At 64.2% G+C, this 50,495-nt stretch carries 45 protein-coding genes and 2 pseudogenes (1 of these 47 running past the window's edge); 27 read left to right on the top strand and 20 right to left on the bottom strand.

The window, feature by feature from the left end; all coding sequences use genetic code 11:
• The 3 genes from QTH97_RS26970 to QTH97_RS26960 all read right to left on the bottom strand — a co-directional run.
• The coding region (locus QTH97_RS26970; RefSeq protein WP_286571593.1) for an IS110 family transposase at positions 1–399 on the bottom strand (399 nt) is incomplete at its 3' end.
• Positions 400–736: 337 nt separating this feature from the next.
• The gene (locus QTH97_RS26965) at positions 737–982 is read right to left on the bottom strand and encodes a hypothetical protein (RefSeq protein WP_286571592.1); all 246 of its coding nucleotides are present in this window, start codon (positions 980–982) and stop codon (positions 737–739) included.
• 205 nt (positions 983–1,187) lie between these two features.
• Complete coding sequence (locus QTH97_RS26960; RefSeq protein WP_286571591.1) at positions 1,188–2,150, bottom strand: hypothetical protein; 963 nt, start codon at positions 2,148–2,150, stop codon at positions 1,188–1,190.
• Positions 2,151–2,620: 470 nt separating this feature from the next.
• Here QTH97_RS26960 and QTH97_RS37160 point away from each other — a divergent pair.
• Positions 2,621–2,727: pseudogene (locus QTH97_RS37160) on the top strand (patatin-like phospholipase family protein); the annotation flags it as partial.
• A 174-nt stretch (positions 2,728–2,901) separates the two neighbouring features.
• On the opposite strand, the gene QTH97_RS26955 reads toward QTH97_RS37160, so the two are convergent.
• Positions 2,902–3,816 carry a LysR family transcriptional regulator gene (locus QTH97_RS26955; protein WP_353655655.1) on the bottom strand — a complete coding sequence of 305 codons (915 nt, stop codon included), beginning with the start codon at positions 3,814–3,816 and terminating at the stop codon, positions 2,902–2,904.
• Positions 3,817–3,877: 61 nt separating this feature from the next.
• Positions 3,878–4,672, bottom strand: a complete 795-nt coding sequence (locus QTH97_RS26950; RefSeq protein ID WP_286571590.1) for a crotonase/enoyl-CoA hydratase family protein — start codon at positions 4,670–4,672, stop codon at positions 3,878–3,880.
• Between the two features lie 245 nt (positions 4,673–4,917).
• On the opposite strand from QTH97_RS26950, the gene QTH97_RS26945 reads away from it, so the two are divergent.
• Genes QTH97_RS26945 through QTH97_RS26900 form a run of 10 tightly spaced genes read left to right on the top strand, consistent with a single transcriptional unit; the run spans position 4,918 to position 13,930 of the window.
• Positions 4,918–6,141: a CaiB/BaiF CoA transferase family protein gene (locus tag QTH97_RS26945; RefSeq protein ID WP_286571589.1), complete on the top strand. Its 1,224-nt coding sequence runs from the start codon at positions 4,918–4,920 to the stop codon at positions 6,139–6,141.
• A 42-nt stretch (positions 6,142–6,183) separates the two neighbouring features.
• Positions 6,184–7,149 carry a Bug family tripartite tricarboxylate transporter substrate binding protein gene (locus QTH97_RS26940; protein ID WP_286571588.1) on the top strand — a complete coding sequence of 322 codons (966 nt, stop codon included), beginning with the start codon at positions 6,184–6,186 and terminating at the stop codon, positions 7,147–7,149.
• Entirely contained in the window at positions 7,149–7,613 is a 465-nt protein-coding gene (locus QTH97_RS26935; RefSeq protein WP_286571587.1) for a MaoC family dehydratase, read from the top strand. Before QTH97_RS26940 ends, QTH97_RS26935 begins: the two co-directional genes overlap by 1 nt.
• Positions 7,614–7,627: 14 nt before the next feature.
• Positions 7,628–8,431: an enoyl-CoA hydratase/isomerase family protein gene (locus QTH97_RS26930; RefSeq protein ID WP_286571586.1), complete on the top strand. Its 804-nt coding sequence runs from the start codon at positions 7,628–7,630 to the stop codon at positions 8,429–8,431.
• A gap of 9 nt (positions 8,432–8,440) precedes the next feature.
• Positions 8,441–8,818 carry a Zn-ribbon domain-containing OB-fold protein gene (locus QTH97_RS26925; RefSeq protein ID WP_286571585.1) on the top strand — a complete coding sequence of 126 codons (378 nt, stop codon included), beginning with the start codon at positions 8,441–8,443 and terminating at the stop codon, positions 8,816–8,818.
• Positions 8,815–9,972, top strand: coding sequence for a thiolase family protein (locus QTH97_RS26920; RefSeq protein ID WP_286571584.1), 1,158 nt, complete (start codon positions 8,815–8,817; stop codon positions 9,970–9,972). The genes QTH97_RS26925 and QTH97_RS26920 overlap by 4 nt, the downstream gene beginning before the upstream one ends.
• 18 nt (positions 9,973–9,990) lie before the next feature.
• Positions 9,991–10,767, top strand: coding sequence for an SDR family NAD(P)-dependent oxidoreductase (locus QTH97_RS26915; protein ID WP_286571583.1), 777 nt, complete (start codon positions 9,991–9,993; stop codon positions 10,765–10,767).
• Positions 10,768–10,777: 10 nt separating this feature from the next.
• Positions 10,778–11,935 (top strand): acyl-CoA dehydrogenase family protein, encoded by a 1,158-nt coding sequence (locus QTH97_RS26910; RefSeq protein ID WP_286571582.1) that lies wholly within the window; start codon positions 10,778–10,780, stop codon positions 11,933–11,935.
• Between the two features lie 9 nt (positions 11,936–11,944).
• The gene (locus QTH97_RS26905; protein ID WP_286571581.1) at positions 11,945–12,922 is read left to right on the top strand and encodes an acyl-CoA dehydrogenase family protein; all 978 of its coding nucleotides are present in this window, start codon (positions 11,945–11,947) and stop codon (positions 12,920–12,922) included.
• Between the two features lie 36 nt (positions 12,923–12,958).
• Positions 12,959–13,930, top strand: a complete 972-nt coding sequence (locus QTH97_RS26900; RefSeq protein WP_444813475.1) for a Bug family tripartite tricarboxylate transporter substrate binding protein — start codon at positions 12,959–12,961, stop codon at positions 13,928–13,930.
• Positions 13,931–14,042: 112 nt separating this feature from the next.
• Here the strand turns inward: QTH97_RS26900 and QTH97_RS26895 are convergent, their stop codons facing one another.
• The 3 genes from QTH97_RS26895 to QTH97_RS26885 all read right to left on the bottom strand — a co-directional run bounded on the left by QTH97_RS26895 (position 14,043) and on the right by QTH97_RS26885 (position 17,051).
• Positions 14,043–15,095 carry an alpha/beta fold hydrolase gene (locus QTH97_RS26895; protein ID WP_286571580.1) on the bottom strand — a complete coding sequence of 351 codons (1,053 nt, stop codon included), beginning with the start codon at positions 15,093–15,095 and terminating at the stop codon, positions 14,043–14,045.
• A 43-nt stretch (positions 15,096–15,138) separates the two neighbouring features.
• Positions 15,139–15,894, bottom strand: a complete 756-nt coding sequence (locus QTH97_RS26890; protein WP_286571579.1) for an NAD(P)/FAD-dependent oxidoreductase — start codon at positions 15,892–15,894, stop codon at positions 15,139–15,141.
• 413 nt (positions 15,895–16,307) lie between these two features.
• Positions 16,308–17,051: an IclR family transcriptional regulator gene (locus QTH97_RS26885; protein ID WP_286571578.1), complete on the bottom strand. Its 744-nt coding sequence runs from the start codon at positions 17,049–17,051 to the stop codon at positions 16,308–16,310.
• 100 nt (positions 17,052–17,151) lie between these two features.
• Between QTH97_RS26885 and QTH97_RS26880 the strand changes: the two genes are divergently transcribed.
• Genes QTH97_RS26880 through QTH97_RS26860 form a run of 5 tightly spaced genes read left to right on the top strand, consistent with a single transcriptional unit; the run spans position 17,152 to position 21,745 of the window.
• Positions 17,152–18,129 carry a Bug family tripartite tricarboxylate transporter substrate binding protein gene (locus QTH97_RS26880; protein WP_286571577.1) on the top strand — a complete coding sequence of 326 codons (978 nt, stop codon included), beginning with the start codon at positions 17,152–17,154 and terminating at the stop codon, positions 18,127–18,129.
• Positions 18,130–18,163: 34 nt separating this feature from the next.
• Complete coding sequence (locus tag QTH97_RS26875; RefSeq protein ID WP_286571576.1) at positions 18,164–18,841, top strand: RraA family protein; 678 nt, start codon at positions 18,164–18,166, stop codon at positions 18,839–18,841.
• A gap of 39 nt (positions 18,842–18,880) precedes the next feature.
• Entirely contained in the window at positions 18,881–19,912 is a 1,032-nt protein-coding gene (locus QTH97_RS26870) for an amidohydrolase family protein (RefSeq protein ID WP_286571575.1), read from the top strand.
• Positions 19,913–19,922: 10 nt separating this feature from the next.
• A complete protein-coding gene (locus QTH97_RS26865; protein ID WP_286571574.1) occupies positions 19,923–20,564 on the top strand; it encodes a cupin domain-containing protein in 642 nt (213 codons plus the stop codon).
• Positions 20,565–20,599: 35 nt separating this feature from the next.
• Positions 20,600–21,745: an NHL repeat-containing protein gene (locus QTH97_RS26860; RefSeq protein WP_286571573.1), complete on the top strand. Its 1,146-nt coding sequence runs from the start codon at positions 20,600–20,602 to the stop codon at positions 21,743–21,745.
• A gap of 177 nt (positions 21,746–21,922) precedes the next feature.
• Here QTH97_RS26860 and QTH97_RS26855 read toward each other — a convergent pair whose 3' ends face one another.
• Positions 21,923–22,417, bottom strand: a complete 495-nt coding sequence (locus QTH97_RS26855) for a 2,4'-dihydroxyacetophenone dioxygenase family protein (protein WP_286571572.1) — start codon at positions 22,415–22,417, stop codon at positions 21,923–21,925.
• A gap of 142 nt (positions 22,418–22,559) precedes the next feature.
• Here QTH97_RS26855 and QTH97_RS26850 point away from each other — a divergent pair, with 142 nt between their 5' ends.
• Entirely contained in the window at positions 22,560–22,844 is a 285-nt protein-coding gene (locus QTH97_RS26850; RefSeq protein WP_286571571.1) for an AraC family transcriptional regulator ligand-binding domain-containing protein, read from the top strand.
• On the opposite strand, the pseudogene QTH97_RS26845 reads toward QTH97_RS26850, so the two are convergent.
• The 8 genes and pseudogenes from QTH97_RS26845 to QTH97_RS26810 form a co-directional block, all read right to left on the bottom strand.
• Positions 22,840–23,412 (bottom strand): annotated as a pseudogene (locus QTH97_RS26845) (DUF3604 domain-containing protein); the annotation flags it as partial. The gene QTH97_RS26850 and the pseudogene QTH97_RS26845 sit on opposite strands and share 5 nt — an antisense overlap.
• 105 nt (positions 23,413–23,517) lie before the next feature.
• The gene (locus tag QTH97_RS26840) at positions 23,518–25,827 is read right to left on the bottom strand and encodes a DUF3604 domain-containing protein (RefSeq protein WP_286571570.1); all 2,310 of its coding nucleotides are present in this window, start codon (positions 25,825–25,827) and stop codon (positions 23,518–23,520) included.
• Between the two features lie 1,012 nt (positions 25,828–26,839).
• Positions 26,840–28,351, bottom strand: a complete 1,512-nt coding sequence (locus QTH97_RS26835; RefSeq protein ID WP_286571569.1) for an arylsulfatase — start codon at positions 28,349–28,351, stop codon at positions 26,840–26,842.
• 391 nt (positions 28,352–28,742) lie between these two features.
• Complete coding sequence (locus QTH97_RS26830; RefSeq protein ID WP_286571568.1) at positions 28,743–29,498, bottom strand: class II aldolase/adducin family protein; 756 nt, start codon at positions 29,496–29,498, stop codon at positions 28,743–28,745.
• A gap of 124 nt (positions 29,499–29,622) precedes the next feature.
• A complete protein-coding gene (locus tag QTH97_RS26825) occupies positions 29,623–31,059 on the bottom strand; it encodes a coniferyl aldehyde dehydrogenase (RefSeq protein WP_286571567.1) in 1,437 nt (478 codons plus the stop codon).
• 98 nt (positions 31,060–31,157) lie between these two features.
• The gene (locus QTH97_RS26820) at positions 31,158–33,017 is read right to left on the bottom strand and encodes an alkyl sulfatase dimerization domain-containing protein (RefSeq protein ID WP_286571566.1); all 1,860 of its coding nucleotides are present in this window, start codon (positions 33,015–33,017) and stop codon (positions 31,158–31,160) included.
• 190 nt (positions 33,018–33,207) lie between these two features.
• Positions 33,208–34,281, bottom strand: a complete 1,074-nt coding sequence (locus QTH97_RS26815) for an AraC family transcriptional regulator (RefSeq protein ID WP_286571565.1) — start codon at positions 34,279–34,281, stop codon at positions 33,208–33,210.
• Positions 34,282–34,421: 140 nt separating this feature from the next.
• The gene (locus QTH97_RS26810; RefSeq protein WP_286571564.1) at positions 34,422–35,846 is read right to left on the bottom strand and encodes an aminotransferase-like domain-containing protein; all 1,425 of its coding nucleotides are present in this window, start codon (positions 35,844–35,846) and stop codon (positions 34,422–34,424) included.
• 134 nt (positions 35,847–35,980) lie between these two features.
• Between QTH97_RS26810 and QTH97_RS26805 the strand changes: the two genes are divergently transcribed.
• The 4 genes from QTH97_RS26805 (at position 35,981) to QTH97_RS26790 (ending at position 40,270) form a co-directional block, all read left to right on the top strand.
• Positions 35,981–37,264 (top strand): hydroxymethylglutaryl-CoA reductase, degradative, encoded by a 1,284-nt coding sequence (locus QTH97_RS26805; RefSeq protein WP_286571563.1) that lies wholly within the window; start codon positions 35,981–35,983, stop codon positions 37,262–37,264.
• Positions 37,265–37,377: 113 nt separating this feature from the next.
• Positions 37,378–37,890, top strand: a complete 513-nt coding sequence (locus QTH97_RS26800) for a hypothetical protein (protein ID WP_286571562.1) — start codon at positions 37,378–37,380, stop codon at positions 37,888–37,890.
• Positions 37,887–39,275 (top strand): tripartite tricarboxylate transporter permease, encoded by a 1,389-nt coding sequence (locus tag QTH97_RS26795; protein WP_286571561.1) that lies wholly within the window; start codon positions 37,887–37,889, stop codon positions 39,273–39,275. Before QTH97_RS26800 ends, QTH97_RS26795 begins: the two co-directional genes overlap by 4 nt.
• An 83-nt stretch (positions 39,276–39,358) precedes the next feature.
• The gene (locus QTH97_RS26790) at positions 39,359–40,270 is read left to right on the top strand and encodes a hydroxymethylglutaryl-CoA lyase (protein ID WP_286571560.1); all 912 of its coding nucleotides are present in this window, start codon (positions 39,359–39,361) and stop codon (positions 40,268–40,270) included.
• Positions 40,271–40,465: 195 nt separating this feature from the next.
• Here the strand turns inward: QTH97_RS26790 and QTH97_RS26785 are convergent, their stop codons facing one another.
• Positions 40,466–41,278: a TetR/AcrR family transcriptional regulator gene (locus QTH97_RS26785; protein ID WP_286571559.1), complete on the bottom strand. Its 813-nt coding sequence runs from the start codon at positions 41,276–41,278 to the stop codon at positions 40,466–40,468.
• A gap of 159 nt (positions 41,279–41,437) precedes the next feature.
• On the opposite strand from QTH97_RS26785, the gene QTH97_RS26780 reads away from it, so the two are divergent.
• The 5 genes from QTH97_RS26780 (at position 41,438) to QTH97_RS26760 (ending at position 46,865) form a co-directional block, all read left to right on the top strand.
• On the top strand, positions 41,438–42,277 hold the full coding sequence (locus tag QTH97_RS26780) for a fumarylacetoacetate hydrolase family protein (RefSeq protein ID WP_286571597.1): 840 nt from the start codon (positions 41,438–41,440) through the stop codon (positions 42,275–42,277).
• A 92-nt stretch (positions 42,278–42,369) separates the two neighbouring features.
• Positions 42,370–43,317, top strand: coding sequence for a VOC family protein (locus QTH97_RS26775; RefSeq protein WP_286571557.1), 948 nt, complete (start codon positions 42,370–42,372; stop codon positions 43,315–43,317).
• Between the two features lie 40 nt (positions 43,318–43,357).
• Positions 43,358–45,007 carry a bifunctional 3-(3-hydroxy-phenyl)propionate/3-hydroxycinnamic acid hydroxylase MhpA gene (mhpA, locus tag QTH97_RS26770; protein WP_286571556.1) on the top strand — a complete coding sequence of 550 codons (1,650 nt, stop codon included), beginning with the start codon at positions 43,358–43,360 and terminating at the stop codon, positions 45,005–45,007.
• A gap of 35 nt (positions 45,008–45,042) precedes the next feature.
• A complete protein-coding gene (locus QTH97_RS26765; RefSeq protein ID WP_286571555.1) occupies positions 45,043–46,293 on the top strand; it encodes an MFS transporter in 1,251 nt (416 codons plus the stop codon).
• A 131-nt stretch (positions 46,294–46,424) separates the two neighbouring features.
• Positions 46,425–46,865 (top strand): cupin domain-containing protein, encoded by a 441-nt coding sequence (locus QTH97_RS26760; RefSeq protein ID WP_444813474.1) that lies wholly within the window; start codon positions 46,425–46,427, stop codon positions 46,863–46,865.
• Between the two features lie 359 nt (positions 46,866–47,224).
• On the opposite strand, the gene QTH97_RS26755 is transcribed toward QTH97_RS26760, so the two are convergent.
• On the bottom strand, positions 47,225–47,446 hold the full coding sequence (locus QTH97_RS26755; RefSeq protein WP_286571594.1) for an ATP-binding protein: 222 nt from the start codon (positions 47,444–47,446) through the stop codon (positions 47,225–47,227).
• Positions 47,447–47,715: 269 nt separating this feature from the next.
• Here QTH97_RS26755 and QTH97_RS26750 point away from each other — a divergent pair, with 269 nt between their 5' ends.
• The gene (locus QTH97_RS26750; protein WP_286571554.1) at positions 47,716–48,426 is read left to right on the top strand and encodes a YebC/PmpR family DNA-binding transcriptional regulator; all 711 of its coding nucleotides are present in this window, start codon (positions 47,716–47,718) and stop codon (positions 48,424–48,426) included.
• 16 nt (positions 48,427–48,442) lie between these two features.
• Here QTH97_RS26750 and QTH97_RS26745 read toward each other — a convergent pair whose 3' ends face one another.
• On the bottom strand, positions 48,443–50,495 hold the 3' portion of the coding sequence (locus QTH97_RS26745; protein WP_286571553.1) for a glycoside hydrolase family 3 N-terminal domain-containing protein. 92 nt of this gene lie beyond the right edge of the window; the window shows 2,053 of its 2,145 coding nt (coding positions 93–2,145); its start codon lies off the right edge, out of view; the stop codon is at positions 48,443–48,445.

The raw sequence follows: 50,495 nt of genomic DNA, 5'->3' as shown, positions 1-50,495 counted from the left end.
CGTGCGCACGCTCACCCAGTGCGAGCGCGCTCGGTGCAGCGACAGCACCGCCTGCTGCTCGACAGTCTTGATCGGGGCACGACGAATGTCCGACTGCTGCGCCGCCAGCCAGATCGCTCGTGCATCGGCAGCGTCATTCTTGTTGCTGCGCACAAACGCGCGAACCTGTCGCGCCGGCAGCAACTCGACCTGATGTCCGAGTCCGCCGAGTACGCGCGCCCAATGGTGCGCACTGCCGCACGCCTCCATCACCACGCGCGCTGGCTGCAGCTGCGCGAAGAATCCGCCCAGCGTGCCTCGAGGGAGCTTCTTGCGCCCGATCTCGCCTGTCTCGCCATCAACCCAGTGGAGTTGCATCACGTTCTTTGCAATGTCCAAGCCATACGTCGTACGATTCATTTCGGGGCCTCCGTCGGAGAGTGGTTGCTACATCGAACCTCCACTCTGGCACTTGATGCCGTCGACTGCGAGGCCCCCACCTTCATCAGCGGAATTCCCAACCTTCGCAGTCCTTTAGCGGGAGGGAGGCGTCCATACCATCTCCTTCGCACAAAGAGGTTGGGAAGTTCCGTTCTAGCTCAACGGGTCAGCCTCGGGGAGTCCCACATAGCATCTTTCAAGCACGGGCGCAAATTGGTGCTCGCGGCGCCGGTTGCCTCAGCCGGCAGTCATTTAGCGGGTTATTTGGCCAAGAGCCGCGCGCTGTCGGTGTCCTCGCTTCCCCGCAACGAGGCCCCTAGGTATCCTCTTCCTCGTCCCCCAACGCTTCCGCAATCGGTCCTAGATTTTTGTCTTCGACGTAGGCAAGTAAGGCGTCGTTGCCCGCTTCGAAGGCCTCGATCCAAGCAGGATAGGACTCACTGCCCGTTTCCAGATCAAGCCAGACGGCGGGATCGCCCGTGCTCTCCAGCACGATCCACACAAAATTGCCCTCGCCGGGGTTGTCGATGAAGACGGCTAAATGACGGTACTGTTCGGACATCTCGTTCTCCTTCAGGATTGGTGCGCAGATCGAACGGGCCGTCATTCGGGATCGCGCAGTCGCCGGACCTGCTTTGGACGGTCCGCGGTCGCTCTACCGCCACCCCTTCAAATGGGAACTAGGCGAGCGACCTGCGGGACCGGTCAAGAAAGGGCGCCGTTGGTTGAGTGCGCGCGGGCCAGCAACTGCCGGAGACATTCCCAATTCAAAGGTCTCGCTGCCGGCCGCCGAGCGTCGCGCAGTAGGAGGCGAAGAGCGCACCGAGTACCAACGAAATGAATATCCAAAGCGATCCGTATGCAGTTGCCTTTCGTGCGGAGTCCGCCATCGCCTTTGCCTTGGTCTTGGTCTCCTCCAGAGCCGCCTTGGCGCGCGAGTAGACGTCGTTGACGCGCTTTTCGGCATCCTGTTGGCTCAGGCCGGTTCGCTGAGCGACGACCTGGCTCGCGTAGCGGCTGTCCTCAGGCGAGAGCGTACCAGTGCGCAATGCGTTGGCAAAAATCCGGCTCACTTCTGCGGTCGTTGCTCGGTCGGCCGCGCCTTGACCTGCTTCAGGCTGGCTTGTGCCACCCGATGATGGCGCCGCGCTCGGATCTTTCCGGAACAGGGAGTCAGTCATGTACGCCATGGGGCCGCTACTTCCATCGTCGCCGGAGCGGCTCGCTGCAGTTCCTGCCGCCGCGGTCGCTGCGCCACCAGCCACGGCTGTGGCTACACCCATTCCGGCCTTGGCTCCGGCACTCACGGCCGACCCAAGGGCAGAGGCGATCAACGCGAAGGTCACAAGGGTAGCCACGGCCCATGAGAGAACCCCGTGAGCAGTGTCGCGAAAACGCGCCTCGTCCGTATGGATACCGCTCCACTTCGTTCGGAGGCGCCCAGCGAGGTATCCGCCCAACCCCGATGAAGCGAGCTGGGTGAACGTGATCCAGAAGATCCCTGCGATGCCGATCGTTTTCGCTTCTGCACCCTCGCCCTCCCAAGGGGATGCGAGGCCCAGGCCCATGCCGGCGCCCAGCACCATCATGATCAAAGTCAGCGCCGCAGCCACGGCCGCGCCTGCAAACACGGCGCCCCATGACACGCCTGATCGGGGAGCTTCGAACGCCGCCACGTCTTGGCGCGGGGCAATGCCAGGCATCGGTGATTCTTGAGCGTAGGTGGCCATGGCGTCGTCCTTTGAGGTTGTGTACGTCGCATGGAACGAGCCAAACGCAGAGACCGGTGTACGCGAGGTTCGATGCTGCAGGTAGGCCTTCGCCCGACGCGGTTTACTCGGTTCCGACGTCGCGGATTCGCGACTGCAAGCTCGAATCAAACCGTCGTATTGGAACGCCCCGCGGCCGCGGCTACAACGCCGCGGCGCACGCCAGGCATGGAGGCGAGCAACTCCAGCGTCACGCGAACGTGATGGGAACGTGCCGGTCCTGTCATCAGAAACCAGCGTGCCAGGCGCGGTCTGGGCCATTCGAAGGCTATCGCGTGCCTACAACGCAAGGGCCGCTCGGCAGAACTATCGTGCCATGCGGGCCGCCGAGAAGGGGAGAGCTTCTCAATGCATATCCCCACGCAATTCGCCGCGCGGCGGCCTGAAAGGTCTTCGCTCCTGCCTGAACCTCTTCCTTCGGCCGCACAACTCTGAATCTTGCGCTTCAGGGCGGTGGCGCCCACGGCGCGTTCACCTGGGGGTGCTCGATGCGCTGCTCGACCAGCCCGACATCGAGATCGGCCGCGTGAGCGGTACTCGAGACGCACGACGGGCACGTGGCAAATCTCCCTCGCAGGCGTGATCCCGGCACGGTGTATGCCTCTTCGCACCCCCAACTTCCCAATCTGCGTCGCAGGGGGCGCCCGATTGGCAACGGAAGGCCAGGACTATGTCGCGCGTCAACGACCGGTTTCGAAGGTCGCGAGGGTGGCTAGCCTTTGCAAGCACCAAGCGCGGCGGTGCGAAAGCGTGCCGCCGCAGGGCTCTCGGTCTCTGCCATGTACGCCAGTGCAAGCCCCACGGAAGCACCCTCCGGCAGTTCCAGCAGCGGACGGTATTCGATCTTGTCACTTGCGTAGCGCTGCATGACGGAGGGCACCAGGGCGATGCCGAGGCCACTCTCCACCAACGCCAGCAAGGTCTGAACCTGCACGCCCTGCTGCGCAACGCGTGGCATGAAGCCCGCGCTCTGGCACGCCAGCATGGCGGCGCTGTGAAGGCCTGCGGCCGCGCCTGCCCCATACATCACGAAGGATTCGCCGGCCAGGTCGCTCAGATGCAACGGCCCCCTTCCGGCAAGGGCGTGACCGCGCGGCAACGCCACGATGAACTCGTCGCGCTCCAGCGGGACGAGGGTCGCAGAGGTGGTGCGCAGCAAGGGCGTGCGCACCAGGCCCACGTCCAGTCCACGATCTTCCAGCTGCTGAAGGATCGATACCGACGTGGCCTCGTGCAGCACCAGCTCGACGCCGGGATATTCGGCGCGAAATCGCGGTACGACCTTCTGGAGCATTCCGTATGTGGTGGTGCCGACGAAACCCACGTGCAACGTGCCGCCCGTGCCTTCGAGGGCGCTGCGCGCGATGGCCCCCAGCTGGCTGCCATGGAACAGCAGCTTGCGTGCTTCGGCGAGCACCGTGCGGCCGGTCGGCGTGAGTGACACCCCGGTCGTGCCGCGATCAAACAGCCTGGTGCCGAGTTCCGCCTCCAGCTTCTGGATGGAAACCGTCAAAGGCGGCTGTGCCATGTGCAGCTTTTCAGCCGCGCGGCGAAAGTTCAGGGTCTCGGCAAGGACGACGAAATGGCGGATCCGGCGCAGGTCCATGGTGGGGCTATGGCGTTGCAACCAAGCATAGCCGAGCGGCACGTCCGCTCCCGCTGCCAATGTCGGCACTGCGCCCACGGTGTCATCCCTTGAAGACGGGCGGGCGCTTCTCGAGGAAGGCCGTGACCGCTTCGCGGTGGTCGTCCGTCTGGTGCGACAGCGCCTGGAACGAGGCCGCCATCTCCAGCAGCGTATCGAGCCGCGAGTGCATGGCTTCGCGCAGCAGTCGCTTGGTCAGGCGAACTGCGTGCGGCGGATTGGCTGCAATGCGCGCGGCCAGCTCGTTGGCCGACGCGAGCAGCTGGTCGGCGGGGACGACGCGCGACACCAGGCCCCAATCCAGCGCCTGCTGAGCGCCGATCACGTCGCCGGTGAACGACAGCTCGCTGGCGCGCGAGAGCCCGATCAGGCGCGGCAGCAGCCAGGCGCCGCCGTCGCCGGGGATGATGCCCAGCTTGACGAAGCTCTCTGCGAATTTCGCATGTTCGGACGCGATGCGAACGTCGCACATGCATGCCAGGTCCATGCCGGCGCCGATGGCTGCGCCATTGACCGCGGCAATCACCGGGACTTCGAGGTTGAACAGGGCGAGCGGCAGGCGCTGGATGCCCGTGCGGTATTCCTGGCGTATCTGCATGCCGCCCACGCTGCCCGAGGACTGGCGCTCCATGTCCTTGATGTCGCCGCCCGACGAGAACGCCGTGCCTGCGCCCGTGAGGATCACGGCGCGCACGCTGCGGTCGTCGTGGATGCGGTCGATGGCTTCGAGAAAGTCGCTCACCGCTGTGTTGCCGGTCAGCGGGTTGCGGCGCTGCGGCTCGTTCATGGTCAGCGTGACGACGGGGCCTTGCTGTTCGTAGAGAAGGAAGTTGGACATGGCTGCTCTGTCTCCGATTTCGATGAAACGCCGAGGTTAGGGATGGAGTCTGCAAATGTCCAATAGCGAAACGGTCTCTTTCAATACTCGGTTCGTATCACCAAAAATAAGTAAAAACCCCATATAGCGCTTGGCGCGTAGTCCATGGCAATACCGTTCGTGTATCAAACGTAGCCAATTAAATATTGGCAAAGAATGAAACTCGCTCCTATTCTTGCCGTCATGGCACGACACACGGAGACACCATGAAAACAGCGCTGGGGCACATCAAGGTGCTCGATCTCACGCGAATCCTGGCCGGCCCCTGGGCCACGCAGAACCTCGCCGACATGGGCGCAGAGGTGATCAAGATCGAACGTCCGCGCGTGGGCGACGACACGCGCACCTGGGGCCCGCCCTTCCTGAAGGACGCCGACGGCAACGAGACGCGCGACTCCTCGTATTTCCTGAGCGCCAACCGCGGCAAGCAGTCGGTGACGGTGGACCTCGCCACGCCCGAGGGGCAGGAGATCATCCGCATGCTGGCAGCGGATGCCGACGTGGTGGTCGAGAACTACAAGGTCGGCACGCTGGCGCGCTACGGCCTTGCCTACGAAGACCTGCGGAAAATCAACCCGCGCATCGTCTATTGCTCGGTCACCGGCTTCGGCCAGGACGGCCCGTACGCCGCGCTCCCCGGCTACGACTACGTGTTCCAGGGCATGGGCGGCCTCATGAGCATCACCGGGGTGCCTGACGGCGAGCCCGGCGCCGCCCCCATGAAAAGCGGCATCGCCATCAGCGACCTGCTCACCGGCATGTACGCGACGACGGCCATCCTGGCGGCCCTGGAGCACCGTCACATCAGCGGCGAAGGGCAGTACATCGACATGTCGCTGCTGGACTGCATCGTCACGATCAACTCGTACCAGGCGATCAACTACTTTCTCTCGGGCAAGATCCCGGAGCGCATGGGCAACGCCCACTCGAACATGGTCCCCTACCAGGTGTTCAAGTGCAGGGAGGGCGACATCATCATCGCCGTCGGCAACGATGGCCAGTACGCCGCCTTCTGCCGCGTGATCGGCCGTGAGCACCTCGCCACCGATCCGGCGTTTGCCACCGGACCTCAGCGCAACCGCAATCGCAAGGACCTGATTCCATTGGTCGCCGAGGCGATGCTCGCCAGGACGATGGAGGAGTGGGTCACCCTGCTGGAGGCCAACAACGTGCCCTGCGGACCGATTCACAACATGAAGCAGGTCTTCGAGGATCCCCAGGTGCGCCACCGCGAGATGCAGCTGGCCTTGCCGCACAGTGCCGGCGTGCAGGCGCCGAGCGTGGCCAACCCGATCCGCCTTTCCGGCACGCCGATCCAGTACGACAAGTCCGCTCCCTTGCTGGGCGAGCACAACGACGCCGTGCTGCAGCAGCGCCTGGGCCTGTCGGCGGCTCGGATCGCCGAACTCCAGGCCAAGGGCGTGGTGTAGGCCGCCTGCCAAATCCCGATTCAACTCATGGAGACAAACCGCATGAAGACTTCCCTCACTCGCCGCACGCTGGCCGCGCTGGCGCTGGCCGCCGCCGTCGCTCCGGCGCTGGCGCAGAAGGCGCCGATCAAGTTCGTGGTGCCCTACCCGGCGGGCGGCGCAGCCGACCAGATCACGCGCCTCGTGGCGCACGAGACCTCGCAGGTGCTGGGTACGCCGATCATCATCGACAACAAGGCAGGTGCCGCCGGCATGATCGCGGGCGAGATCGTTTCGCGCGCCGAACCCGACGGAAAGACTTTCTTCGTCGGCTCCAACGCGCCGCTGGTCATCAACCAGGCGCTGTATGCCACGATGCCGTATGACCCCGAGAAGTCCTTCGTGCCCGTTGCGGGCATGGGCAAGTCGCCGCTGCTGCTGGTGACGCGACAGAACCTGGGGGCGAAGGATGTCGCCGCCCTGGTCGCGATGGGCAAGAAGGAGCCGGGCAAGCTCACCATGGGAAGCGCCAGTAGCGGCAACATCACGCACCTGGCCGGCGAGTCGGCTTCCAGCATGATGGGCTTCAAGGTCACGCACGTCCCGTTCAGCGGGAGTTCGCCCGCCATCACCAGCATGATGGGCGGCAACGTCGACATCATGTTCGATGCGCTGCCGTCGTCGATGCAGCAGGCCAAGGCGGGCAAGATCGTGCCGCTCGCGATCCTCGACTTCGTTCGCTTTCCTCAACTGCCTGACGTGCCGACGCTCAAGGAGGCCGGTTTTGCCAACGCGGAGGCCAGCGCCTGGTTTGGCGTGGTCGCGCCCGCAAGAACGCCCGCTTCGGCGGTCAAGGAATTGAATGGGGCCATCAACGAAGCTCTGAAGAAGCCCGAACTGGTCGAAAAGCTGCGCAACATCGGCGCGGTTTCGATGCCCGGTTCGCCGGAAGTCTTCGGCAAGTTCATTGCGGACGAGCGAGCCAAGTGGATTCCGGTTGCCAAGTCCCTGGGCGTGAAGGCCGACTGATGAAAAAGAAATCATTCGATTCCATCGACGCACTGAAGGCCTTCGTCGGCGAGCCTGCCGTGAGCGGGGATGCCATCGTGATCGACCAGGCCATGATCGACCAGTTTGCTGCCGTCACGCACGACCAGCAATGGATCCACGTCGACCCGGAGCGTGCCGCGCTGGAGTCGCCGTTCAAGACGACCATCGCGCACGGGCTGCTGACGCTGTCGCTGGTGACCGGCTGGTACCACCGGTGCTTCGACTTCCCGAACCGGAAGATGGCGCTGAACTACGGCTTCGACAAGGTGCGCTTCACCAGCCCTGTCCCATGCGGCACGCACCTGGTGGGCAGCTTCGAGCTGGCCAAGGTGGAAGACGTGAAGCCCGGCGAGGTGCGCTGCTTCTGGAACGTCAAGGTGCAAGGCGAAGGTGCCGAACGCCCCGCGATGGTCGCCGAGTGGTTGATGCAAGTGCGGTACTGAGGAAGGAAGCAGCCATGTCCATTCTTCTTCTGGAACGCCACGGCGGCACCGCGGTGCTGACCATGAACCGCCCCGAACAGCGCAACGCGCTGAGTCTCGAACTGCGATCGGCGTTCGAGCAGGCCGTTGCCGAAGTGCGGGACGACCCGTCCGTGCGAGCGGTCGTGATCACCGGCGCCGGCGGCCACTTCTGCGCTGGCGGCGACATCAAGTCGATGGGGTCGAGCGACGGGAAGCGCGACATCTTCGAGGGCCGTGAACGCATTCGCAAGATCCACCGCTGGTTCGACGAACTGGTGGACCTGGAGAAGCCCGTGATCGCCGCCGTGGACGGCGTGGCTTTTGGCGCCGGGCTGTCGCTGGCCTTGGCTGCCGACTTCGTCCTGGCGTCGCCGCGCGCCAAGTTCTGCAGCGTCTTCGCCCGCCTGGGCTACGTGCCCGACATGGGCGCGATGTACCTGCTGCCGCGCGCCGTGGGCCTGGCGCGTGCCAAGGACCTGGTCTTCAGCGCCCGCGTGGTCGATGCCGAGGAGGCGCTGGCCATGGGCCTCGCGCAGCAGGTGGTGCCGGGAGACCTGCGCCGGGCGGCGCTGGACTTCGCCGAGCGCTTCCACACCGCGCCGACGGAGGCGCTGGGTCTGGTCAAGGGCGTGATGAACCACGCCTTCGAGTCGGACCGGCGCAGCGTCTATGCGCAGGAAGCCATGGCGCAGGCCATGTGCCGGGAAAGCGATTTTCATCAGGAGGCGGCACGCCGCTTCCTGGCGAAGGAGCCCCCGCTCTACCAGTGGGCGGACACGTCCAAGCCCCAGACCTGACTCAAAGAGATGAGCGACATGCATCCCGAACAAGAGTATTTTGCGCACCTCGCGCAGGGCCGCTTCATGCTGCAGCGTTCTCGCAGCAGCGGACGCTTCTACTTTCACCCGCGCGTCGCGGAGCCTGTGACCGGCGCCCGGGACCTCGAATGGGTCGCGGCCAGTGGCCGCGGCACGGTCTACGCCACGACGGTCGTGCGTCCCAAGCCGCCACAGAAGCCCTACAACGTGGTGCTGGTCGACCTGGAAGAAGGTCCGCGCGTGATGTGCCGCGTCGAGGGCATCGAACCCGAAGCCGTGCATATCGGCATGGAAGTGCGCTCGCGCATCGGCAGCCAGGACGATATGCCGATCCTGGTGTTCGACGTGGTGGGAGGTGCGGCATGACGCGGGACCGTTTTCCGCGCGGCAGAACCGCGATCGTCGGCGCCAGCACCTACGGCATGGGCGAGTCGCCGGGGCTGAGTTCCATGGACCTGGCGGTGAACGCCAGCGTGCGTGCGCTCGACCAGGTGGGCCTGACACCCGGTGACGTCGATGGCCTGTTCATCGGCTTGCCGGACGACTTTCTCTCCGGCCTCACTTTCGCGGAGTACCTGGGCATCCAGCCGCGCATCACCGAGAACAACCGCACCGGTGGCTCCGCCTTCCTGACCCATGCCATGTGGGCCGCGCTGGCCATCGAGGCCGGTCAATGCGACGTCGCCCTCATCTCCTACGGCAGCAACCAGCGCACGGCGGCGGGCGGGCTCGTGAGCGCCATGCGTCCCACTGCCTATGAAGCGCCCTACAAGCTGATGCGACCGGCCGGGGCCTACGCGCTTGCGACTTCGCGCTACATGCACGAGTACGGGCTGCGGCGCGAACAGCTTGGCGAGGTGGCCATCGCCGCGCGCCAATGGGCGCAGCTCAACCCCGATGCCTTCATGCGCGATCCGCTGACGATGGAGGACTACCTCAAGGCGCGCATGGTGTCGGACCCGCTCAGCGTGCGCGACTGCTGCCTGGTGACCGACGGTGCCGCCGCGGTGGTGATGGTGAGCGCCGAGCGCGCAAGACATCTTGCGAAGCGCCCGGTCTACCTGCTCGGCGCAGCGGCTGCCACCGATCACCGCGACATCACCTCGATGCCGGACCTGACCACCACCGCCGCCGTTCATTCCGGTGCCCGCGCGTTCGCCCAGGCCGGCGTGAAGCCTTCCGACATCGACGTGGTCGAGCTGTACGACGCCTTCACCATCAACACGCTCCTGTTCCTCGAGGACCTGGGCTTCTGCGCCAAGGGCGAGGGCGGATCGTTCGTCGAAGGCGGGCGCATTGCGCCGGGCGGCGAATTGCCGGTCAACACCAATGGCGGCGGCCTGTCGTGCGTGCATCCCGGGATGTACGGGCTGTTCACGATGGTGGAGGCCACGCAGCAGCTGATGGGACTGGCTGGCGAACGTCAGGTCGCGAACGCGCAACTGGCGCTGGCGCACGGCAACGGCGGAGAGTTGTCCAGCCAGGCGACCCTGGTGCTCGGCACCGAAGACACCCTTTAGGAATTGAAAGAGACGATCATGAGTGAACAAGTATTGGGCCTTCAAGGCCGCAACATCGTGGTGACCGGCGCGGCGCAGGGAATCGGCCGCGCCCTTGGCGAACTGGTGCTGGAGCTGGGCGGCACCGTGACGGCGGTCGATATGAATGCCGACGGCGTGCAGGCATTCGCTGCCGAAGCCGGCGGCGACCGCGTGCTCGCCCTGGCCGGCAGCGTGGCCGACAACGCCTTCGCGCAAAGCGTGGTCGAGCAAAGCGTGGCCCGCTTTGGCGCCGTGCATGGCCTGGTGAACAACGCCGGCATCACGCGGCCGGCCATGATCGAGAAGATGACGCTGGAGCAATGGCAGCAGGTCATGGACGTGCACCTGACCGGCTCGTTCAATTTCCTGCAGGCCGTGGGGCGGCACATGCTGGCGCGTTCGCGTGGCGGAGACAAGTCCGGCGGCTCGATCGTCAACATCTCCTCGGATGCGGGGCGGCGCGGCACCATCGGGCAGATCAACTACGGCGCGGCCAAGGCCGGCGTGCTGGGCCTCACAATGTGCGCAGCGCGCGAATGGGCCAAATACAACGTGCGCGTCAATACGGTGGGCTTCGGCGTGGTCGAAACACCGATGACGGAAACGATCCGCAGCGAGAAGTTCGCCGATACCTACCTGCAGCAGATTCCGCTGGGCCGTTGGGCCGATGCGCGCGAAGTCGCCCGTCCAATCTGCTTCCTGCTGTCGGATGCCGCTTCGTACGTCACCGGGCAGCACCTGTCTGCCAACGGCGGCTACACCATCGGCTCGTGAGCGGCACGCGATGACGCAACTGCTCTCCGCTTTTCGATATGCCGCGCTGCCGGAGGCAGCTGAGGCGTTCCGTGCCGAGGTGCGGGAGTTTCTCCGCGCCTCCTTCGTACCGCCGCCGCCTCAGGTGAGGGCCCGGTCATGGATGGGCTTCGATGCGGAGTTCAGCCGCAAGCTCGCCGCGCGTGGCTGGGTCGGCGTGACGCTGCCCAAGGAGTACGGGGGCGCCAGTCTGGACGCCTTCTCGCGCTTCGTCCTGGTCGAGGAATTGCTGGCGGCCGGTGCGCCGGTGTCCGCACACTGGATCGCCGACCGGCAGAGCGGGCCGTTGATCCACAAGTTCGGCACCGAGGCGCAGCGCCGCAAGTACCTTCCGGAGATCTGCGCGGCGCGAGCCTTCTTCTGCATCGGCATGAGCGAGCCCAACTCGGGCTCGGACCTGGCCAGTGTCGGCACCCGGGCGACGAAGTGCGAGGGCGGCTGGCGCCTGAACGGGCGCAAGATCTGGACGACCAACGCCCACCATTGCCAGTACATGATCGCGCTGGTGCGCTCGTCCGGCGAGGCGGCCGACCGGCAGAAAGGCTTGTCGCAATTCATCGTCGACCTGTCGCTGCCGGGCGTGACCGTGCGGCCCATCGTCGACCTGGCGGGGGACGCGCACTTCAACGAGGTCTTCTTCGACGACGTGCTGCTGGCCGACGATGCACTGATCGGCAACGAAGGCGCCGGCTGGGCGCAGGTCAATGCCGAACTCGCTTTCGAGCGAAGCGGCCCCGAGCGCATCTATTCGAGCATCGTGCTGCTGGAGCACTGGATGGATTGCCTGCGCCGCGGTCGTGCCGGCACGCGGCACGCCGAGGCCGTTGGCCGCATGGCCACCCAGCTGGCCACGCTGCGCAACATGTCGATCGCCGTCACCACCAAGCTGGTCGCCGGTGAGAGCCCCATCGTGGAGGCTGCGCTGGTCAAGGACATCGGCACCACCTTCGAGCAGGAGATCCCCACCTTGGTCGCCGCGGCCATCGCGGCGGATCCTGCCGACGAGGTCGATGCCGATCTGTTGGCCACCGTTTTCTATCTGACCCAGGTCGCGCCGACCTTCTCGCTGCGCGGTGGCACCCGCGAGATCCTGCGCGGCATGATCGCGCGCGGCCTCGGCTTGCGCTAAGGAGCTGCCATGTTTGCAGAAGCCATCGAACACATCCTTCGCGACGAGTGCACGCCCGGGCGCGTGCGCGACATCGAAGCCGGCGGCTCCCCCGCCGCCCTGTGGGAGGCCTTGGCAGGAGCCGGCTTCCTCGAACTGCTGACGCCGGAAGCCGGCGGTGGAGCGGGGCTGCCGCTGCAGGACCTGTTCCCGATCTTGATTCACTTTGGCCGCTACGCCGTACCGGTGCCGGTGGCGCAAGCCATCGCTGCGCGCGCGCTGGCCGGCCCGGGCACCACGCTGCCGGACGGCCTGTTGACCCTGGCCCCGGCGTTGACGCGCGACGCCGCCGGCGAACTGCGCTGCCCTCTGGTGCCTTTCGGGGCGAGTGCGCAACACGTGCTGGCCGCCGACGGCGACCAGCTCCTGCTGCTCGCATGCGCTGACGCTCGGCGCCTGCCCGCAGGCATCCGTCACAGTCAGTTGGCCACCCTGGTGTGGCCTGACGACCGGTCTGCCGAACGCATCTCCGGCAACGCCGCCGGACTGGCACCCCTGGCTGCAGCATTGCATGCGGCCCTGTTGGCGGGCGCGATGATGCGGGTGTTCGAGATGACCTTGCAGTACTGCAACGAGCGTTCGCAGTTCGGAAAATCCCTCGGCAAGTTCCAGGCAGTCCAGCACCAGCTGAGCGTCATGGCGGAACAGGTGGCGGCGTCGTCGATCGCTGCCGAAGCCGCATTCCAGTCGACGGATCGGACGCCGAGGCTGCTGCCCGCGGCCATGGCCAAGGCGCGCACCAGCGAGGCAGCCCCCGGGGTGGCCAACATGGCCCATGCACTGCACGGCGCCATCGGCGTGACCGAGGAATACGATCTGCAGCTGCTCACGCGGCGCCTGCACGAATGGCGCACCGCGCATGGCGCCGAGAGCTACTGGAACCGCCTCGTCGGCGAACAGGTCCTGGCCACCTCCGGCACCCTCGCCGAATTCGTCCGCGCGGCCTGATCCCCGTACGTAAACAGAGACAAGAAAGAGGCCCTCATGATTCGCAAGTGCTGCCTGCTGGCCGCCATCCTCATCGCTGCGCCCATGCTGCCCTTCGGCGTCGCGCTGGCGCAGGAGCCCGCCAACCATCCGATACGGTTCATCGTGCCATTCCCGCCGGGCAGCGGCACCGACACGTCGGCGCGCTATTTCGGGCGCAAGCTGACCGAGTTGACGGGACAGCCGGTGGTGGTGGACAACAAGCCGGGCGCCAACGGCTTCATCGCCGTGCAGGCCGTGCGACAGGCGCCCGCGGACGGCACCACCGTTTTCGTCGGCAGCAATTCGACGCTGGCGGTGAACGTGGCGCTGTTCAAGAACCTTCCCTACAACCCCCAAGTCGACTTCGCGCCGCTCAGCATGATGATGCGCGCGCCGACCGTGGTGGTGGTGCCACAGCAGTCGCCGTACAAGACGCTTGCCGACCTCATCGCTGCTGCCAAGTCCCAGCCCGGCAAGCTCAATCACGCCGGCGGCTCGGCGGGGTACCAGCTCATGAACGAAGCGCTCAACGAGCGCGCCAAGGTCGACATCCAGAACATCCCGTTCAAGGGGGCCACCGAGGCGCTCACCGCGGTGGCGTCCGGAACCGTGGACCTGGCCTTCGCTGACATCACCGCCTCCACCGAACTGATCAAGAGCGGCAAGGTCCGCGCACTGGCCGTTGCCTCTGACCGGCGCGCCAGCGTGCTGCCGGACGTGCCTCACATGGGCGAGGCGGGACTGCCTGGCTACGGGGCCTACGTGTGGGTCGGAGCCATGGTCTCCTCGAAGACCCCAAAGCCCCAGGCTGAAAGGCTCGCGAATCTGTTGGCCCAGATCGAACGCATGCCGGAGACCAAGGCCTTCTACGAACGCATCGGTGCCGAAACCATGAGCGGCGGCGCCGAGGAGATGCGCAAGTTCCAAGCCGAGGAGATCGAGCGCTGGAAACGCATCGCCGTCAAGGCGAAAGTGCAGCAGGAATAGCCCGTCTACCCGTCACCAGCGCTTGAGTTCCGCACCAGGACGTGTCGGCACAGTCAGGACCCGGCGCGACCGCGGCACCCGATCCCGATCCTGCGACTTGAAAATGTCCTGTTCAATCCGAGGTGGCAAGTAGCGCGCGCAAGTGCGTATCGACCTGCGCGAGAAACTCCGGGTCGGTTCCAAAAAGGGCCAGGTGGCCGTCGATGCTCGCGATGGGACGGAACTCGCTCCTGGGGATCAGTTCCTGTTCGGCCTGGCAGTCCGCGGGCGGGAAGAACATGTCGTGGCTGATCGGCATCACGAAGGTCTTCGCCTTGACTCGCTGAAGTGCCGCGGACAGGTCGCCCCCCGCGTTCCGGCTGACGTCACTGCGCTGCCATTTCCACGCCATCGACAGCAGGTCATTCGGGTCCATCGGCGCGAAGTAACCGGTCATGAAGTTGTCGACGAAGGCTTGCATCGAGTCGAAGCCCAGTGCCCGATGGCGGCCGGCACGGAAGAATTCCGTGCTCCAACCCATGACCGTCCACATCTTGGCGTGTCGCTTCAATCCCGCCGCCACCTCGGCGGAGTTGCCATAGTTCCCGTCCTTGTAGCCCGGGTCGGTGGTGATGGCATCCACGAGCGTTTCCGTAAAGAGGAAATCGTGCTCGGTGTTCTTCGCAGTGCCAGCGATCGCTGCTGCGCGCTTGACCATGTCCGGGTATCGCACGGCCCATTCATAGGTCTGTTGCGCGCCCATCGATCCGCCAACGACGAGTGCCAGCGAACGGATGCCAAAGCGCTCGGTCAGCAACTTGTGCTGCGCACGAACGTCGTCGCCGATCCGCACGCGTGGGAAACGGGGACCAGACTGACTATCGCTTGCATTGTGCGGCGAGGTCGAAAGGCCATTGCCAATCTGATTGACCACGACGATGAAATACTTCGCCGGATCCAGTGCGCGGCCTGTGCCGATGTAGACCTGCTCGATGATCTTGCTGGTGCCGGAGTACCAGGTGGGGACCAGGATCGCGTTGTCCTTGGCAGCATTGAGCGTGCCGTGGGTGGCGACGGCCAACTGGCAGTTCTGGATGGCGTCGCCATCCTCCAGGTCGAGCGTGCCAATGTCGTACAGCTCGTACGGGCCATGCCCTTCCGGGCCGTAGTAGGTGTTGATGGTCATGACAGATCCTTGAAGCGATTGAATGAAGTGCTGCCGTGTGTGCTCAGTGCATTGCGAATCCGGGATAGCCATTGGCAGCCAGGTCGTCGCAGCGGCTGCGGTAGTTGCCCACGCCGCCGATGTACGCGAGCAGGCGCCGCGGCTTGCCTTTGACGTTGGAGCCCATGTACCAGGAGTCCGTCTTGACCACCAGCGTTGGGGCCGCAGTTTCGTCGTGGTGCGCCACCCATTGGTCCTGGAATTCCTTCGTGGCTTCCACCACGTGCTTTCCGTGCGAGCGGGCGTAGGCGATGCAACCGGTAATCCAGTCCACCTGCTGTTGCAGGCAGGTCGTCATGTTGCACAGCGCCGCCGAAGGCGCCAGCGGCGCGCCGGTGGTGAACAGATTTGGAAAGCCATGCACTTGCAATCCCATCGCGGTACGGATCTCTTGTGTCCACTGTGCCTTCAGCGATTGGCCAGCGCGGCCCCGGATGTCGATGCGCATCAGCGCGCCCGAACCGGCGTCGAAGCCCACGGCGAGGATGATCACGTCCACTTCGTGGACCTTTCCGTCTGCCGTGCGGATGCCCTCGGGAACAACGCATTCAATCGGCGCGGCACGGCAGTCGTCCGCCTCGACGTTGTCTTGCAGGTAGACCTCGAGGTACTTGTTCTCGAGCGGGACGCGATGGGTACCGAAGCCGTAGTCGCTGGGGATCAGCTTCATGCACAAGTCCGGGTCGTTGTTCAGGCGGACGCGCATCTTGGCGCGCACGAACTCCGACACCTCGTGGCTGACAAGCTCGTCGAAGAACATTTCAGGAAAAGTCGCGAGCCACGTTGCGCCTCCCAACCGGCGAGCACTGCGGTGAAGTCGGTCAGCGTGGACATGGGATCTCCTCGTGGTTCTTGCAGGTCTGCTGCTTTTGCATCCATGCATGGACGCCAGCAAATGGCGCATCTCGATCCTTCTGTGAACGGGGTGGATCCACCTGGGAGTTGCCACGATCGAGTGGTTGCGGCGGCGCCCATTGTGCGAGCCTCCAATTCGCCTGGCAATCGGAAGGTACGCGCATTTCATCGCGGGGTTGCCGCGAGCTGGTTCGTGTCGGCGCATGTGGCCAGATGGCCAATGCGAAGCGGGCTGCGGAAAGGCGCGCATGCGGGGCTTTCCAAAATCCAAACTGGGGTTCCGGGCCTCGCGACCCGCTAGTTGGGCCACCGACGACATCAGGGATGCCAAGTCGACCGTGCGACTGTCAGGCGCCGCGTTGCGACGTCATCGTCGTAACTTAATGCAGCCGAAAGCGACTCGGCCGCGCGTTTCAGTCGTCCTGCGAACCGGGTCAGCTTGGCCTCGGCGTCCGCGCCCGCCGGCGCTCCGATGCACAAGGCGCCCACGACGCGCCAGCGGCTGCCGAAGACCGGCACTGCGATGCTGGCCGATGTGCGCTTGGCCTCGCCCACGGTCACGTGGTAGCCACGCGCCCTGATCTGGTCGTACAACTCGCCCCGCTGCCCGAGCGCCGCCAGCATGACCCTGCCCGCAGCGCCCTGATCGAGCGGCATCGATTCCCCCACGCGCGCGGGGCTGTGCTGGGCATCCGGACACATGACCTTGACCAGGCGCACGCGCCGGTTGCCGTCCTGAACGAAGAAGGATGCGTCCTGGCCGGTCGCATCGGACAGCTTGCGCAGGGCGGGCTCGACGTTCGCGCGGATGTCGAAGGACACCTGGTACCGGGCCCCGAGCGACGCCGTGGCGGGCCCAAGCCGCCACTCGGCGTCGTCGTTCCGGGCCACGTAGCCGCTCGCCGCCAGGGTTTTCAACAGGCGAAGCGCAGTCGCCTTGGGCAGGCTCGTGCGGCGGCCGATTTCGCTCAAGCCGAGGTGCGGTTCTTCGACGGTGAAGACATCGAGGATCGCCAGCGCACGCACCGTCGCCTGCACTGTCGACTCAGGGTTAACGCTCATTTATTGAGTGCCATCGGTTCATCTGGTGAACCGAAATTGTAGTGAATCGAATGCCGGCCTAACCTTCAGGCTTGCAGCAGACATCCAACGGAGAGACAAGATGAAACGGCGCCTCGCAAGCTTCGCAGCCCTCGCCATCGTGGCCTTGGGTTCGCTTGGAATCCACCCGTCCATCGCATTGGCGGCGGACACTTACCCGGACAAGCCGGTGAAGATGATCGTGCCCTACGCCGCAGGCGGCGGGGTCGACAACATTGCGCGCGTCGTTGCCACGCACCTGGGCGCCCGACTCAAGCAGTCGATCATCATCGACAACCGGCCCGGCGCCAACGCCAACATCGGCGCAGACGCCGTCGCCAAGGCCTCGCCCGACGGCTACACGCTGCTGATGGGGGCGACCTTCCTCGCCTTCAATCGGGCCACGATGAAGGCGACGCCCTATGACGCGTCCCGCGACCTGGTTCCGGTCGCACGCACAGGCAAGGCGCCTTTCGTGCTCGTGGTGCCCGCGAGCTCGCCGTTCAAGACGGTGGCCGAACTGGTCGCCTACATGAAGGCGAATCCGGACAAGGCGTCCTACGGCGCAGTGGGCGCCGGATCGCCGACCAACTTGATCTTCCCCAAGAACACCGGCACCTCCCCCGTCCAGGTTCTCTACAAGGGCGGCGCGGCAGCGATGCCCGACCTGATCGCCGGGCGCCTGACTTACATGATCCAGACGACCAGCGAGGTGCTGCCGCACATCACGACCGGCAAGCTGCGCGCCCTGGCCGTCTCCGGCAGCAGCCGCTTCGGCCACCTTCCCATGGTTCCCACGATGAAGGAGGCCGGCGTGGCCGATCTCGAAGGCACCGGATGGTGGGGCCTGTTCGCGCCCGCCAGGACGCCGGCCGCCGTGGTGCAGCGTCTTTCCGACGAGATCCAGGTGGTGATGAAGCAGCCCGACGTGATTGCCGCACTGGACAAGCTCGGCATCGAATCCTCTCCCATGCCTTCGCAGACCTTCACGCCGTTTTTCCAGGAAGAGCTCAAGAGCTATGTCGACGTCGCGCGTCAGTTCAACCTGACCGTCGAATAGCGACCGGAACCCGATCAAGGAACAGGGAGTCACCATGCAACCAGGCTTTCAAGTGCTCAAGCGCCGCCATGCCGTGGGCAAGGAATGGGTCGACAGGTTCGCCTCGATTCCGGTCGCGAACATCAGCGATTCGATGTCGCGCCTCAACTCCGGCAGCGCCAGGCTGCGCCCCTTGCATGCGGGTGGTGCGCTGTGTGGGCCGGCCGTCACCGTCAAGAGTGCTCCTGGCGACAACCTGATGACGCACATGGCCCTGAATCTCTCAGTCGAAGGGGATGTGATAGTGGTCGATGCGGGGGGCGACCTCACCAACGCGATCATCGGCGAGCGCATGTTGGCCTACTGCATCGCCAAGAAATTCGCGGGGATCGTCGTCCATGGCGCGGTCCGCGATTCGGGCTGGATCCGTCAGCAGCGGTTTCCGGTGTATGCCTGCGGCGTGACCCACCAGGGGCCCTACAAGAATGGACCCGGCGAGGTCAACACGACGATATCAATCGGTGGGATGGTGGTTTGCCCAGGCGACCTCATCGTGGGTGACGAAGACGGGCTTGTCTGCATTCCACAGACCTCGGTCGAGACCGTGCATGCGAAGGCGGCTGCCAAGTTCAAGCACGAGAGCGAGACCTTCGCGGCCATCGGCCAGGGCGACAACGACGCCGCGGGGTACCGCGCCAAGCTCGCCAAGCTCGGCTGCTACTTCGAAGCCTGAGCCATCCAGACAACCATCAGACTACCAGGACAAGACCTCATGATCATTGATTGCCACGGGCACTACACCACCGCGCCTGCCGCGCTCAAGGACTACCGGGAACGGCAGACTGCTGCCTTCGAAGCAGGCCGGCCGCTGGCGCCCGATTTCAGCATCAGCGACGACGAGATCCGCGAATCGCTCGAGAAGAACCAGTTGCGCATTCAGCGCGAGCGCGGTGTCGACATGACCATCTTCTCGCCCATCGCAGGCGCCATGGCGCACCACGTCGGCGACGCCACCACGAGCCAGCACTGGACGCAGGCATGCAACGACCTGATCTACCGCGCGGTGGAAATGTTCCCCGACGAACTCGTGGGCGTTTGCCAGTTGCCGCAGTCGCCCGGCGTGAGTCCGGCGAACTGCGTCGACGAGCTGACCCGTTGCGTCGAAGAGCTCGGCTTTGTCGGCTGCAACGTCAATCCCGACCCGACCGACGGGTTCTGGACCGACCCGCCGATGACGCAGCGCTACTGGTATCCCCTGTTCGAGAAGATGGTCGAGCTCGACGTGCCGGCCATGGTGCATGTGAGTTGCTCGTGCAACCCCAACTTCCACCACACCGGCGCGCACTACCTCAACGGGGACACCACGGCCTTCATGCAGTTCCTGCTGTCGGACATCTTCAAGGACTTTCCGACGCTGCGCTTCGTGCTGCCTCACGGCGGCGGTGCGGTGCCCTATCACTGGGGTCGCTACCGCGGCCTGGCCGACCAGCTCAAGCGACCGCCGCTCGAGGAGATGATGCGCAACGTCTTCTTCGACACCTGCGTGTATCACCGTCCGGGCGTGGAGTTGCTGCTGGAAGTCGTCCCGCCGGACAACGTGCTGTTTGCGTCGGAGATCGTTGGTGCAGTCAAAGGCATCGATCCGCGCACGGGCTACCACTACGACGACACCAAGCGCTATATCGACGCGGTGGAATGGCTCACGCCCGAGCACCGGGCCAAGGTGCTGGGCGACAACGCGCTGCGGGTCTATCCGCGCCTGGCCCAGCGCCTGTTGGCGCGGCAAGCTATCGCCACCGCTTGAGGAGTCCTCCATGAAGAAAGCCGTCACACTGGCATGCCTTGTCGCCTCGCACTTCCTCCTCGCTGGCTGTGCGACATCCAAAGGTATCGCCCTGAACCGGGTCAACCCGACCGACCCCCAGCCGACCTGCATGATGTGCCCAGGCACCTACATCCCGCTTTCCGAAATGGAGCTGTACGAGCAGAAGGCCCTCAAGGAGAGGCTGGTCGACCAACAGGTGCGCGCGGTCGACATTGGCAAGGCCAACGTAGGGATCGGGCGCGTGCATCGCGGCAAGCTGGACAAGCCGTCGCCCAATTCCGTGGCCGAGCACGATCATGTCAGCGAGGTCTACCACGTCATCTCGGGCTCGGCGACCCTGGTCCTCGGGCCGGACATCCTGAACCGGGAAAGGCGGCCCGCCACGATGCCGACAGTGGTGCTTCAGAACGGCCCGGGCAACAATGGGTCGGAAGTGCGCGACGGCGTGGCGTACAACATCAAGGCAGGCGATGTCGTCGTGATACCGGCGGGCACGGGCCACTGGTTCACGAAGGTCGACGACCACATTGACTATCTCATGGTGCGGATCGATCCTGACAAAGTGACGCCGACCAAGAACGAGGCGCAATCGAAGGAGTACTTGTCGAAGCCAGCGCGGCGCGGCGAGTAGCTGCACGGAAACCCGACCACTTGGAGACAAACAGGATGAACTTCCAACGCTTCGCGACTACGGGGAGAGTCATCGTGCTTTGCTGCGTCGCCGCATTACTGCCGAGCCTCAATGGCTGCGCATCGTCGAGCGGCGGCACGACGGACGCGACGACACCCGCCTTCCGGGTCGACACTACCTGGCCCCGCCCATTGCCGAACAACTGGATACTGGGGCAGGTCAGCGGAGTTGCCACCGACGCAGAGGACCACATCTGGATTCTCCAGCGTCCCCGCAGTCTCTCCGAGGACGAGGCCGGCGCGGCGCTCAATCCGCCGCAGTCGAAATGCTGCCTGCCGGCGCCCCCGGTGCTCGAGTTCGATGCGGCGGGGCGCGTGTTGCGCTCGTGGGGCGGCCCTGGCAAGGGTTACGAATGGCCCGGCAACGAGCATGGCATTCATGTCGACGGCAAGGGCTTCGTCTGGATCACCGGGAACGGTGACAACGACGGACAGGTGTTGAAGTTCACACGCGACGGCAAATTCCTTCTGCAGATCGGAAAGGTAGGTCCGCAGACCAGCAGCGCGGACACCACGCGTCTGGGCAAGGCGGCGGGCGTCGAGGTCGATGCCGGCGCCAACGAGGTCTACGTGGCCGATGGCTACCAGAACCGACGCGTGATCGTCTTCGACGCCGAGACGGGTGCCCATAAGCGTCATTGGGGTGCCTACGGCAAGCCACCGAGCGATGCGGAGAAGCCTGTGGGACGTCGCCAGTTGCCGCCGACTTCCGCGCAGCTGCAGCAATTCGGAACGCCCGTGCATTGCGTACGCATTGCTCGAGATGGACTGGTCTATGTGTGCGACCGTCTCAACAACCGGATCCAGGTTTTCCGCAAGGATGGCAGCTTCATCAAGGAGTTCATGGTCGAGCCTCGCACGGCTGGCAACGGCTCGGTATGGGATGTCGTGATCTCGCGCGACCCTCTGCAGAAGTGGCTGTTTCTCGCCGACGGCCGGAACAACCAGGTGCTCACACTGGACCGCCAGACTGGAGAGGTGGTGAACACGCTCGGTCGATCCGGACGCTACGCCGGTGAGTTTCATTGGGTTCATGACCTCGCCATCGACTCGCAAGGCAATCTCTTTGCGGGTGAAGTCGACAACGGCAAGCGCGTCCAGAAGTTCTCACGCGCCCAGTGACCCGATGGGTCGGTCATCGCAGGGTGGATCGCTCGGAAGCTCGGTTGAGGTTGCGGACCGGACATAGGGGTTTGAAGTGCGAAGGTCCGCTGATGGCTGGGACTGCCTGTTCACCAAACTCGCCGTTCAGACCTCTATCAGTGCAACTCGCCATTGACCGTCTTGCGGCGCATGGCCTCACGCGCTGAATCGGGCGCCGCCTCCGGGACGGACATAGCGCGGCACAGCCTGTCCGGTTGCCTTGGCCACTTCTTGCAGCATCTGCTCGATCCAGCCGGCATCCATGATGTTCATGTAGTTGTCGTTCTCGTCAAAATTCACGTTCGCGCCGTGCACGACCATGAAGCCCTCGGTGCCCTCCCTGCTCGAGAAGGTGTGTACGGAACCGCCTGGTTCATAGAGGTACGAACCCTCGGTCTGAACATCGTCCGGATACTCGACGTAGTTCCAGGCGCCGGCGGTCGTGTAGAAGTGCACCGTGCCGGTGTGGAAATGCTTGGGCATCTGCGTGCCAGCCTCGAAACGGGCATACAGCACCCAGATGCCGGTTTCCGGGTCCAGGAAGCACGGCGTGACGTGCACGCCGGGGAACACATTCTTGATCTCGCCTTCGCGATGCCGATTGATCGACAGCAGGAACGGCTGGTGGTTGACGGTGGTATTGAGGGCCATAGGTGTCTCCGTGATTGAAGCTTGTCCAGCGGGTTGCAGTACGGTGTGAGTTTGCAGGCTTGCCTCTGGCATTTCTTGTTCTTGCACGACATAATTTTGATGTTGGACGACACAAGATGCTTCTCGAAACTCCCGCCTGATCATGTTGGACATTGTTCGTGCCGGCGGACTGGCTGGCTTCGAGTCCCTGGTGCGCAGTCTGGGAGGTTCTCCCTCCGTCATCCTGCGTCGCGTCGGGCTGGGCATCGACGATCTCGCGGATCCGGATCGCTATCTGCCGTACCGCAATGTCCTTCTCGCCATCGAAGAGGCCGCCACGGAACTGAAGTCGCCGGATTTCGGTTTGCGCCTTTCGGCAGTACAGGCTTGCGCTGGGTGTCCATCCACCTCCATAGCTCCGAGGGGTCCGTCGAATCCAGGGAGCTGAAGGGGGCGGGAGGTACGTGTGCGCAATCCCTGAAGAAGATGTTCCGGTGGAGGTTCATGTTGTTCGGCATGGACGTCCACTCATAGCTGCAGAAGGCGGTGAACTTTCCGGGTTGGTTGGCTTCATCGGCGATCGCGACGGTCTTCTGCCAGACTGTGTGCGCGATCTCCGGCGTCATCAGTGCCTTGACCGGCGCACCGCTGATGATCTTCTGAGCCGCGAGAAAGACACGGCTGGCCTCCGCAGGAGTGTTGTTTCTAAGAATGACGGCTTGCGCCGCTGGCACCTTGCTGATGGGTGAGTTCGGATCATTGGCGAGTGCGACCACTCCGACGTATTCGGAGTGGTCGGTAACTCCGCCAAAGTCCAGTGGCGTGTCGATCTTGATGTCGAAGCCAGCCGGAGCCTTGATCGGTTGCCCCTTCATGTACTTGTAGGAGTCGGCCGGGGTCGTCAGCCGGTCTCCGAGGAGCCAGGCATCCGCCGACCAGCTCGTATGCAGATGGGTCTCGCCGAAATAGGCGTTGCGGTCGGGATTCCTCTCCTGGGCTTGGGCCGGCGCACCCATGAAAACGAACAGCAAACAGAAGGTTGTTCGGGACAGTTTCATCATTGACTCCTCCGAGTTCGCTGCTGCGACCACTCGCGCAGCGTGCGTTGATCCGGGGTCCTGTCACCGCATCGGGTTGAGCTCCGCCACTGCGGGCGTGAGCTCGTAGTTGGCGTACCCGAATTCGTTGCTGCGCGCCCCCCAATACTTGTTACCCGCCTTGTAGACGGTGATCTCGATGGGCGTGCCGACGAGCGCGGTGACGATCTTCCCGTTGTTGAGGTAGTACGGCCGGGAGGCCCCGAGATAAGTGGCGTCGGCCACGTCGCCGGTCAGGCTCGGCATCGCCATCTTGCGGCCCACGTACTTGAACAGGATCTCACCCTGGTTGGCGGCGAAGCGCTGGGTGACGTACCCTGGCTCGACGGGGGTGGCCGGCTTGCCCGATGGGCTCTTCCCCGAGGCGCCATAGACGATCTGATACTTGTCGCCGGTGACCGTGTTCTCCAACCACAAGGACTTCTCCACGATCAGCGCTTTCAACTGCGCGTCGTTGAGCGCCACCGCGCCCTGCGTCTTGAGAGCGGCGACGGTGGTCCCGGGCTTGGCGCTCTTGCGTGCCTCGGCGCTGGGCGTATACCAGACGGGTGAACTCCAGGCGCGCTCCTGGACGGTGGCTGCCACCACGTCGGGGGGCGCAATGCCGAGTTGCTTGGCCTGGATCGTGGTCCAGCGCGGTGAGGGGATTTCGAGCGCGCGGGCGTAGTAGAAGGCGTGCACGCCGGGATCGAACTCGGGGTCGGTCCAGACGGTCTTGAGTTCCACTGCGCCGATCGAGTTCGTGTACGCGGCGGTCTCGAAATCCACCGTGCTGCCGATCGGCGGCACCACGCCGGTCCACTTGTTCGCCTTGCGGTCGCCGGCCCAGACGACGTCGAAGACCTTCTCGAAGCTCTGGCCGTTCTTCGACCAGCCCTTGACTATCTGGATGCGGTCGAGGTTGCCGGAGGTCGGATCCTTGGCCGCCCAGACGATAAACGACGGCGCTTTCGCCTTCATCGGCGGCAGGTCGCCTCCCATCGGTACGCCCTTCGCGTAGCCGGTCTTGACCCAGTCCGCAGCGGCCAGCATGGACTCGGTGTACTCCCACCCGCCGAACAGGCGCACCTTGATGTGCGGCCCGCTGACTGCGAAGGTTTCCTTGCGTTGCATGCCCTCGAACAGCGAGGCGCGCGTGTTCTCCTCGGCCCACACGCCGGTCAGTCCTCCCGGGTTGCCCATGCGCGGGTCCAGGCCGGCGAATATGCGGCCCGACATGCGCACCTCTTTGGTTCCGTCCAGCGCGCCGTGCCCGCCGAAGTAGTTATCCTGGCGATACGGGACGGCGGTATTGTGGGAGTCCGACCCGGCCCCGAACCCGAACTTGTAGGGGTTGAAGCCCTTGGTCTCCTGCATGGCGAGCCCATCCTTCAAGGCTTGCCGCGCGTAGCTGCCGACGATGTGCGGAATTCGGCCCACCGGGTCACCCAGCAGGTACGCCAGGATCTCGAAGTTGGCAAACTCGTCGTTGGGCGAGAGCAAGGGGTGCGTCTCCGAGGCGCCCTTGATCTGCTTGATCTCGATCAACGGCTCGTTGCGCATGCGCGAGGCAGCATAGGCAGCATCGATCGGGCGCCCCTTGTCATCGACCTCGGTCGGGTACATGCGACCGTCCGAGAGGTTGGCGTTGTGCGAGATCGCAAGGAGTTCGTTGCCGGCCTTGCGCTGACCGTCCATCCAGTTCCACAGATCCACGGGCTGAACCGAGTCCAAGGCGCTGAACGGCATGGTCGGTACCTTGGCGCAGTCCTTGAAGAAGACGTTGCGGTGGAGGTTCATGTTGTTCGGCATCGACGTCCACTCGTAGGAGCAGAAGGCCGTGAACTTCCCTGGCTCGTTGGCCGTGTTGGCGAGCGTGATGTTCTCCTTCCAGACCGTTTCGGCGATCTGCGGGGACATCAGCGCCTTGTCGGGTTTTGGCGCGCTCAGCAGCTTGATGGCATACAAATAGACCCGTTGCACCTCGGCCTCGGTCTGGGCCTTCACGATCAAAGGCTGAGCGGCGGGCAGCTTGCTGACCGGCGACTTGGGATCGTTGGCGAACTTGATCACGCCGACGTATTCCGAGTGGTCGGTGACGCCCGCCCAATCGAGCGGCGTGTCGATCCTGACCTCGAAGCCCAGCGGATGCTTGATCGGCTCACCCTTGAAGTACTTGTACGCATCGCCGGGATCGGTGAGGCGGTTCCCGAAGAGCCATGCGTCGAGCGACCAACTCGTGTGGATGTGGGTCTCACCGAAGTAGGCGTTGCGGTCGGGATTCTTCTCCTGGGCCTGGGCTGGCGCGCCTATCAAAATGAACAGCAACCAGAAGGTCGTTCCGGGCAGTTTCATCGTTGTCTCCCCAAGAAGGAAAGCGAATCAATGCATCGCGACGAGAGTGAGGATCGCCTGCTAGGCAGGGCCGTCGTTGCAGGAGGGAAGGAGGTCGTTCATGAGAGCCTCCGGCCAGCAAGACGGCCGTCAATCCCGGAACGGTTCAGGATTTCTGGATCACTGCAGTGGCAACCGCTTGGGTATGGGTGATCTTCATCTGGTCACCGACTTTGACGCCGGGCGCCCGTCACCCGCATGGGCTTCTGCGCGGATTTCCGAGCCATCGCTGGACCGGCAAAGGTCAGGACGGCGCAGAGTGCGGAGAGTGCGAAGTGCGAGGGTTTCATTTGACGTTCTCCTTGCGTATGAATGGCAAGCGGTCAAGTTGCACGAGCCCCTCTCCAGCATTTTTCGTATTCGCCGGGTCCTGCGCAATCCGGGCGCCCACGCAGCACCACGTACGTGGACGGCGGTCGGGATCCTGCGGAACGTGTCCGAGCAGGAAATCCCTGGGCGCCTCCTGGTGATCCAATCGCAGGCGAGGGCGAGACCGCACGCTTTTGAGTCCGCCGGCAGGGCCTTTGCGGCGTTGAAAGTCCTCGCCTGATCGATCGGATTCGCACCTCGATCTGCCCGCCTTGTTCTCGGACCTCGTAAGTCTCAAGAGGAGCCTTCGCGGGCCCGCGCAGGACGATGCCCGTTGCGATGTCGAACTGCGAGCCATCGAACTGCGACATCAGCGTGGTCCCGGTCAGCAAGCCGCCAGACAACGGGTAGCCTTCGTAAATGTCGTCGAAGGCATAGAGGTTGTCAGCGACGGGGCCTTCGCGGTGCTCAGGGACCCACAAGCGCTTCGTCATGGCCATGGCGCTGGGATCCCTCTGCGGAGCATGGCTAAGGAGATTCACCGGCTTCTTTCGACGACCGCTCCGGGTGGTAGAGCAAACGTTCGGCGCGCTCAATCGAAGGACTGAGATGGGCCCCAACCGGCTGTACAACTCGCTCCGAAGCGGGCCTTCGAAACCCGCGTTCAACTCTTTGGCATGAGCTTTTCCACGACCTGGTCGACGCTGAAGCTTGCCGCCCTTGCGCGGGGAGGGAACTCCTTGAAGCTGTCCAGCCACTTCGCAAGCAGCGGGGGCGCGCCATACATCAAGAAGTTCTGCTCAAGGAACCAATCGTTGTACTTGAAGCTTTCTTCGCCACGCTCAAACGGGTCCGAGCGCAGGTCAAAGAACTTGGGAATGCGCATCTGGGACAAAGGCTCGCGCCAAACCTCTAGTCCCTTGCTTCGCTGTTCAGCGAAGACAATCTTGTACTTTCCCATCCGCATGGCCATCATGTCGCCGTCATCGCTCCAATAGAGGAAGCCTTCGCGTGGGCACTTCTCCTCTTCGCTCGACAGGAACGGCAAGAGGTTGTAGCCGTCCAGGTGGACCTTGAAGGTCTTCTCGCCAATCTTGTAGCCTTTCTTGACCTTCTCGACCAATTCCGTTTCGCCGTTCGCTGCCGCGAAGGTCGGAATGAAATCCTGGAGCGAGCAGATGTCGTTGATGACCCGACCGGGCTCGATGACCCCCGGCCAGCGCATAACGCACGGGATACGCCAACCGCCTTCCCAGTTCGTGTCCTTCTCTCCACGAAATGGTGTCGCACCGCCGTCCGGCCACGACAAAACCTCTGCGCCGTTGTCGGTCGTGAAGACAACGACGGTGTCGTCGGCAACGCCGAGGTCCTCCAGCTTTTGCAGCAGCTGGCCCACGTAGCCATCGAGTTCCACCATGCCGTCGGGATAGAGACCGAACCCGCTCTTGCCTCTGGACGACTCCTTGAGGTGCGTGAACACGTGCATGCGGGTCGGGTTGAAGTAGCAGAACCAGGGGCCACCCTCTTTCGTTTTCCGCTCAATGAAGTCAATTGCTGCGCCGATGAATTCTTCATCCACCGTCTCCATGCGCTTTCGAGTGAGCGGCCCAGTGTTTTCGATGACCTGCTTGCCGACCTTACCGAACTGAGCATCCACCGTGGCATCGTCCTTGTCGCTGGCCTTGCACTTCAGCACGCCCCGCGGTCCAAACCTTTTCCGGAACGCTGGGTCCTTGGGGTAATTCTCGTACTCGGGCTCTTCCTCGGCGTTGAGGTGGTACAGATTGCCGAAAAACTCGTCGAAGCCATGCACGGTGGGCAGGTGCTCGTTGCGGTCACCCAGGTGATTCTTGCCAAACTGCCCGGTCGCGTAGCCAAATCCCCTGAGAAAATCGGCGACCGAAGGGTCCTCGGCGCTCAACCCCAGCGTCGCGCCGGGCATGCCCACCTTGGTGAGGCCCGTGCGAATGGGGGCCTGTCCGGTGATGAATGCAGCCCTTCCCGCCGTGCAGCTCTGTTGGCCGTAGAAGTCGGTGAACAACGCGCCTTGCCGTGCGATTTTGTCGATGTTGGGGGTTCGGTAGCCCATGACGCCGAGGTTGTAGGCGCTGACATTGAACCAGCCGATGTCGTCGGCCATGATGAACAGGATGTTCGGCTTCGCTGAGGTGGCCATCGGTACTCCTTTGAGGGTTCGAGGACGTGAATTCGTCCATCATCCGCCTCGATAGCCCACGACGGTATTGCACCTTGGTGCAGCGGAGCGCCCTGCCGGTCACGGCACGCCCGGGGCGTTCCGGGCGCCGCGATGACGACATTGACCGGGGCTGCCGACAGTCCGCTTCTGGCCGACCAGGGAAGTCGAACATCTTGCGGTCTACGACTGCTCCCGCTGCTGCGTAGGAGCCAAGCGACGGGCGCTCGTGGGGAGCAGGGCAGGGCCCATGGCAGTCCGACGTCCTCCATCGCTCAAGGACAGGTGTTACGCGGAGCGGACGTCGTTTGAGGGGCGACGCAGCGAGCCGCCGTGGCCGCAGCGTCGTCGTCGCGGCGTTGAAATCCTCGGGTCACTGCCGATAGCCGGGATCCAGCCGCCGCAGCAGCGTCGGCCAGGCGAAGCTCGCGCCTTGGCCACCTGTGACGAACTTCATCATCTGCGCGATTCCGTCAAGGCTGCTCGGCCTCGCGTTCACGCCGCAGTCAGCCTCCGCGTCGACCAGGCAGCGGCGGCAAAGTGCTTCGAACATGTACATGTCGAGGAAGGCGTCGGCCACGGTTTTGCCCACAGTCAACAGGCCGTGGTTTCGCAGCATCAGGTAGTTGTTGCTGCCGAGGTCAGCTTGCAGGCGCGGAAATTCTTCGCCACGCATCGCGACGCCTTCGTATTCGTGTTGGCCCAGCGACGAAACCACGAAAGTCGATTGCTGGCTGATGGGCAGGACATCTCGCTCCTTCGCACTTACCGCCGCGCCGGCGCGGCTGTGCGTATGCACGACGCAGCCCGCGTCTGCCCGCGCCTCGTGGATGCAACGGTGGATCGCGAAGCCGGCCACATGGACCGGGAACGGCGATTCCGAGATCTTGTTGCAGGCCTGGTCCACCTTGATCAGGCTGGAAGCCGTGATCTCGTCGAACTTCAATCCCCAGGGATTGAGCAGGAATTGATGCTCGGGACCCGGGATGCGCGCACTGATCTGCGCGAAGACCAGGTCGCTCCAGCCGTGGAGCGCCAGCAGCCGGTAGGCTGCTGCGAGGTCGCAGCGGAGCTGCCATTCCGCGGCACTGACCTGGCCCTTCATCGATGGAATCGCGAACGCTTGCATGGCTGCGTGGACCGGCCGGCGTCAGGCCGCGGCCCTCTCCTTTTGCTCCGCGGTGGTGCTGCTTTCCATGCAGGTGAATGGGGTGTGGTGACTCATGCGAGTGTCCCCGAAAGGGCTCCTGCTCTCACTTGACGAGGAAATTCAGCACCCGGTCGGCGAACTTGCCGTACGGAGGCATCATGAACTTCATCGTGCTGAAGCGCGCCTGGTAGAACACGGGCCGCATCTTCGAAAAGGTCTCGAAGCCTTCATGGCCGTGGTAGTGGCCCATGCCCGAATCGCCCACGCCGCCGAAAGGCAGGTCGTGCTGGCCAACGTGGAACAACGCATCGTTGACCGAGACGCCGCCCGACATCACGCGGTCGAGCACCGTTTGCACGACGCGCTTGTCATAGCTGAACGGGTAGACCGCCAGCGGACGCGGGCCGGCATTGATGGTGTCGATAGTTGTTTCAATCTCCGCGTAGGTGCGCAGCGGCAGGATCGGGCCGAAGATCTCGCGCTGCATCAGTTCGCAGTCTTCCGGCGCGTTGAACACGATATGCGGCGCGATCTTGCGAATGGCACGGTCATAGGCCTTGCCGGGGATGAGCTGGACCACGGTGGCGCCGCGTGAACGCGCTTCTTCCAGTGCACCCACCAGACGATCGAAGGCCCGCTCGTCGATGATCGAGGTGAAGTCTTTGGTCTCTAGCGTCGGGTAGCGCTTGGGCAAGATCTTCTTGGCCAGCTGGACGAAGGCACCCAGCTTCTGCTCTGGGATCCAGGCGTAGTCGACCGTCGTGCAGATTTGTCCGCCGTTCAGGTATTTGACGAACAGGATGCGCTCTGCCGCCAGTTGAAGGGGGTAGTCGTCGCACACGATGGCCGGTGCCTTGCCGCCCAGTTCCAGCGTGACCGGGCACAGGTTGCGTGCGGCAGCCGCCATCACGGCGCGGCCGGTCTGGCCGGAGCCGGTGAAGATCAGGTGGTCGAAGGGCAGCTTGGAGAACTCGACGCCGACGCCGCCGGCCTCGTCGAAGAACTGCAACTTCTCGGGCGGGAAGTAAGCCGGCATGCGCTCGATCAACAGCTGCGCCAGGTGGCGCGAGTTCTCGCTCATCTTGACCATCGCGCGGTTGCCCGCCGCGAAGATGTACGTGAGCTGGATCATCGTGAGGTTGATCGGGAAGTTCCACGGCGTGATCACGCCGATGACGCCCAGCGGCTGCGGAATGACGCGGTTGCGGGCGCCAAAATAGTTGCGCAGGTCGACCGCACGACGGCGCGGCTTCATCCAGCCGCGCAGGTGCTTGCCCACCTGCGCGATGCTGTCGAGCGCGGGGAAGACTTCAGCAAGCAGCGTCTCGTGGCGCGAGCGGTTGCCGTAGTCAGCATCGACCGCGGCGATCATGGCTTCCATGTTCTCGCGAATGAAGCGTTCGAGCTGGCGCAAGTCCGCGCGGCGTTCTTCGTACGTCGGAACGGGGTGCGCGAAATAGGCCTTGCGCTGCAATGCGAGCGCGTCGGTCAGTTGCTGGGTGATTGCCTCGCTGGCGAATGGAACTCGCATGTCTGTCATTTCAACTACTCCTTGGGGGCGCGATAGCCCCGGTTTCTGTGGCTTGCCGGCGTAGACGCCGGCGACATGCCCGGAACCGCCCGGGCCATGCGAGACGCTTAGTGGGCCGACGGATCCAGCCCGCTGGCGGCTACCGGATACATCGGCACCTGGTGGAACTCGTCGAACAGGCCCAGCAGCGCCGCCGCTTGTGCATTGGCACCCGATTCCTTCACGAAGGCGGCCAGGCTCAGCTCGCCGCGGAAGTAGCGTGCGAACATTTCAGGACTTGCCTTGATGGTCGCGTCCGGCTTGCGGTAGTGCTTGTCCGGCTCAGCGACGAATTCAGCCACCGAGTTGCGGATGTGCAAGGCTGAGCGCGTGCCGCCGATGTCGAATGCGAGTTCACCTTCCTTGCCCGATGCCTCTTCAGGATTGAGGCGTGTGCGCAGGTGATTGACCGCACGACTGGTATCCGCGACCACCCATTCGGCTTCCTGAACGCTGCCGAGCGTGTGCGTCGTCTCGCCTTCCAGGCTGCGCGCCGAGGCCAGGTAGAAATTGCGCGTGATCGAGCCAGGGCTGTAGCGACCCAGGGTGCGGAAGCTGTCGGCCAGCGCCTGGCGGTAGGTCCTGTTGGCAGGGGCCACGTCGGTCAGGACGACCGCCAGGTCCTTGGCCCAGAGGTGCTCGCCCTTGCCCACGGCGACGCGGTACGCCTCATACACCTTGGCTTCGCCACCGGACAGTTCAACCCACTTTTTCGACTCGACAGATCTCGGCAGGGCATGCAGATCTTCCGCGTGACCGGAGAACCAGCCGTGGCTGTGATCGGCATAGGCCTGGGGGAAGGTGTCGTACTGGCCGTAGACCTCGTTCACATACGGATTCTTCAGCAGGCTCGCGGGCAACACGATGTGATGACGCAGTTCCTGCATTCGCACGCCCTGGTTGGTCAGACGAATCGCCTGGTCGTATACGAACGAAGAGGCGTCGATCAGGGCATTCGCGGTTTTCTTGATTGCTTCGCGACCCTTCAGCGCTTTCGCGCCGCCGCCCACGTCCAGTTCGATCTCGGGCTCCAGGTCTCGGATTTTCTTGATGGCCGAGGTCCACTGTTCGGGTTCGCGATAGCGGTCGCCGCGCAAGGTGTACAGGTTCGGCAGGCACGGCCACATCACGTTGTCGATGACGAGCTTTTGCGAGGGAATCCAGAAGGTGAGCGTGTCTTCCGTGTCGGTGATCGCGTGGAACGCCTGGATCTCGAGGCCGTCGACCGTGATGGATTCGCCGTCACCCAGCGTGAGCGTGGCCGGCATCCACGCGCTCTTCTTGCCCAGGTCCAGTGACGCTGCGCCCATCTTGGCGTCGGGGCCCTTGTCGGGCATGTCCGTGCCGAAGTGAATCCGTGCGCGCCCGTTCAATGCAGGGAGCATTTCGGGAATGTTCGGCTTGCCCAGGAAACCCGACTCCTGGACCGTCTTGTTGGAATCCGGGTGCGCAACGATCATCGCCGAGTCACCGTCCAGCAGCGACTTCGCACCCTTGGCGTAGTGTGCATGGTCATAGAAGATCGCGATGATGGGCTTCGTGCTCACGTCGCGGCGGATGATCTCGCGGAACTTCTTGCCGTCTTCCTCGTTCTCGCCCGTGGAAAACACCAGCAGGCCATTGGGCCGTTCGATGATGACCGGGCCATAGAAATAGCCGTACACCATCCAGACCTTGTCGGCGACTGGCTCCGCGCGCGGCGGCTTGCCATCGATGCGCACGTAGGGCAGGGCCTTCTTCCACTCGTTGAAGTTGATCACCGTGCCGTTCGGCAAGGTCGCTGGGGTGAACGACGGGTTTTCGTTGTACCAGCGCCAGGCCTGCGCGTGGCTCGGCGTCGTGCTGAAGGCCAGCAAGGCCATGCAGGCCGCGGCAAGCCTGCCAGCGAGGCGGCGCTTGAGTTCGGATTGCGGGGAAGATGTGTTCATGTCATGTCTCTTTGGGTTGAAGGGGCGCCCTGCAGAGGGCTCGAATCCAGCGCCATGAATGGTCGCAGCCATGCCGGAATTCGCCTTCGCCGGAAGCGACGAAGTTTTGTCTTTTGGCGACAGGCAGGTACAAACCCTTGGCCCACGTGACTTCCGCCAGTCCAACGCGCCATTGCGGCGCGTGCGAGCTTCAACCCGGGCGCCGGATGGTCGCGGAGGCCTTGCGCGTCATGCCGGCGCGCAGGTCGACACCCGACCGCAAGGCGGTCGGCGGCACGCCGAACCAGCGACGGCAACTGCGTGTGAGCGTCGAGGCATCTGCGTAGTCGAGCATCGCCATCAGCATGTTGAGCGATGGCCGCTCGGTGCTTCGCATCACGCTCTCGACCACGCTTCGGCGAACCTCGTCCTTGATCTTCTCGAAGCTTGTACCCTCTTCGCCCAGCCGGCGCTGCATGGTGCGCGGGTGCATCGCCAGCATTTCCGAGACCGACTGGTGCGAGCACCGCTCGGTGCCCAGCAGGCGGTGGATCACTTGGCGCACGCGATCGGAAAAGGGCTTGTTGGGCGCGACGAATTGCGTGTCGATGTAGCGCTGCGCCATCTCGCGCAGCATCGGGTTGCTGCCGCGCATGGGCCTGCGCACATCCTCGGCAGCGAATCGCAACGCCGCCCTGGATTGGCTGAAGCGGCAAGGCGCGCCAAGCACCTCTTCGTGCCGCGTGCTGCCCTTGGGCCGTGCGTGCGGTATCAGGATTTCACGCGCCGAGGATTCACCCTGGGCCAGCAGACGTGCGCAGTTCACCATCACGCCCACGCCCAGTTCCATGGCCTGCACGCAGACCGGGCGCGGCACGATGTCAATGTCGAAGCACAGGTCGATCCAGCGGCCGGCGCTGCCGACAGGCTCGACCGTCACGCGGATTGCCGGGCTGTAGACGAACATGTAGCGTCCGGCCAGTTCGTAAGCTTGCGCCACATCGTCCGCGTTCTGCGCGATCACCGCCAGCGGGCCGAGGATGCTCAGCCCCTGTTGCTGAGATAGTTGCAGCCCGAAATCCGGTCGACCCGCCGCCTGCGCCGACTGTTCCAGCAGGGCGATCATGCTGGGGTATGGAATCAGTTGCTCCGGCTCTCGCAACGCGGCAAGCGAAAGGCCGGCCCGCCGCAACTGGGTGGCGGGCGCCAGGCCCACTTCATTTGCAAGTTCTTCGTAGCCGGCAAGCGCTGCGGCTCGAATCAACGGATTGACGGCGCTGTTCACGGCGAGCAGTTTGCCACGGGCGCCCAGAGTGAATCGGAGCTATTGGAGGGCAAAGTCGACGGAAGAAGACTTCGGCGGATCAGGTTCTCGCGATGAATGGTCGCAATCAGAGAACTTCCGCTTGCGGAAGCCTCGATGGCCTAGGCGCCCAGTTGCCGCAGTGAGCTTCGCAGCGCTTTCGCGAACCTTGGGTCGACCACGGCGCCCACGTTGAACCTCGACCAAGGCGAAACGGCCGAGGAGTCGACGCTGAATACCCTGCCGGGCGCCATCATGATCTTCTGCGCAAGGAGTGCCTTGGCGAGGACCAGGGAGTCGGGCACGCCGGGTAGCGCCGCCCAAAGATAGAGCGACTGCGCGTTCCTGGCGAAGATCTCGGCACCCACCGACGCGAACAGGGCTTGTGCGCCGGCCGTTGCCTCGCCAAGCCGGCCGCGAAGGCGGTTCAAGTGCCGCTGGTAGTGGCCCTCGCTCAGCATGACGTCGACTGTTCGCTCGCAGTACTCGGAACTGCTCACGTGAATCAAGGCTTTCAGATCGGCCAGGTCGCTGGCGAGGTCTGCACCGCACGCGATGAATCCCACGCGCAGCGCCGCAGAGAACGATTTCGAGAAGCTGCCGATGTAGATCGTGCGCTCGAGCTGGTCGAGCGAAGACAGGCGCGGCGAGGACGTCGGCTTGAAGTCGGCAAGTGGGTCGTTCTCGACGATCAGCAGGTCGTACTTCTGAGCCAGCTGCAGGACCCGAAAGGCCTTTGCAGCCGAAAGGTCCGAGCCCGTGGGATTGTGCGCGAGCGACTGCGTGAAGAACAGCCGGGGCCGTTGCGTGATCAGGAGTTGCTCGAGCGCCTCCAGATCCGGGCCGTCGTGAAGCCGTGGCACCCCGAAGACCTGCGCGCTGGCCAGCTTCAGCTTGCCGAACAACGGGTAGTACCCGGGATCGTCCACCAGCACCTTTCCGTCGGGCGGCACGAAGTAGCGGATCACGATGTCCATGGCTTCGTTGGCTCCGTGCGTCAACACGATCTGTCGAGGTTCGGCACCGATGCCGAAGTCGGCGAGCTTGCGCACCAGGTGTTCACGCAGCGGCGCATAGCCGAACCGGCTGCCGTACCGGAACAACGACCCAAGGCCGGTACGAACGACCTTCTGGTGGTACTTGTCGAGCCTCACGTCCGCAAGCCATTCGACGGGCGGGAATCCGTCGCCCACAGCCAACGCGCCCGGATCGGTTTTCAGCTGTTCGCGCATCAGCCAGACGATGTCCATCGCCCGGCCCAGGCTTCCCGCTTCGTCGTCCGCCGGCTTCGATTGCGGCTTGTCCACGACGAAGTAGCCAGAGCCTCGACGAGGCTCGACGAGTCCACGGGAGACCAGCAGTTCGAACGCTGTCACGACGGTGTTCTTGGCGTACTTGTGAAGTTCTGCCAGTTCACGCAGTGACGGCAGCTTGTCGCCCGCCTTGTAGGCGCCATCGCGGATCTGTCGCTCGATGCCATCGGCCAACGTGACGGGCAGTGACGCCGTGCGCGCGGAGGTCGTCTTGGCTTGGCTGTGGATTGTCATGCTCCAAACTATGACACATCCGACACAGTGACACCTTCGACAGGCTTACTGTCCTGCAAAACTGTACCTATGTGTCTTGGTACAAAAAACCTACATTGTCTCCACACCGTAACCACCATCCCAGGAGACACCCAGTGGTCGATTCCCGCCTTCCCAACTTCCGCTCGCTTTCACCGGCGCAACGCTTCGAGCACATCGCCCGAATCACCAACCTGAGCGAAGAGGAGGTCGCGCTCATCACCAGGCCAGGCGCCCTGAGCGTTGAACGGGCGAACGGCATGGTCGAGAACGTCATCGGAACCTTCGAGCTCCCCTTCGGCATCGGCGGCAACTTCCAGATCAACGGCCGCGACGTCCTTGTTCCAATGGTTGTAGAGGAACCGTCCGTGGTCGCTGCTGCCTCCTTCATGGCCAAGCTGGCGCGTGAATGCGGAGGATTCGAGACGTCAAGCACCGGACCGCTGATGCGTGCGCAGGTGCAGGTGATCAACATCACCGACCCCTACGGTGCGCGGCTGGCCCTCCTGAAGCACCGCGACGAGATCCTCGAAATGGCAAACAGCCGCGACAAGGTCCTGATCGGCCTTGGAGGCGGCTGCCGCGACGTCGAGATCCACGTGTTTCCGGACACCGCTCGCGGTCCGATGATCGTGATGCACCTGATCGTCGACGTGCGTGACGCCATGGGCGCGAACACGGTGAACACGATGGCCGAATCTGTTTCGCCGCTGGTCGAGAAGCTGACCGGCGGCACGGTCCGTCTGCGCATCCTGTCGAACCTCGCCGATCTGCGGCTTGCCCGGGCCCGCGTGCGGCTGACCCCGGAGGTGCTCAAGACCAAGGAACGCAGCGGCGAGGAAATCGTGGAGGGCGTGATCGACGCCTATACCTTTGCCGCGGTCGACCCCTATCGTGCCGCCACGCACAACAAGGGGATCATGAACGGCATCGACCCGGTCATCGTCGCAACGGGCAACGACTGGCGCGCGGTCGAGGCCGGCGCACATGCCTATGCGTGTCGCAGTGGCCGCTACACCTCGCTCACGACCTGGGAGAAGGACACCAGCGGTGCATTGGTGGGCACGATCGAGATGCCAATGCCCGTCGGGCTGGTCGGCGGCGCCACGAAGACGCATCCGCTGGCGCGACTCGCGTTGAAGATCATGGACGTCAAGTCGGCCCAGGAACTTGGCGAAGTCGCCGTGGCGGTGGGTCTGTCGCAGAACCTCGGTGCGCTTCGTGCCCTGGCAACCGAAGGCATCCAGCGCGGCCACATGGCGTTGCACGCCCGAAACATCGCCCTGGTCGCTGGCGCGATCGGTGACGAGATCGACCTCATCGCCAAGCGCATGACGGGCGAACACGATGTGCGCACCGACCGCGCCGTTGCCCTGCTGGAAGAACTCCGCCGCAAATAGGTGTGCTGATAGGGGGGCCGCGGTACCGGCTCCGACGCGCACTTCACGCCACCCTGCCGAGCGATCGGCGGTACGGTCCGCCTGCGCTGTCCGGATCTTCACTGGAGACAAAGATGAAAAGCGAAAGTGGGCTGCCTCGATGGCAGCTGGTCGAAGTGTGGGGAGACACTGCCGATGTAAGGCATCTGGCCTGGGCCATCGTCCTGGGTATCGGCATCAGCCTGCCAGCCTATCTGCTTGCAGCTCGCGTGCTGACGGCCTTCGTCAGCTCACCCGAGCTCGCCAAGGCCTACGGCATGCTGGCCGGCCTGGGTGGGTGCGTCGTGGCTGGCGTCATGTGCGCGCTTCTCTTCAAGCCCAAGCGCGTGGTGGTCGAGGGCGAAGCCGCCGACCCCTTCTGGCGCCAGGAGGTCCTCGCAAAGCTCGCCGAACAGATCGGCGATCTGGGCTCCGTCGCTGACCTGCCGCCCGGGGTGGTGCAGGAGATGAAGGAGTTGCAGATCTATGACCTGTTCCTGGACTACGAAAAGTCCAACCGCATCGAGAAGCCGTCCACCGATGAGCCGCCTCGGCAACGCTTCGCTTCGCAACCCAGCGTCCTTGCGGCGCAAGTCAAGGGGGCATGATGGATCCCGCACTTCTCAGCCAAATCTTTTACGCCGGCGTGATGGGCCTCATTGGCGCCGTCGTGTTCGCGGCGATCGGCCTGGTTTCAGGAACCGATGAAACAACGACCCTGGCGCCTCTGACCCTGCTGGTCGTCCTGCTGGGCGTTCCGCCCGAGGGTGTCTTCACGTTCTTCCTGGCCGGTGCAGTGGCAAAGCACATGACGCACGCCGTCCCCACCGCGCTGCTGGGAATACCCGGCGACACGATGGCCACGCCGTTGCTCCAGGATGCCAACGTCCTGCGCAACTTGGGCGTGCCGCATATCGCACTCCGAAAGATGGTCTCGGGCGCCATCATTGCCGCGTTCATCGCGGTGCCGCTGGCCGTCCTGTTTGCCGTCATGCTCGCGCCCTTCGGCCCGACGATCACCAAGGCCGCCCCCTGGATCTTCGTTGCCGCTGCCGTGCTGATCGCCTATTTCTCGGGTGGCCGGTGGGCATCCGTGGCGCTCCTGGTGCCCTTCGTTGTGCTCATCATCGCGCTGCAGACGCTCACGGCGAAGTACAACGTCAAGCTGAGCATCAGCTACTTCCTCGGCATCGCCATTGGCCCTCTGGTCGCTGATCTTTTCTCGGTGATCTCGCCCGCCGACCGCACCCGCATGAAGCGGGAAAGTCCCCGCACGTTCCAACTTGCGCCGGACGTGAAGGGCTGGTCAGGCTACTTCCCGAATCCGTTCAAGGTACTGGATCGCAAGCAGACCGGCTGGACGATGGCAACGGCCACGGTGTCGAGCGCGACCTTCGTGTTCAGTCCTGTAGCCATGACCGTGGTGCTCGGTGAACTGGTGGGTTCACGAATCAAGCACGCGTATCACCGCCTCACGACGGTTCTCGCGGCACGCAACGGCGTCACGGAGGCCACCTACATTGCCGAGGCGCTGATTCCGCTCATCGCGTTCGGCCTTCCGTTGAGCCCTGTGGCAGCGGGTCCGGCAGCCCCTCTCTTCAATGCACCACCGCGGTTCACTGTCGATTCCGTCGCTGGCACAAGCCACAACCTGCATGACCTGTTGAGCCATTGGGAATTCCTGGGCTACGGCCTGCTGGCTGTAGCGCTCGCCGCAATCGTGTCTTATCCATTCGCCATGAACTTCGCGCGGCGCGCTGCGCTGTTCGTCTCGCGCAAGGTGAGCCACGAAGCCATCATCGCCACCTTCATTGGCCTGATCTTCGTCATCAGCATCTGGGAGGGCCAGTTCCTCGGCCTGCTGGTGATCATGACCATGGGCCTGGTGGGCGGTCTGCTTTCCCGGATCCTGGGCTTCAACTCCGGAGTCCAGTTCATGGGCTACTACACGGCGGTGCTCACAGTGCCGGCACTGATCAAGCTGTTCGCCTGACGCCCCGAAACGAAGGGCATGCCAAGGGCAGCACCCTCTCTTCCCACATAGAGCGCACCGCTGCGGCGACCAAGGAAAGTGACATGAACGAGTTCATCAAGATCGTCGAAGTCGGACCGCGCGACGGGCTTCAGAACGAACAGCAGCCCATCGACGTGGACACGAAGGTGGGCTTGGTCGAGCGCCTGGTCGCCGCTGGCGTGACCCACATCGAGGCGACCTCGTTCGTGTCGCCCAAGTGGGTGCCGCAAATGGCGGGTAGCGCGGAGGTGATGCGATGTGTTCCGCGTGCGGCTGGCGTGCACTACAGCGCGCTCGCGCCCAACCTGAAGGGCCTCGAGGCCGCGATGGCTGCGGGATGCGAAGAGGTGGCCGTATTCGGGGCGGCCTCCGAATCCTTTTCTCAGCGCAACATCAATTGCTCGGTCCGGGAGAGCCTGGAGCGGTTCCGCTCCGTGATCGAGGTCGCCCGCGAGAACAAGCTTCGCGTGCGCGGCTATGTGTCCTGCGTTCTGGGCTGCCCCTACGAAGGTCAGATCGCGCCGGAGAAGGTCGCCGAGGTCGCCGTGATCATGAGCGAGATGGGCTGCTACGAGATCTCGCTTGGCGACACGATCGGTCGTGGCAATCCGAACACCACGCGGCTCGTGCTCGAGGCGTGCATCCGGAGGATCCCCGCTGCGCAGCTGGCCGGCCACTACCACGACACGTACAGCATGGCCGTGGCGAATATCGTTGCGTCGCTGGAGATGGGCGTGCGCACTTTCGACAGCTCGGTATCGGGCCTTGGCGGCTGCCCTTATGCGCTTGGCGCCTCCGGGAACGTGGCGACTGAAGACGTTGTCTACCTTCTCCAGAGCCTTGGCTACGACACGGGCATCGACCTGCAGAAGCTGATCGAGGCCGGTTCGTTCATCAGCTCGGCGCTGTCGCGGGAAACTTCATCGCGCGTCGCACGAGCGATGTCGGGCGGCGCCACCCATCGCGCAACGTAAAGCATCAAGTACAACGACTGGTTCATGGAGCAAGACTTTCTGCTCTACACCGCACCGCCCCTGCTTGCGCACTGGCTCGAGAGCTTCAACGAATTTCCACCACGGGCTCGCTCCGCAAGTTTCAGCGTTGACCAAGTCGTAGAAGAGCTGATGCCCGAGAGCTGATTGAACGCGGTCGGGGCCCGCCGCCGACACTCAGCTTCTTGCCGCCAGCTTCCGCTGAGGGCGAGAGCTGACATTGGCTTCGGCGTGCTCCGTCGGCTGGTTCGGGACATGCCCGGACGTGGGTTGTCGTCTAGCGCTCGATCCTGATCTCTTTGGACTGGCTTTGAGGCCCGAGAAGATCGGGCCTTCCACCGCGCCTGGTATCTCAAGCGGCATGAAGGCAATGCGGCCGGCTTCCGCAGGCGTGAGGCCAAAGCCGACCAGAACGCTTTGCAGGATGAGCTCCGGATGGTTCGCGAGCGTGGGCTCGGTCAGCATCGTCTCGATGCCATAGAAGATCGCGCCGAGCACGATGTCGCGTGCAACGCGCACGTTGTCCACCGTGAGGCGGTTCTTGCCCTTGGCAAGTTCCAGATCGCGCGTGAGATAGATGTCGATCAACTGCCCCCGCGTGGCGATGCGTGTTCCGACCTGCGTGATGAAGCTGCCCCAGACCGGGTAGCGCAAGGCCATCTGCATGTACAGGCGCGTGCCCGCGGCAAAGCGTTCGACCGGATCGTCCAGGTGAAGCACCAGTGGATCGACGATCTGCAGCACTTCATCGCTCATGGCGGTGGCGAGCGCGAGCAGCAGTTCGTTGGTGGTCTTGAAGTGGTTGTAGAAGGTGCCGCGCGACACGCCTGCGGCAGCGATGAAGTCGTCGATGACGGCGACGTCCGGCCCCTTTTCGGTGAATACCGCCAGGGCGCTTTCAAGCAGACGCAAACGGGTTTTCTCGCGGCGTTGCGCACCGACCCTGACGCGGTGGTCTTCGACCTTCGATTCATTGGGTAGTTCAGTCATCGGTGTCGAGCGTACACGAGGCACATGCCCCGAATGTTCGCAGCTGCAACCTAGGGAAATCCCTGTCATATTGCTCTTCTTGTCATATTGACGAAATCGTCAAAACGGATAAAGTTCATTCTAGACAAACAGTCTAAATCAACACGGAAGGCAAACACCATGAAGCTGCTACGCCATGGCCCCATCGGGGCGGAAAAACCCGGAGCACTTGACGCTGACGGTCAAGTGCGAGACCTCTCGCTCCTCGTTCCCGACTTCACGCCCGATTGGATGTCGCCCGCGAAGCTCGAGGCTTTGAAGGCGATCAATCTGAGCCGCATGCCGCTGGTGCCCGCAGGTACCCGGCTCGGCGCCCCGGTCGCCGGCACCCGGCAATTTGTCGCGATCGGGCTCAACTACCGCAAGCACGCGGCTGAATCCGGTCTCGAGATTCCCAAGGAGCCGGTGGTCTTCACCAAGGCGCTGACCTCACTGGCTGGCCCGAACGACGACGTGGAACTGCCGGAAGGCTCGGAAGCGGGTGATTGGGAGATCGAACTCGGGTTCGTGATTGGCACCCAGGCGAAGAAGGTCTCGGTCGCCGACGCTCTTTCGCACGTGGCCGGCTACTGCCTGGCGAACGACGTTTCAGAGCGTGACTGGCAGATCAAGCGCAACGGCCAATGGGGCAAGGGCAAGAGCTTCGACGGCTTCGGCCCGATCGGCCCGTGGCTCGTGACCAGCGACGAACTTCCCGACCCGCAAGGGATCCCGCTCGAACTGGCAGTCAATGGCGAGACCCGGCAGCGCAGCAACACGGCCGACATGATCTTTCCGGTCGCCGAGATCGTCTCGTACCTCAGCCAGTTCATGACCCTCCTGCCGGGCGACGTGGTGATCACCGGCACGCCGGAAGGCGTCGGCCTCGGCGTCAAGCCGAATCCTGTTTTCCTGCGGCGCGGCGATGTCATGACGCTCAGTGCCGGCCCACTCGGCACCCAGCGCCAGCGAGTGATCTGACCCTCCGCGGTCGGACGCGATTTCCAACGAGAGACAAGGCCGTGCACCGCACGGTCGCGGGCGGAGCCTTGCCCGAATACAAGGAGATAACGATGACTCTGAACCAAGGCGAGCGCGAACCCTTGCTGGCTGTGCACTCGGTCGACGAATTCGTCTTCAGCGTGCCGGACCTCGGGGAGGCGCGGCACTTCTATTCCAGCTTCGGCCTGGATGTGCGCGAGGAAGGTGAAGCACTTGCGCTCCATACCTTCGGCCATCCGCATCGCTGGGCCCGCATCGTCCGGGGCCAGACCAAGCGCTTGCTTTGGCTCAGCCTCGGTATCCACGCAGATGATCTGCCTCGCTTCGAGTGCCGCCTGGCGGAGCAAGGGATCGAACGCATCGCACCGCCCTTTAACGCAGGCACGGAAGGCATTTGGATTCAAGGGCCGGATGAGCTTGCGGTGCAATTGCGCATCGCTGCCAAAAGCTCGCCCTCGCAGCCGTCCCCCAGGGAAATCCCTCCGGAGAGCGCAAACGTGGGTCGCTCCCCTAGCCGCAGCAAGGCGCAACCGACGCGACCCCTCTATCTCTCGCACATCCTGTTGTTCAGCGCTGACGTGGATCGTGCACGCCGGTTCTATGAGGACGTGCTGGGCCTGCGGCTTTCGGACAAGTCAGGTTCCGTGATCGCCTTTCTGCACAGCCCGCACGGCAGCGACCACCACCTCATCGCGCTGGCGAAATCCGAAGGCCGTGGCTTGCACCACAGCAGCTGGTGCGTGCCGTCGATCGATGCCGTCGGCATCGGCACGCAGCAGATGGCGCAAGCCGGCTATCCGCAAGGCTGGGGCATTGGGCGACATGTGCTGGGCTCCAACTACTTCCGCTACGTGCGCGACCCTTGGGGCAGCTACGCCGAGTACTCCTACGACATCGATTTCGTTGCACCCGACAACGAGTGGCCTTCGGCGGACCACCCGGGCGAGGACTCCCTCTATGTCTGGGGCCCCGAGCTGCCCGAGGACTTCATCTTCAACCACGAACTCGCGAACCGCTGAGCACCGATCCATCGACCCCGCACAAACACAGGAGCACACCATGAGCGCACAAATCCCCCTCTACGACGTTGTCCAGATCGGCTACGGCCCGGTCAGCGAAATCATGGCCCTTGCGCTGGCGCGCCAGGGGCGCAGCGTGGCCGTATTCGAACGCTGGAAGGTCCGCTTCGCACTGCCTCGCGCGGTGTGCATCGACCACGAGCTGTACCGTGTGCTGTCCGCCCTGGGCATGAGTCAGGACCTGCCGGCCGTCAGCCACAAGGGGCCGATGTACCGCTGGTTCAATGCCGACTGGAAGGAACTCCTGGCCATCGATTGGGAGTCCGAATCGATCTCCGGCGGGCCTGAGGTCAACTTCGTGCACCAGCCCACGCTGGAGAAGATGTTCGAGGACGTCGTGCAAGCGTGCCCGAACGTCGAACTCAACCTCGGCTGGGAAGCCATCGAAGCGACCGAGACGCCGGACTATGTCGAGCTGGTAGTGCGCGACTTCGAAACCGACGAACGCCGCACGGTGCGCGCGAAATACCTGATCGGGGCGGACGGTGCCAACAGTCTGGTGCGCCAGGCGATCGGGTCGACCCAGGAAGACCGCGGCTTCGAGGCCGACTGGCTCGTGATCGACGTGCTCCCCAACGAGGGCGTGACGCTCGACATTCCGCCCGCAGCGCAGTGGTGCAACCCGGCGCGCCCGACGACGATCGTGCCCGCCGGCATCAAGGACGGTCGCTACTTCCGGCGCTGGGAGTTCATGCGCCTGCCGCATGAGACGCGCGAGGACCTCGAGCACGAGCAGGTCGCTTGGGATCTGCTTGCGCCCTGGGTCAAGCCGGACCAGGCCACGATCGTCCGGCACAAGGTGTACACCTTCCGCTCGCTGCTCGCGAACACCTGGCGCAAGGGCCGCATGCTGATCGCCGGCGACGCGGCGCACGTGATGCCGCCTTTCATGGGGCAGGGGATGTGTGCCGGATTGCGCGACGACTGGAACCTCGCGTGGAAACTGAACCTGGTCCTCGATGGCAAGGCCGACGACCGCCTGCTCGACACCTACCAGCCCGAGCGTCGCCCGCATGTGAGCGATGTGATCGACCTGTCGATGTACCTCGGCAAGGTCATCTGCATTCCGGATGCGGCCAAGGCGGCAGAGCGCGACCAGGCCTTCTTCAGCGGCGAGGCGCCGCCGCCGCCGGCTTTTCCGAGCCTGACGGATGGCATCCTCCACCGCAGTGTCGATGGAACGGTGCGGGCGCCGGCCGGCTTGCTCAGCCCGCACGGCAGGGTGCAGTGCGGTGATCGCGAAGGGCGATTCGACGACCTGGCCGGCCTGGGCTTCGTGCTGGTGTCGCGCAGCGGCGCGGCCGAGGCGTTGCTCGGTGCAAGGCAGCGCGCCTTCCTCGACAAGCTCGGCGCGAAGCGCGTGCAGGTCGCTGCGCGCGGCACGACGGCGAGCGCGGGGGTGTTGGTCGACCTGGACGACAAGTACATCCCGTACATGACGCAACACGGCATCGACACCATGCTCGTGCGGCCGGACTTCTACCTGTACGGCGCGATCGACAACGCCAATGAGGTCAACGCGCTGGTCGACGACCTCGCCGCGGACCTGCGGAGTCACGGCGTGCGACTGGATGGCGTGCCGGCCGAGGCGCCGGCGCAAGCCGACGAGCCACTTGCCATTCACGCCTGAAAGCGCGCTCACCTCGATACCCCAGGAGACGACCCATGAACACATACATCGCTGCGCAACCCGTGAGCCGTCCAGCCCCGCACAGGAGCTGGGGCTACGAATGGAAGACCGTCACCCTGTTGTGCCTCGGCTTCGGCCTGGTCGGCATCGACCGCTTCATGATCCTGCCGCTGTTCCCGGTGATCTCGAAGGAGCTGAATCTCGACTATCAGGACCTCGGCCAGATCACCGGCGTCCTCGCCATCGCCTGGGGCGTGGCTGCGCTCTTCATGGGCAACCTCTCCGATCGTCTCGGTCATCGCAAGGTGATCATTCCTGCGATCGTCGTCTTCTCGCTGCTGGCCGGCCTCAGCGGGCTCGCTGCCGGTGTCGGAAGCCTGATGATCATCCGTGCGCTGATGGGTGTGGCCGAAGGGGCCTACACGCCGGCCAGCATCGTCGCCACCATCGACGCGTCCAAGCCGAGTCGCCAGGGGATGAACGTCGGGATTCAGCAGGCGGCCTTGCCACTGTTCGGCCTGGGCATCGCGCCGATCCTGGTCACGCAACTGTTGAAAGTCGTGGAGTGGCACTGGATCTTCGCCATGGTCTCCATTCCGGGTCTCGCCGTGGCGCATCTGCTCTACCGCGGGCTTCGCGATCCCGACCCGAAGTCGGCCGCAGCGCACACCGCCACCCAGGATGCGGCCATTCATCCGTGGAGCGACGTCTTCAAGTACCGCAACATTCCGCTCAACATGATCGGCATGCTGTGCTGGCTGACCAACCTCGTGGTGCTCAGCGCCTTGCTGCCCAGCTACCTGATCGACTACCTGCACCTGACGCTCGAACAGATGGGCTATGTGCTTTCAGCCATCGGCTTCGGCGGCACGCTCGGCACTTTGGTGATGCCGGCTTTGTCGGATCGACTCGGCCGCAAGCCTGTGATGATCATTTCGGTCGTCGGTGCCGGCGTCGGCCTGTACTTCCTGATGCATGCCGGGCCTGAGCCCCTCGCGCTCTTCACGAGCCTGGCCGCGACGCTTTTCTTCATCTTCAGCATGATCTGCCTGACCGTCGGGCCGATCAGCGCCGAGTCGGTTCCGGCCACGCTCATGTCCACCGCCTCGGGCATCGTCATCGGCACCGGCGAGATCTTCGGCGGAGGCATAGCGCCCGTGATCGCCGGCTACGTGGCGCACCACTACGGCATCCAGTACATCATGCATCTTGCCGCGATCGCGCTCGTGGTGGGACTGGTCGTTGCTCTGCTCCTCGAAGAGACTGCGCCGGCTCGGCGCCGTTGATGTCTTTCCCGGTTCATTGCCGCATCGTTGCGTCGCGGCGCATGCAAAGCGGTCGCCGCCGCATCCATGGCCGCTGCCGCATCGCCTTCCCTGGTCCCGTCGTTCCTTGTCCCCCTCTACACCTCGCAAGCATGAACATGACCGAACATTCCACACGCTTTTCCCATGTCAAGCCTACCGACACGTCATTCGTCTCCGGAGGTTTGCGCGACTTCTTCACGTATCGTGACCTGGGCGTCACTCAAGCGACCGGAGGGCGCGTCGTAGCACAGTTGGTACGCGCCAATGAAGAGCCGGAGAAAGGCACCGGCTGGCACGTCCACGAAGCACAGTTCCACATCGTGTACATGTTGAAGGGGTGGGCCCGTTTCATGTACGAGGATCGCAACACGCTGGTGGAAGCGGGGGACTGCGTTCATCAGGCACCGGGCATTCGCCATTTCCTGTTCGACTATTCCCCTGACATGGAATACCTCGAGGTCGTCGGACCCGCCGACTTCGGAAGCACCTCCGCCCTGGGGCCGTGCGCCGTGCCGGCGCCAACACCGTGGGGCGAGGCGGGGAAACGCTGAACACGATTCATGGCGGCTTTTTGAACATGGTCAATCGGCTGCCATCGGGCAAAGGACGCGCGGCGATCATGTCGCTGGGATAGGGCGCATCCGGATGTGTGGCGGTGTACCAATTCGCGAAGTTCTGCCACGCCGAGTTTGGGGACGCGGCCAAGCACGATGTCCAGGCTTTCGTACGCAATGGCGTTCGCTTGCGCGAAGACGAGGCCGCGTAGCGTTTCGAGCGTAGGCGCGAGCGGGCCAGCGTACGAAATGCGCTCCAACCATGCCTCCTGATCGAAACCATCCCCTGGCATCGCGGTTCCTGTGACGCCCTTCGTTCGGGCGGATCGCCATGCTGCAGCGCACGGCTTTTGGAGTCAACTGCGACGCATCGAGATGGCATGAAAGGGGCACTTCACGGCGCAGTCGCTGCAGCCCGTGCACAGATCCGCAGCGCCCAAGGTCGAGTACTTCTTCCAATTGACCACTTCGAGGCTGAGCAGATGACGGTCGCACGCGGCGACGCACCAGCCGCAGCCGGTGCAACGCGCGGTGTCGATGTCAGGCTGCCAACCGGGTCGGGCCGGCCGGCCGGCCATCGTCACCGCCTCAGTCGGGTGGCCGGCCTTCATGGCCTGCGATGATTTCCGGGTCGCCTGGTGTGGGCAATCCAATGGCCTTTGCGCATGACGTGCTCCTGGAGCGGGTTCGGATGCGATCCTAACGGAGCCAGGCGCTCGATGTGTCCCCCGCACCCTTGGTGGAGTTGCTGCTCCGCATGGTTTTTCTCACCTCGGCCCTGCGGCCCTGCGACCCTGCGGCAGAATCCCTTTCCCGCGGCAAAGCCGACACTCACGGAACATCACACATGGGCGCGCAATGGAAAGCCAAGCACAAGGACCTGGCGGCCAACGCCAAAGGGCGCTTGTTCGGCAAGCTAGCGAAGGAAATCATGATCGCCGCGCGCAGCGGGGCCGATCCGGCATCGAATGCGCGGCTGCGACTGGTGGTTGAGCAGGCGCGCAAGGTCTCGATGCCCAAGGACACGCTGGAGCGGGCCATCAAGAAGGGCGCCGGCCTGACCGGCGAGTCGGTGCATTTCGACCACGTGATTTACGAGGGCTTCGCGCCGCACCGGGTGCCGGTGATGGTCGAGTGCCTGACCGACAACGTGAACCGCACCGCGCCGGAGATGCGGGTGCTGTTCCGCAAGGGCCAACTCGGCGCCTCGGGGTCGGTCGCCTGGGATTTCGACCACGTCGGCATGATCGAGGCCGAAGCGCAGCAAGCAGGGGTCGACCCCGAACTGGCCGCCATCGAGGCTGGCGCGCAGGATTTCGAGCGCGGCGAGGAGGGAGTCACGGTCTTCCTGACCGACCCCGTCGATCTCGATCTGGTCAGCCGCGCGCTGCCGGCGCAGGGCTTTTCCGTGCTGTCGGCGAAGCTCGGCTACAAGGCCAAGAACCCGATCGATCCGGCCAGCCTGAGCGCGGAGGCTTTGGAGGAGGTCGAGACCTTCCTGGCCGCCATCGACGCGAACGACGACGTGCAGAACGTGTTCGTGGGACTGGCGGGGTAGCCGGATTGCCAGGGTTTCAAGACAACTCGATGGTCTCGCGCAGCAGCCCTGTTTGATCGGCACTCGGTCCGACGAGGATCTCGACCTCGCCCGCCTCGAACAGGGGCTGCAGGTCCGGGCCGAGGTAGCGCAGGTCGGCCGCCGGCAGCTCCAGCTTCACCGAGCCGGCTTCGCCGGGCATCAATCGCAGCTTCGCGTAGCCCTTGAGTTCCAGCAGCGGGCGGGTGACACGGCTCAGCCTGGCGCGAACGAACAGCAAGACAGTCTCTTCGGCCTCTCGCGCGCCGACGTTGCGCAGCCTGACGCCGATCTTCAGCGTGTCCTGCTCGCGCACGCGCCGCGGCTCGACCTGAAGCTCGTCGTAGCAGAACTGCCCGTAGGTCAAGCCGTGACCGAAGGCATACAGCGGCGTGTTGTCGACGTCCTGATACTTGCTTGTGAAGTAGTCGGCGGGATTCATCGGCCGGCCAGTGGGACGCTGGCCGAAGTAGATCGGTAGCTGTCCGACGGCCCGCGGCCAGCTCATCGGCGTGCGACCGGCAGGCGATACCCGGCCCGTGACCACGTCGGCGATCGCGTGGCCGGCTTCGACACCGAGGAACCACGCAGCCAGCAGCGCATCGGCGTGTTCGGACAGCCAGGGGACGACGAGCGGGCGGCCCGAAAACAATATCGCGACGACGGGGATGCCGAGCGCATGCGCGCGCGCCGTCACCGCTTGGGCCAGAGCCTGCTGTCGACCGGGAAGGGCGGGCGTGGCGCGGCTCGCCGCCTCGCCGCTCATCCCGGCACGCTCGCCCAGGCACAGCAGGACGACGTCGACGCCATCGCACAGCGCGACAGCATCCTCGATGCCGCTTTCGTCGTCGCCCTCGATGTCGACGCCGGGTGCATGGCGTACGTCGGTCTGCGGCAGCGCAGCGCGCAGGCCGGCCAGAACGCTGATGGCCGGCTCGTGTTCACCGGCACCCCACCACGGACCTTTCATCTCCGTGCTTGCGTCGGCCAGCGGGCCGACGACACACAGCGCTTTCGCCGCCGTTGGCAAGGGCAGGGTGTCGCGTTCGTTCTTCAGCATCACGACGGCCCTGCGCGCGACGTCGCGCGCCAGCGCGTGCCGCTCGGCGACGACTGACGCGGCCTCCGGCGCCGCGCCACGACGGTACGGGTCATCAAACAGACCGAGCGCCTCCTTGAGCTGCAACACGCGCCGCACGGATGCGTCAACTTCCTCGATCGTCACCCGGCCCTGTTCGAGCGCGATCGGCAGACCCTTGCGATAGGCGTCGGCCATCATGTCGATGTCGACGCCGGCCTTCAGCGCCAGCACCGCGGCATCGACGAGATCGGCGGCGACCCCGTGCTTGATCAATTCCGCGATCGCGTTGTAGTCGCTGACAATGACCCCGTCGAAGCCCATTTCGCCACGCAGCCAGTCACGCAGCAAGGGGATGTGCGCTGTCATCGGCACGCCGTTGAGATCGGTGAAGGCGGGCATCAACGTCGCGACGCCGGCGCGCACGGCCGATGCGAAGCCCGGCAGGTACACCTCGCGCAAGGCGCGCTCGGAGATGTCCACGGCGGCGTACTCGCGTCCCGCGTTGACCGCGCCATACGCGACGAAATGCTTCGCACAGGCGGCCATCGATTCGGCCGACGACAGATCGTTTCCCTGGAACCCTCGCACCTTGGCCTGCGCGATGCGCGCGTTGAGCCAGGGGTCTTCGCCTGGGCCCTCCGCGGTGCGGCCCCAGCGGGGATCGCGCGATACGTCGAGCATCGGCGCGAATGTCATCGCCAGACCTTCGGCCGCGCCTTCGCGCGCGGCCTCGCGCGCCGTGCGCTCCCAGAGGTCTTCGTCGAAGATGCCCGCCTCTGCGAGCGGGATCGGAAAGAGTGTGCGATGGCCGTGGATGATGTCCAGGCCGATCAGCAGCGGAATGCCCAGCCGCGACCTCTCGACGGCCAGTCGCTGCACCTCGTGCACGGGCCCCGCTCCGACCATGTTCAGCAGGTTGCCGATCGTGCCGTCGATGATCGACTGGGTGGAGTCCCCCGCGATCACCGGC

The organism is Variovorax gracilis (genome assembly GCF_030317115.1).
Classification (GTDB): domain Bacteria; phylum Pseudomonadota; class Gammaproteobacteria; order Burkholderiales; family Burkholderiaceae_C; genus Variovorax; species Variovorax gracilis.
Note: the sequence above shows the minus strand (reverse complement) of the source record. Positions and strands in the feature narration are given on the sequence as shown.

What these genes read in the sequence shown, in the direction of transcription:
- QTH97_RS26810 (WP_286571564.1), bottom strand. Translation starts at nt 35,846, where the DNA reads ATGACAATCCACAGCCAAGCCAAGACGACCTCCGCGCGCACGGCGTCA.
- QTH97_RS26875 (WP_286571576.1), top strand. Translation starts at nt 18,164, where the DNA reads ATGCAACCAGGCTTTCAAGTGCTCAAGCGCCGCCATGCCGTGGGCAAG.
- QTH97_RS26775 (WP_286571557.1), top strand. Translation starts at nt 42,370, where the DNA reads ATGACTCTGAACCAAGGCGAGCGCGAACCCTTGCTGGCTGTGCACTCG.
- QTH97_RS26760 (WP_444813474.1), top strand. Translation starts at nt 46,425, where the DNA reads ATGAACATGACCGAACATTCCACACGCTTTTCCCATGTCAAGCCTACC.
- QTH97_RS26910 (WP_286571582.1), top strand. Translation starts at nt 10,778, where the DNA reads ATGACGCAACTGCTCTCCGCTTTTCGATATGCCGCGCTGCCGGAGGCA.
- QTH97_RS26905 (WP_286571581.1), top strand. Translation starts at nt 11,945, where the DNA reads ATGTTTGCAGAAGCCATCGAACACATCCTTCGCGACGAGTGCACGCCC.
- QTH97_RS26850 (WP_286571571.1), top strand. Translation starts at nt 22,560, where the DNA reads ATGTTGGACATTGTTCGTGCCGGCGGACTGGCTGGCTTCGAGTCCCTG.
- QTH97_RS26855 (WP_286571572.1), bottom strand. Translation starts at nt 22,417, where the DNA reads ATGGCCCTCAATACCACCGTCAACCACCAGCCGTTCCTGCTGTCGATC.
- QTH97_RS26840 (WP_286571570.1), bottom strand. Translation starts at nt 25,827, where the DNA reads ATGAAACTGCCCGGAACGACCTTCTGGTTGCTGTTCATTTTGATAGGC.
- QTH97_RS26940 (WP_286571588.1), top strand. Translation starts at nt 6,184, where the DNA reads ATGAAGACTTCCCTCACTCGCCGCACGCTGGCCGCGCTGGCGCTGGCC.
- QTH97_RS26930 (WP_286571586.1), top strand. Translation starts at nt 7,628, where the DNA reads ATGTCCATTCTTCTTCTGGAACGCCACGGCGGCACCGCGGTGCTGACC.
- QTH97_RS26895 (WP_286571580.1), bottom strand. Translation starts at nt 15,095, where the DNA reads ATGACCATCAACACCTACTACGGCCCGGAAGGGCATGGCCCGTACGAG.
- QTH97_RS26820 (WP_286571566.1), bottom strand. Translation starts at nt 33,017, where the DNA reads ATGAACACATCTTCCCCGCAATCCGAACTCAAGCGCCGCCTCGCTGGC.
- QTH97_RS26825 (WP_286571567.1), bottom strand. Translation starts at nt 31,059, where the DNA reads ATGACAGACATGCGAGTTCCATTCGCCAGCGAGGCAATCACCCAGCAA.
- QTH97_RS26830 (WP_286571568.1), bottom strand. Translation starts at nt 29,498, where the DNA reads ATGCAAGCGTTCGCGATTCCATCGATGAAGGGCCAGGTCAGTGCCGCG.
- QTH97_RS26870 (WP_286571575.1), top strand. Translation starts at nt 18,881, where the DNA reads ATGATCATTGATTGCCACGGGCACTACACCACCGCGCCTGCCGCGCTC.
- mhpA (WP_286571556.1), top strand. Translation starts at nt 43,358, where the DNA reads ATGAGCGCACAAATCCCCCTCTACGACGTTGTCCAGATCGGCTACGGC.
- QTH97_RS26945 (WP_286571589.1), top strand. Translation starts at nt 4,918, where the DNA reads ATGAAAACAGCGCTGGGGCACATCAAGGTGCTCGATCTCACGCGAATC.
- QTH97_RS26880 (WP_286571577.1), top strand. Translation starts at nt 17,152, where the DNA reads ATGAAACGGCGCCTCGCAAGCTTCGCAGCCCTCGCCATCGTGGCCTTG.
- QTH97_RS26780 (WP_286571597.1), top strand. Translation starts at nt 41,438, where the DNA reads ATGAAGCTGCTACGCCATGGCCCCATCGGGGCGGAAAAACCCGGAGCA.
- QTH97_RS26950 (WP_286571590.1), bottom strand. Translation starts at nt 4,672, where the DNA reads ATGTCCAACTTCCTTCTCTACGAACAGCAAGGCCCCGTCGTCACGCTG.
- QTH97_RS26790 (WP_286571560.1), top strand. Translation starts at nt 39,359, where the DNA reads ATGAACGAGTTCATCAAGATCGTCGAAGTCGGACCGCGCGACGGGCTT.
- QTH97_RS26920 (WP_286571584.1), top strand. Translation starts at nt 8,815, where the DNA reads ATGACGCGGGACCGTTTTCCGCGCGGCAGAACCGCGATCGTCGGCGCC.
- QTH97_RS26785 (WP_286571559.1), bottom strand. Translation starts at nt 41,278, where the DNA reads ATGACTGAACTACCCAATGAATCGAAGGTCGAAGACCACCGCGTCAGG.
- QTH97_RS26800 (WP_286571562.1), top strand. Translation starts at nt 37,378, where the DNA reads ATGAAAAGCGAAAGTGGGCTGCCTCGATGGCAGCTGGTCGAAGTGTGG.
- QTH97_RS26890 (WP_286571579.1), bottom strand. Translation starts at nt 15,894, where the DNA reads ATGTTCTTCGACGAGCTTGTCAGCCACGAGGTGTCGGAGTTCGTGCGC.
- QTH97_RS26965 (WP_286571592.1), bottom strand. Translation starts at nt 982, where the DNA reads ATGTCCGAACAGTACCGTCATTTAGCCGTCTTCATCGACAACCCCGGC.
- QTH97_RS26765 (WP_286571555.1), top strand. Translation starts at nt 45,043, where the DNA reads ATGAACACATACATCGCTGCGCAACCCGTGAGCCGTCCAGCCCCGCAC.
- QTH97_RS26835 (WP_286571569.1), bottom strand. Translation starts at nt 28,351, where the DNA reads ATGGCCACCTCAGCGAAGCCGAACATCCTGTTCATCATGGCCGACGAC.
- QTH97_RS26755 (WP_286571594.1), bottom strand. Translation starts at nt 47,446, where the DNA reads ATGGCCGGCCGGCCGGCCCGACCCGGTTGGCAGCCTGACATCGACACC.
- QTH97_RS26935 (WP_286571587.1), top strand. Translation starts at nt 7,149, where the DNA reads ATGAAAAAGAAATCATTCGATTCCATCGACGCACTGAAGGCCTTCGTC.
- QTH97_RS26925 (WP_286571585.1), top strand. Translation starts at nt 8,441, where the DNA reads ATGAGCGACATGCATCCCGAACAAGAGTATTTTGCGCACCTCGCGCAG.
- QTH97_RS26900 (WP_444813475.1), top strand. Translation starts at nt 12,959, where the DNA reads ATGATTCGCAAGTGCTGCCTGCTGGCCGCCATCCTCATCGCTGCGCCC.
- QTH97_RS26915 (WP_286571583.1), top strand. Translation starts at nt 9,991, where the DNA reads ATGAGTGAACAAGTATTGGGCCTTCAAGGCCGCAACATCGTGGTGACC.
- QTH97_RS26795 (WP_286571561.1), top strand. Translation starts at nt 37,887, where the DNA reads ATGATGGATCCCGCACTTCTCAGCCAAATCTTTTACGCCGGCGTGATG.
- QTH97_RS26960 (WP_286571591.1), bottom strand. Translation starts at nt 2,150, where the DNA reads ATGGCCACCTACGCTCAAGAATCACCGATGCCTGGCATTGCCCCGCGC.
- QTH97_RS26865 (WP_286571574.1), top strand. Translation starts at nt 19,923, where the DNA reads ATGAAGAAAGCCGTCACACTGGCATGCCTTGTCGCCTCGCACTTCCTC.
- QTH97_RS26750 (WP_286571554.1), top strand. Translation starts at nt 47,716, where the DNA reads ATGGGCGCGCAATGGAAAGCCAAGCACAAGGACCTGGCGGCCAACGCC.
- QTH97_RS26860 (WP_286571573.1), top strand. Translation starts at nt 20,600, where the DNA reads ATGAACTTCCAACGCTTCGCGACTACGGGGAGAGTCATCGTGCTTTGC.
- QTH97_RS26885 (WP_286571578.1), bottom strand. Translation starts at nt 17,051, where the DNA reads ATGAGCGTTAACCCTGAGTCGACAGTGCAGGCGACGGTGCGTGCGCTG.